Below are 41,468 nucleotides of genomic sequence, written 5' to 3' on the forward strand. Positions count from 1 at the left end.
GAGGATCCCACGGACATGGCGCGCTCCCCGGAGCTGCGCCGCTTTGCCGACGCCCACGGGCTGACGATGATCTCCATTGAGCAGCTCATCGAGTGGCGTCGCCACAACGAACAGCAGGTTCACCGCCAAGTCGAAACTCGCCTGCCCACCGAGTACGGCGAGTTTCGCGCGGTAGGTTATTCGAATGACGTCGACAAGCGCGAGCACATCGCCCTTTTCGTTGGTGACGTGGAAAGCTATTCCGGTGCCGAGGATGTACCCGTTCGCGTTCACTCTGAGTGCCTTACAGGTGACGTCTTTTCTTCTCAGCGCTGTGACTGCGGACCGCAGCTGCAGGAATCCCTCCGTGCGGTGCAAGAAGCGGGACGCGGCATCGTCATCTACCTGCGTGGACAGGAAGGGCGCGGAATTGGCCTGGTCAACAAGCTCAAGGCTTACCGTCTGCAGGACGAAGGCCTCGATACCGTTGATGCCAACGTGGAGCAGGGCCTGCCGGAGGATGCACGCGAATACTCCGTGGCCGGACAAATCCTGCGCGACGTCGGCGTGAAGTCCGTGAACCTCTTGACCAATAACCCGCACAAGGGCGAGGGGCTGCAAGGCTTCGGCATTGATGCCACCGCGCGCACAGCGCTGGCTACCCCCGCCACAGCGGAGAACATCAGCTATCTGCGCACCAAGCGTGACCGAATGGGGCATGATCTGCCCCAGGTAGCCGAATGGGATCAGAAACACTCCTAGAGTTGGGATGAAGCGCTTCAGCGCCCCTAACCATCACGCATTGAGTATCAAGCTTTGAGCACAAGGAGCACACTATGAGCAAGGAAGGCCTGCCCACCCCGAACAATGTCTCCGGGGAAGGTATCCGCGTCGCCGTCGTTACCGCAACGTGGAACGCAGAGATCTGTGATCAGCTGCATCGTCGAGCACTCGAGACTGCCGAAGCCGCCGGCGCCGCGGTCACGCCCCTGCGCGTGGTCGGGGCCCTCGAGCTGCCCGTCGTGGCCCAAGCCGCCGCGCGCACCCATGATGCCGTGGTTGCGTTGGGCTGCGTTGTTCGTGGTGGCACCCCGCACTTTGATTACGTCTGCGATTCCGTGACGCAGGGCCTGACGCGCATCGCGCTCGATGAGTCGACCCCGGTGGCCAATGGAGTGCTGACGGTCAACGACTACGAGCAAGCCGTCGATCGCGCCGGCTTTGCGGACTCTGAAGAGGATAAAGGTGCCGAGGCCATGCACGCAGCTTTAGAAACCGTGCACACGTTGCGTACACTGAACGAGTCAAACCAAAAGTAGGCTGCCAAGTGCAACCACGCCGCCTGGCGTATCCGGCAGGGGGAGTGGCCTGCCTCAGCGGAGTGATGAGGAGATGGAAAACTCGATGACGGACTCACAGGTGCCTTCCGGGCACGAAGAGCGGGCACAGTCGGCCCATGCCAACCAGTCCTCCGCCTCTTCGCAGCCGGCTGCGTCGATGGCGGCCGGGGGACCAGGACGCGGCATGAGCGATGAGCAAATGCTGGCCTATACCAGCGCGGATCCTTTCGCCCAGACGTCGTCCAAGCCCTGGGAGTATGAAGTTACCTCTCCCTACCTGCGCAAGGTGGCCATCATCTGGATCATTCTCGTTATGGCCGCGCACCTTTTCATGGGCTTTACGGTGGGTCTGTCCTTTACCGGCGCGACGGTGACGACGATTGATAAGTTCGCTTTTCCCGGCGTCGGCGTGGTAATTTCCATTTTGTCTTGGCTGGCGCTGACTCGCCCGCGGCTGCGCGCGAACTCCGACGGGGTGGAGGTCCGCAATATCGTGGGAACCCGTTTCTACCCGTGGCAGGTCATCTACGGCTTGTCCTTCCCCGAAGGCTCCCGCATGGCGCGCATCGAGCTTCCGGACTTTGAATACGTGCCGGTCTGGGCCCTGCAGTCGGGCGATAAGGACGACGTGATCACCAATGTCCGCTCTTTCCGCGACCTAGAAGCCCGTTACATGCCGCAGGATGACTAGTGGCTGATCCCTCTCAGTACCGTCCCGCGCCCGGAAGCATCCCTACAGATCCGGGCGTTTATAAGTTCCGTGATGAGAACCGCCGGGTCGTCTATGTGGGCAAGGCAAAGAACCTGCGGGCGCGGTTATCCAATTACTTCCAGGACATCACTCAACTACACCCGCGCACTCGCCAGATGGTGCTGACGGCGGCCTCGGTGGAATGGACCGTGGTGGCCAGCGAGGTGGAAGCGCTGCAGCTGGAGTACACGTGGATTAAGCGCTTCGATCCGCGCTTTAACGTGATGTACCGCGATGATAAGACTTATCCCATGCTCGCGGTATCCGTTGGAGAGACCATTCCGCGTGCGTTTTTCTACCGGGGCCCACGCCGCAAAGGCGTGCGCTATTTCGGTCCCTATTCCCATGCCTGGGCGGTGCGTGAATCCCTGGATCTTCTCACTCGCATCTTTCCCATGCGTACCTGCGCCAAGGGTGTGTTCAACCGCCACGAGCGCTTGGGGCGGCCCTGTTTGCTGGGGTATATCGGCAAGTGCGATGCCCCCTGCATCGGCCGCGTTAGCCCGGAAGAACATCGCGATACGGTTAACCAACTCATCAGCTTCATGAACGGTAACACCGCACCCGTTCGCAAGCGGGTCACGCAGCGCATGGAGGAGGCCGCGGAGAACCTGGAGTTTGAATTGGCGGCCCGCCTGCGCGATGACTTGGGTGCCATCGACAAGTTGATGGAGCAGCAGGCAGTGGTGTTGCCTGATGGCACGGATGCGGACCTCATTGCGTTTAACTCGGATGAACTGGAAGCTGCAGTCCAGATCTTCCATGTGCGTTCGGGACGCATCCGCGGGCAGCGCGGCTGGGTTGTGGAGCGTTCCGGAGATCAGGCAACGACTGACGCGGTGCGCGAAGGCGAGCCAGATCCCGGTCTTCCGGCTTTGATCCAAAACTTCCTCATTCAGTTCTATTCCGACGCAGCGGAACGCCAGCGCCTGGAGGCTGAAGAAGACGCGAAGTTGGAGCGTAGGGGAGTGGACCAGGAATCCCATGCCGAGGAGCATCGTGGAAACGCTATTCCGCGGGAGATTTTGGTCCAGGAACTGCCCGATGAAGCCGATGAGGTCAAGATCGTTTTAGAGGAGCTGCGCGGCGCCCAGATCGATCTGCGCGTTCCGCAGCGAGGGGATAAGCGCGCGTTGATGGAGACCGTCGAGCGCAATGCCAAGGAGCAACTGAAACAGCACAAACTCAAGCGTGTTGGCGACCTCACTGCGCGCTCCGCCGCACTCCAGGAGCTGCAGGAAGCACTGGGCATGGATTCCGCGCCGTTGCGCATCGAGTGCACGGATATCTCCCACATTCAGGGCACCGATGTTGTGGCCTCCCTGGTGGTTTTCGAGGATGGGCTGCCCCGTAAGTCCGACTACCGGCGTTATCGCATCAAGGAAGCGGCGGGCGATGGCCGCTCGGACGATGTCGGTTCCATCGCCGAAGTCACCCGCCGCCGGTTTAAGCATCACCATGACGATAAGCGGGCGGTGCCTGACGAAGAGCTAGAGAACACCACCTTCGCTGAGGAGTTGGTGCGCGAAGAGGCGGCGAGCCAGACCAAACGCAGCTCTTATCCGCCTCAGCTCTTCATCGTTGATGGCGGCGCGCCGCAGGTGGCAGCCGCGCAAGCTGTGTTTGATGAGCTCGGCATCGTCGATGTGACACTCATCGGTCTGGCCAAGCGCCTAGAGGAGGTGTGGGTGCCTGGTGATGACGAACCGGTGATTCTACCGCGCAATTCGCAGGCGCTGTTTCTACTGCAGCACCTGCGCGACGAGGCCCATCGCGTAGCTATCTCTTATCACCGCCAGCAGCGTTCAAAGCGGATGCGCTCCTCCGTCCTCGACGCGGTCCCGGGCTTGGGGCCGCAGCGTCGCACGGACCTAGTGAAGCACTTCGGCTCGGTAAAGAAGCTCAAGGAAGCAAGCGTGGAGGACATTGCTGAGGTGAAGGGATTCGGCCCCAAACTAGCTCAGACCGTCTTTGATCACCTTCACGACTCTTAGGAGGGATTCCCACCGTATTCCTAGACAGGATTCCTACCGTGGCAACCACTTAAGTGGTAAGAATGGAGGCCATGACGTTGTTTGATTCTCCGCCCATTTTGATTACCGGCATGTCGGGCGGCGGCCTGACGTCGGCGGCAAAAGTGTTGGAGGATAAGGGCTACTACGTCGCCCACAACATCCCGCCGAAGGCCATCGTTGACCTCTTGAAGCTGTGTGCGCGTCCGGATTCTCCAGTTACGAAGATCGCCGCGGTCACCGACGTACGCTCCCGCATGTTCCCTGGTTCTTTGGCAGAAACCTTGGACGAACTAGAGCAGCTGGATATGAAGCCGACCCTGCTTTTCCTCGATGCGCGCGATGACGTGCTGATTCGCCGCTTCGATTCGGTGCGTCGCACGCACCCGCTGCAGGACGGTGAAACACTGAAGGCCGGCATCCAACGCGAGCGCGCCGCCGTGCAATCCATTCGTGAGCGTGCGGACATTATCATCGACACGACGAACCTGTCCGTTCATGACCTACGCCGTGCCATCGAGGCTGCCTTCGGTGACATGCGTGGGGAGCGCCAGCACGTCACGCTCCAGTCCTTTGGCTTCAAGCATGGTTCTCCGCGGGACGCTGACCTTGTCGTCGACGTCCGTTTTCTTCCCAATCCTTATTGGGTACCGGAACTGCGGGGCTACCGGGGCACCGATGAGCCGGTGTCGGATTATGTTCTGTCTCAGGACGCCGCTGAGCCTTTTATCGAGCGCTTCATCGAGATGTTGGACTCGATGCTCACGGGGTATCGCCACGAGGGGAAGAATTTCATCACTGTAGGCATTGGTTGCACGGGTGGGCACCACCGTTCCGTGGCCGTCACGGAAGAGATTGCCCGCCGCCTTAGCGAGCGCGGAGACTTGGATGTGAGCACCCTGCACCGAGACATCGCCCGCGACTAGGCGCGATACGTATCGAGAAGATTCGTATTCATTCCTTTTATTACATGACTGAAAGCTAGTACTTACGTGACGACTCTCCCACTCCACATGGCTAGCCTGGGCGGCGGCCATGGTCTTTATCAAACCTTGCTCGCTGCTCGCCGCACGGGCGCGGAGGCAATCTCCGCCATCGTCACCGTGGCCGATGACGGCGGTTCATCCGGCCGGTTGCGCCGCGAGATGGACATTATTCCGCCGGGTGATTTGCGCATGGCGCTCGCCGCTTTATCCAGTGATACGGAGGATGGCCAGCTGTGGGCTGAGACGCTTCAGCATCGCTTCCAGAGCACCGGAGCGATGGCCGGCCACGCCGTGGGCAACCTCCTCATCGCTGGACTCACTGAGGTGTTGGGGGATTTCCAGGCGGCTCTCGATGCCGTTGCCCGCTTAACGGAGTCGGCCGGCCGGGTACTGCCAGCCGTGAACTTACCTCTGGAGATTGAGGCGGATGTTTCTGGGCTTGACGACGACCCCCGTATCATTCGCTCGGTCCGCGGCCAGGTGGCTGTTGCATCGACCGTGGGGCAGGTGCGCCGGGTGCGCATCATTCCGGAGAAGCCTCGGGCCAACCCGGAAACCATTAGCGCGCTGCACGACGCGGACCTGATCACCCTAGGTCCTGGTTCCTGGTTTAGTTCCGTTCTCCCACACGTCCTGGTGCCGGATATCGTCGACGCGATTACCTCGTCGGATGCTCTCCGCGTGGTGGTGCTCAATCTTTCTGCTGAGCCGGGTGAGACCCAAGGTTTTTCTGCCGAGCGCCACCTGCATGTCCTAGCGCAGCACGCCCCGAGCCTGCGGGTAGACCGCGTTATCGTCGACGCATCCGGGCTTCCGAACGAGTCGGAGCGAGTCTTTGTCCAGCGCGCCGCCAGTGTTCTGGGCGCTACGGCAGTCTTCCGAGACGTGTGCCAATACGACGAGGACGGAAGGTCGATTAATAAGCACTGCCCAGACAAGCTGGCGCAGGTGCTCACCGAGCTTTACGCCGAGTATGCCGCCGATCGCGATGGCACAGCGGGAGCCCCAGACGCTCATCGCGGTTAAGCGCGCGATAGACTATGGGGCATTCATCGTTCACCGCCGCGTCTCGCCCACGCCAATCTGCGCGGTGCGCTACGTCCACGAGTTGAAAGGGGAGGCACGAGGTGTCTGCGTCATTGACCGATCAGGTCAAGGAGGAACTTACGGCGGTGTCCGTGCCGCGCCAGTCCGCCCGCGCGGCGGAGGTTGCCGCGATCCTCAGGTTCGCTGGCGAACTCCACATCACCGGGGACCGCGTGATGTACGAGGTGGAACTGGAGTCGCAGAGCGTAGCGAACCGCCTCGTCACCGCACTCGATGAGCTCTATTCGATTTCCGCCAGCACCCACGTCGCTGGGCCTGCGGCTTCGTCCAAGAAGAGTCGCGTGCAAGTGCGCATCACCACCGGTGCCAAGGAACTGACCAGACGCCTTGGTTTGGTAACCCGCTCCGGCCACCCCGTGGTGGGTTTGCCCCCACAAGTCATCTCCGGTTCTGTAGCCGATAATGAAGCAGCCTGGCGCGGCGCCTTCTTGGCGCAAGGTTCCTTGACCGAACCGGGCCGCTCCTCAGCGCTTGAGGTGACCTGCCCATGCCAGGAGGCTGCACTCGCTCTTGTCGGCTGCGCGCGCCGTTTGGGCGTGGCGGCGAAGACAAAGGAAACGCGCGGCGCGGACCGCGTCGTCGTGCGCGACGGCGACGCCATTGGCGCGCTGCTGACCCGTATGGGCGCCCAAGAGACGCGCCTGACATGGGAAAAAAAGCGGATCCAGAGAGAAGCCCACGATACGTCTCGCCGTCTCGATAATTTCGATGATGCCAACTTGCGCCGCTCTGCCCGCGCGGCCGTGACGGCTGCAGCACGCGTCGAACGCGCGATGGTCATCTTGGGCGATGACGTTCCGGAGCATCTCGCGGATGCCGGCCGCTTGCGCGTGCAGCATCGTGAGGCCTCTTTGGAAGAGCTCGGCCGCCTGGCTGATCCGCCAATGACTAAGGATGCGGTGGCCGGGCGTATTCGGCGCCTTTTGTCTATGGCGGACAAGCGTGCCAAGGAGCTTGGGGTCCCAGATACGACGAAGGCCGTCACTGAGGATCTTTTCGAAGAGTCCTAGTTACTCGTGCCCGTTCGGGCATTAGACCGGGTATCACGCCCGATTTCCGTGCGGCTGTTGCCGCATTTCTTTTTGGATTAATCCGCTCTTTTTTGCTTTAGTGAGATATCCCACCCCGCAGTGAAAGTCCCCAACATAATCCCACACAAACGGGCATATCTGCAGGTGTATAGCTCGAGGGTTGTCTCAAATTCTCTGCGACGGCCCAACCACTATACGCCTCTTTTTGGCCTCGTGCGACCACTCGTGTTGGGGACGGGCAGGAGCACTGCGGGATGCACAAACCGTGGGTACTATCGGCCGTGTTGGGAAAACCACCGAGCACGTCACGGAAGTGGCAGGGCAACGGTGCCGCAAGGACGGTCCACCGCACTGCCTATAAAGACAAAGTCTCGGAAGCCCCCACGATAGAACTTCACTCGATTATTTGAGGAGACATTACAGTGACCATTCGCGTAGGTATCAACGGATTTGGCCGCATCGGCCGCAACTTCTTCCGTGCAGTCGCACAGGGCAACAATGACCTCGAGGTCGTCGCAGTCAACGACCTGACCGACAACGCAACCCTGGCCAACCTGCTCAAGTACGACTCGGTGCTGGGCCGCTTCGACGGTGAGATCGAGCACGACGACGAGTCCATCACCGTCAACGGTCACAAGATTGCAGTCTCCGCAGAGCGCGATCCGAAGAACCTGAACTGGGGCGAGCACAACGTCGACATCGTCATCGAGTCCACCGGTTTCTTCACCGATGGTGAGGCCGCCAAGGCTCACATTGAGGCCGGCGCCAAGAAGGTCATCATCTCTGCTCCGGGCAAGAACGTCGACGCAACCTTCGTCTACGGCGTTAACTCCGATGAGTACGACGCTGAGAAGCACAACGTCATCTCCGCCGCATCCTGCACCACCAACTGCCTGGCCCCGATGGCCAAGGTCCTGCACGAGAAGTTCGGTATCGAGAAGGGCCTGATGACCACCATCCACGCCTACACCGGTGACCAGCGCATCCAGGATGCCCCGCACCGCGACCTGCGCCGCGCCCGCGCCGCAGCCGTCAACATGGTTCCGACCTCCACTGGTGCAGCAAAGGCCGTCTCCCTGGTTCTCCCGGAGCTGGAGGGCAAGCTCGACGGCTACGCAATGCGCGTTCCGACCATCACCGGTTCCGCCACGGACCTGACCTTCCAGGCATCCCGCGACGTCACCGCTGAGGAAATCAACGCTGCTATCAAGGAAGCCGCCACCGGCGAGTTCGGCGAGACCCTGGGCTACACCGAGGATCCGATTGTCTCCACCGACATCATCACCGACTCCCACGGCTGCATCTTCGATGCGGGCATGACCAAGGTTTCCAACGGCAACTTCGTCAAGGTCCTTGGCTGGTACGACAACGAGTGGGGCTACACCAGCCAGCTCGTGCGCACCACCTCCCTGGTTGCCTCCAAGCTCTAAAGTTGACTCTTTAGAATGACCACAGTGAACCAAGCTGTGATCGCCTGTGACAGCTCCACAGGCTAGACACCGGCCCATGCGCCACGCCTCACCCTCCATAATCTCGTGGCGTGCGCTGGGCCGATAGTCGTTTATAAGGAACCAGCACACTTTCCCATTGAATAGCATTAACCTTTAGCTTGAGTACCTACTTTTAAGGAGAACATCATGGCTTTCAAGACTCTGGACGACCTGCTCGCAGAAGGCGTCTCCGGCCGCCACGTCCTCGTCCGTTCTGACTTCAACGTCCCACTTGATGATGAAGGAAACATCACCGACTCCGGCCGCATCACCGCTTCCTTGCCCACCATCAAGGCCTTGATTGAAGGCGGTGCGAAGGTCATCCTGTCGGCGCACTTGGGCCGCCCGAAGGGCGAGGTCAACCCGAAGTACTCGCTGGCCCCAGTAGCAGAAGCTCTGTCTGAGGCACTGGATCAGTATGTCGCCCTCGCCGGGGATGTCAGCGGCGAGGACGCCCACGAGCGCGCTAACGGTCTCAACGAGGGCGATGTCCTGTTGCTGGAGAATGTCCGCTTCGATCCACGCGAGACCTCGAAGGACGAGGCAGAGCGTGGCGCCTTCGCTGATGAACTCGTCGCCCTGGCTGCAGACAACGGCGCCTTCGTCTCCGATGGTTTCGGTGTCGTTCACCGCGCGCAGGCTTCCGTGTACGACGTGGCCAAGCGCCTGCCTGCTTACGCCGGCAAGCTCGTGCAGAAGGAAGTGGAAACCCTGGCGGCGGTAGCAGAGAAGCCAGAGCACCCGTACGTTGTCGTTCTTGGCGGCGCCAAGGTATCCGACAAGCTTGGTGTGATTGAGGCGCTTGCCGGTAAGGCCGACAACGTCATCATCGGCGGCGGAATGTGCTACACCCTCCTGGCAGCACAGGGCTACAACGTCCAGAACTCCCTGCTGCAGGAAGACCAGATCGACAACTGCAAGGAGCTGCTGGAGCGCTTCGGCGACAAGATCGTCCTGCCGGTCGACCTCGTCGCTGCCACCGAGTTCAATGCCGATGCAGAAAATAAGGTTGTGGGCCTCGACGGTATCCCGGAGGGATGGATGTCCCTCGATATCGGACCGGAATCGGTGAAGAAGTTCGATGAGGTCATCGCTTCCTCCAAGACCGTCTTCTGGAACGGCCCGATGGGTGTCTTCGAGATGGAAGCCTTCTCCAAGGGCACCGCAGGTGTGGCGCAGTCCATCATCGATGCCACGGCCAAGAATGGTTCCTTCACCGTCGTGGGTGGCGGTGACTCCGCAGCTTCCGTCCGACTGCTCGGCCTCGACGAGGACGGCTTCTCCCACATCTCCACCGGTGGTGGTGCTTCCCTGGAGTTCCTGGAAGGCAAGGAGCTGCCGGGCGTCAAGGTCCTGGAATCCTAATCAACCATCCTCTCAACACAGTCTGACTTCGAGAAAGGCTAATCATGGCACGTACCCCGCTTATCGCTGGTAACTGGAAGATGAACCTCGACCACAAGGAAGCTATCGGCTCCCTGCAGAAGTTCGCTTTCTCCTTGCCGAAGGAATACTACGAAAAGGTCGACGTGGCTTTTATGGTCCCGTTCACCGACATTCGCACGGTCCAGACGCTTGTCGACGGCGACGACCTGCAGTTCACCTACGGCGCGCAGGACATCTCCAAGCACGAGTCCGGCGCCTACACCGGTGAGGTATCCGGCAAGATGCTCTCCGCCCTGGGCTGCTCCTGGGCAGTGGTGGGCCACTCCGAGCGCCGCGAGTACCACGGCGAAACGGATAAGCTCGTCGCAGAAAAGGCCGCAGCGGCGTTGGCCAACGGTATCAGCCCCATCGTGTGTGTCGGCGAGCCCTTGGATGTCCGCGAGAAGGGCACTCACGTCGATTACGTGGTGACCCAGACCCGCAACTCCCTGGAGGGCCTGTCCGCTGAGGATCTGGCAAAGACCGTCATCGCTTATGAACCTGTCTGGGCTATCGGCACCGGCAAGGTTGCTTCCGCTGAGGATGCACAGGAAGTGTGCGCAGCTATTCGTCAGCTCGTCCGCGAGCTCGGCGGCGACGAGGTTGCCGAAGGCATCCGCATCCTCTACGGCGGCTCCGTCAAGGTGGACTCTATCGCGGAGATCGTGGGCAAGCCCGACGTTGACGGTGGTCTCGTCGGCGGCGCCTCCCTCAAGGGCGAGGAGTTCGCAAAGCTGGCGGCTAACGCCGCCCAGGGCGCCTAATCTCCCCGCATCCTGCCGTGGCGGGTCGGAATAGTTTCTGGCCCGTCACGTGGTGTATCATCGAGGATTATTGCGCGCGCTGTCTTCGCGCCCTTTTTTCCACGCGTGACGGTGGCTCACCACGGTGATTCACTAACGCGCGTCATACTCACTGTACATACGCGTAAACAAGGAACTACTTCATGATCTTGGCACTGGAAATCCTCCTCGTGATTGCCGCAATCTTGATGACTATCTTCGTGCTGCTGCACAAAGGTAAAGGTGGTGGCCTGTCGAGCCTCTTCGGCGGCGGCGTGCAGTCCAACCTCTCTGGTTCCACCGTGGTAGAGAAGAACCTTGACCGCTACACCGTGGTCATGGTGGTTATCTGGCTTGCCTGCATCGTGGCTCTGAACCTGCTGCAGGCTTATAGCTAAAAGGTCTTTCGGCCCCGCCGCACATACGCCAAACGCCGCGTCCCTCCTCCAATAAAGGTGAAGGACGCGGCGTTGTAGTTTTCATTGGCGGCCCTAGAGAAGCCGCCGGGGAGCTGTTGTTAGAGACGCTGCGCGGCATCGTCGCTTAAGAACAGCAGCGTTTCCTCAGTGCCCTGAGCACCTGCGGCCGGCCAGTCCTCAGCCGCAGCGCCAGCCACGAGGTGGGAGACAGCCTCGGCCTTCTCCTCACCGGAAACCAGGAACCAAATGCGCTGGGAGCGGTTGATGGCCGGGTAAGTCAACGTAACGCGCTCAGAAGGCGGCTTGGGGGAGTCGTGGACCGCGAAGGCATAGTCGGTGTCTTCATAGACCGCTTCTGAATGCGGGAACAGGGAGTTAATGTGGCCTTCGTGACCCATGCCCAGCAGGTGAATATCGAAGCCTTCCGGCGCAAAGTCACGGATCTCGCCCTCATAGGCTTGTGCTGCGTGCTCCATGGATACGGCTCCCAAGTCATAGCCGTGAATGTGGCGCTCCGGGATATCCACGTGTGCCAAGAGAGCCTCACGGGCTTGGCCCTCGTTAGAGTCCGGATCGCTTACCGGCACGTTGCGCTCATCGCCGAAGAAAACATGGATGCGCGTCCAGTCCACAGCCAATGCTGGGTAGTCGCTGCCTTGCTGTTGAGCGGCGTCGTGAAGCCGTGCCAGCTCGCGCAGCATGCCGATTCCTGCTCCGCCACCGGTGAGCACGACGCGGGCGACACCATCCTTGTGGAGGCCGCCGCCTGGGGCTTGAATCGCCGCAACCGTCTCAATAAAGGCGAGTGCGGCGGAGGATATGAGCTCGTCGATGTCGCTAACGCGGCGAAGCGTGACCATGGTGCAGAAAGATCCTTCTGAATGATGAGACTAGGAAACGATGAAATGATTATGCCTACACACTGTAGTCCACGCGGGCTAAGGCGCGGAGAGCGTGAGCGTATGTCTTATCCGCATCGAGATGGCGGAGTTCTTCCGAAAGCACTTCTGCTTCGGAACGCACCGCGAGGCTAACGAGTGATTCCGGGGAGCCCGGAACACTGACCTTCACTGTCGCAGGGTCAACGACAGTGACGCTAACATCGGCAGTGGGACGTTGGAAAACCACCGAGGTAATCGGGAAGGTACCCGCCGCGCAGTCCGACACAGTACGGGTAACGGGGACGGAGAGGGCGTCGAGAAGCCAGCCGGCAGCAAAGTCGACGGCGGCGTGGTGCTCGGCACCGGAGATCTTCACAGAGGTGATCGGTTCGTGCGGGAACCTGTCGAGGGCCGAAGCGACGATACCGCGCCAGAGGGTGATGGCACCCCACGACATGTCGGAATCTCCGGGCTTATAGCCAGAGGAGAGCACGTGGAGGTCGTACTGATCGACTCCACTGCCGAAGGCAACGTTGGTAATACGGCGCTGGGCCAGCGCACCGATCGGAACAGAGGACGGGGACGGCGGGCATGCCGTAGGCCACCACGCCACGATTGGTGTATCGGGAAGAAGCAGTGGAGTCACTACCGCTTCTGCCTGATCCGCGAGGGCGCCATGCAGGTGCATGACGACGATCTCCGAGGCACCCGCTTCGCCACCGACGCGCAACTCGGCGTCGAGCCGAGTGTCCTCGTCGAGATTTCCAGTAGCGATGACGATGACACGGGAAGGGTGCTCGTGGGAGGCATCGCGCACCGATGCGAGCAGGTTGTCCAGGTCATCGCCCTCTTCGGTCATGACGATGAGCGTGAGGACCCGGCCGGTCGTGAGCGTGTAGTGCTCCTGCATCTCTACAAGCTTCTTAGAGATCTTGCGCGTCGTCGTATCGGGCAAGGGGATAATCATAAGGCCATTCCTCCTAAGGACCTACGGACGGCGCCAGGAATGACCCCGGCGGCGCAGCATTCTATTAGCGGACTCCGGCCCCCACGTGCCAGCGCGGTATTGCTCCGGCTGTCCGATACTGGACCAGTACTCAATGATGGGGTCGAGGATGGACCACGACAGCTCCACTTCCTCGTTGGTGGGGAAGAGGGAGGACTCGTCCAAGAGGGCGTCGAGAATCAGGCGCTCATAGGCTTCCGGCGATTCTTCCGTAAAGGCCTCGGCATAGGCGAAGTCCATGTTGACGTCACGCACCTCCATGGTGGAGCCCGGAACCTTGGAACCAAAGCGCATGGTGACGCCTTCATCAGGTTGGACGCGGATCACCACGGCATTTTGGCCCAGCGCATCGGCTTGGCCCTGATCAAAAGGCTGGTGCGGGGCGGTCTTAAACACCAGTGCAATCTCGGTTACGCGGCGGCCCAGCCGCTTGCCGGTACGTAGGTAGAAAGGAACGCCCGCCCAGCGACGGGAATTGACCTCGAGGGTACACGCGGCATAGGTCTCCGTCGTGGACTCCGGATCGAATCCTTCCTCCTCCCGCAGGCCCTTGACATACTCTGAGCCTTGCCAGCCGGCGGAGTACTGGCCGCGGGCGGTGGTCTTGTTGAGCGGGTGTACCGCGTTGGTGGCGCGCAGCACCTTGATCTTTTCCGCCTGGAGCGCCTCTGGGTCGAAGGAGGAGGGTTCCTCCATGGCGACGAGGGCTAATAGCTGCAGGAGGTGATTCTGGATGACGTCGCGCGCAGCGCCGATGCCGTCGTAATAGCCGGCACGTCCGCCCAATCCGATGTCTTCGGCCATCGTGATCTGCACGTGATCGATGTAGTGCGCGTTCCACATCGGCTCGAAGATCTGGTTGGCAAAGCGCAGCGCCATGATGTTTTGCACCGTTTCCTTGCCCAGGTAATGATCGATGCGGAACACCGAAGACTCCGGGAAGACGGCATTGACGATCTCATTGAGCTGGCGCGCGGAAGCCTGATCGTGGCCGAAAGGTTTTTCAATGATGACGCGGCGCCAGGAGCTTTCCGTGCTGTCCGCCATACCGACGCGCTCTAGCTGGTGGCAAATATCGGAGAAGAACTCTGGTGGAACCGAAAGATAATAGGCCCAGTTTCCGCCGGTGCCGCGGGAAGCGTTGAGCTCAGACAACCGGGCGGAGAGCTTATCAAAGCCAGCGTCGTCGAAGTTGCCTTGGACAAACTCGATTCCTTTGGCGAGGTGCTCCCACACATGCTCACTGAAGGTGGTTCGGGCACCCGCTTCGGCAGCCTCGCGGACGTAGTCGCAAAAGGCTTGCTTGTCCCAGTCGCGGCGGCCGTAGCCAACCAGCGTGAAGCCGGCGGGCAGCAGCCCTCGGTTGGCCAGGTCGTAGATGGCAGGGAGGAGCTTTTTGCGCGCCAAGTCACCCGTGACGCCGAAAATCACCATGCCGGATGGCCCGGCGATACGTGGTAGGCGCTTGTCCTTCGCGTCGCGCAACGGGTTGACCCACGCGCTGGTAGTGCTCACTAAGTGTCCTTTCGGTCTGTGTGAGATTAGTCCAACAGCTCAGCATAGCGACACGCGCCCCGCCGGCCACAGTTGGATGGCCGTTGGTGGCGCGCGCCGATGGTGAGCACTTAAAACCTCATGCTCTTTTAGGAGAGGCGGTCTGTCATCGAGGCAAGCAGTTCCTCCCACGCATCGACGAACTTGTCGACGCCCTCCTGCTCGAGCACGGTGAAAACATCGGCGAAGTCGATGCCGACAGCCTCCAGCTGTGCCCATACCTTCTCTGCGTCGTCAGAAGCTTCAGTCAGTGTATCGCCGTGCAGGTTCCCCTGCGCAAGAACCGCATCAATGGTTTTCTCGGGCATCGTGTTGACGGTCTCCGGCCCAGCGAGCTCGGAAACGTACAAGGTGGCAGGGTAGTCAGGGTTTTTGACTCCCGTCGACGCCCACAGTGGCCGCTGCGGGTGGGCACCGGAAGGCAAGTCGCTACCGTTGTCCTTGAACTCCTTCAGGAAAAGCGCATAGGCGCGTTGGGCGTTGGCCACGCCGGCCTTTCCACGCAGCGCGAGGGCTTCATCAGAGCCGTTCAACTCGAGGCGCTTGTCGACTTCGGTGTCCAAGCGGGAGACAAAGAAGGAGGCCACGGAGTGAATAGTGGAGATATCCTTACCTGCTTCGGCGGCGCGCTGAATTCCCTCCTTGTAGGCGGCAATCACCTGCGCGTAGCGTTCGACAGAGAAGATCAGGGTGACGTTGACGGAAATACCTTCTGCCAGAGCATCGGAGATGGCGGGAAGGGAACCGTCGGTTGCCGGGATCTTGATCATGAGGTTGGGGCGGTTGACCTTGGACCACAGCTCGCGGGCCTGTGCCAAGGTTGCCTCCGCATCCGCTGAGATTCGTGGATCAACCTCGATGGACACCCGCCCATCCCGGCCATCGGTTGATTCATAGATCTCGGTGAAGAGATCGCAGGCATTGCGGACATCGTCGATGGCGAGCGAGTACACCGCGTCGTCCGCGGTAGCGGACTTTTCCTTCAGCGCTGCGATGTCGGCATCGTAGGAGGTGCCGGAGGACATTGCGGCAGCAAAGATCGCTGGGTTCGTGGTGACACCCACGATGGACTTGGTGTCGAGGAGTTCGCGGAGGTTGCCGGAATCCAAGCGCTCGCGGGAGAGATCATCGAGCCACGTCGAGGTACCGAGACGGGCCAGCTCATCAATATGTGTCATGGTGTGTGCAGGGTCCTTTCGTATTGGACAGCAGTAGGGAGGGAATCAGCCTGCCTGAGCAGCGGTGAGGGACTCGCGGGCGGCGTCAGCAACGGCCTCGGCTGTGAAGCCGAACTTCTCAAAGAGCTCCGCAGCAGGTGCGGAAGCACCGAAGTGCTCCAAGGACACGGTGCGGCCGAAAGTGCCGGTGTACTTGTGCCACGGCATGGAGACACCGGCCTCGACGGAGACGCGTGCGCGTACCGAGGAGGGGAGGACGGATTCGCGGTAGGAAGCGTCCTGCTCATCGAACCACTCCAGGCACGGTGCGGAAACGACTCGGGTGGCAGTACCTTCAGCCTCGAGCTGCTTGGCGGCTTCAACAGCGAGCTGCACCTCGGAGCCGGTGGCGATAATAATCACGTCTGGGGTTTCCTTCGATGCCTCAACAAGGACGTAAGCGCCGCGGCGTACGCCTTCAGCCGCCTTTTCCTTGGTGCCCTCAAGCACTGGAAGATTCTGGCGGGACAGCGCTAGGCCCTTCGGCGCGGCCTTGTACTCGAGTGCTGCCGCCCACGCCTGGGCCGTCTCGTTAGCATCGGCCGGGCGGATGACGGAGAGGTTGGGGATGGCGCGCAGGGCAGCAAGCGTTTCCACCGGCTGGTGGGTGGGGCCGTCCTCGCCCAGCCCGATGGAATCGTGCGTCCAGACGTAGTAGGTATCGGTGGACATGAGCGCACCGAGGCGCACGGCGGGGTACTGGTACTCAGAGAAGATAAGGAAGGTACCGCCGTAGACGCGGGTATTGCCGTGCAGCGCAATGCCGTTCATGATGGCGGACATGGCGTGTTCACGAATACCGAAGTGCAGGTTGCGGCCATAAGGTGTGGCGGTCCAGGCATTCGTGGTGATGGACTCGGGGCCAAAGGACTCCGCGCCCTTGATCACCGTGTTGTTGGAGCCTGCCAGGTCGGCGGAACCGCCCCACATCTCCGGCAGGGAGGCCGCAAGTGCTTGAATGGCGGCTTCAGAAGCCTTGCGCGTTGCCAAGGATTCGCCCGCTTCCCAGGACGGAAGTTCTGCGGCGAAGTCAGCCGGCAGCTCGCGAGCCTGGAGGCGGTCGAAAAGCTTCTTCTCTTCCGGGTTGGCAGCTGCCCACGCGTCAAACTTTTCCTGCCACTCTGCGTGCTTTGCAGCACCGCGAGCGGTCAGCTCGCGGGTGTGCGCGAGGACTTCTTCGTCGATGTGGAAGGACTGCGCCGGATCGAAGCCGAGGACCTCCTTGGTGGCGGCTACCTCATCCTCGCCGAGGGCTGCGCCGTGGACGCCGCCGGTGTTCATCTTGTTCGGTGCCGGGTAACCAATCACGGTTTTAACTCGGATGAAGGAGGGGCGGGAGGTTTCTGCGCGTGCCGCGGCGGCAGCTGCTTCGATGGCTTCGACATCTTCGCCGGACTCCACGGTCTGCACGTGCCAGCCATAGGCCTCGTAACGCTTGGCGACGTCCTCGTTGAAGGCAATGTTGGTATCGTCCTCGATGGAGATGCGGTTGTCATCCCAGAAGACGATGAGATTGCCCAGCTTCTGGGTGCCTGCCAACGAAGAAGCCTCAGCGGTGACGCCCTCTTGCAAGTCACCGTCGGAGGCGATGACGTAAACGAAGTGATCGAAGGGGGATTCGCCGGCTGGGGCAGAGGCATCGAACATGCCACGCTCCTTGCGCGCGGCCATGGCCATACCGACCGCGGAAGCCAGGCCCTGGCCCAGCGGGCCGGTGGTGATCTCCACGCCGTCGGTGTGGTGAACCTCCGGGTGACCCGGGGTCTTCGAGCCCCAGGTACGCAGCGACTTGAGGTCTTCCATCTCCAGACCGAAGCCGCCGAGGAAAAGCTGGATGTACTGCGTCAGGGAAGAGTGCCCAACGGAAAGTACGAAGCGGTCGCGCCCTGCCCAGTGAACATCAGCCGGATCGTGGTTAAGCACGCGCTGGTAGAGCGTGTAGGCCAGCGGTGCCAGGGACATGGCGGTACCGGGGTGGCCGGAGCCGCAGTTCTGGACGGCGTCGGCAGCTAGGACGCGCACGGTATCCACGGCGCGAGTGTCGAGGTCACTCCAGTCCGAAGGATAACGGCGCTGAACCATAGCCTGCAGTTCCGGGGACAACTTCTCGTTCGACACGGCGAAAACCTCACTTCGCTTCTGGAAACAGATATACCGTTAATCAGTGTAAAGGTTTTTCGATCTTCGGCGGGGGGATTATATAAACCAGGTTTCGGGCGGTAGTCTGGCATGGTTGACGCTGTTGCCCCGCTGCCAGCCAGTGGGCGGCGACTATCCCCGAAGAACGCTTGGGGGATTCGCCACAAAGTTCTCGGGAACTTTTTAGTGCGGGCAGCCGACCAGTACGTCAGACCCATAAGCCATACACCCACGTGCCGGATATACGGAGGATTGTTCCTTGGAGACCATCAAGGCCTATTTTGCGCTAACGAAACCGAGGATCATTGAGCTCCTCCTCGTGGCGGCAATCCCGGCTATGCTCCAGGCGCAGCGTGGTTTCGAGGCAGTGTCCTCCAACTTCTGGCTCATCGTCTCCACCATCTTCGGTGGATGGATGGGTGCCGCGGCTGCCCACACGTTTAACAACGTCGTCGATTATGAGATCGACCAGAAGATGCAGCGCACCCGTGCCCGGCCGCTAGTGCGCAAGACCATTTCGCGACGCAATGCCGCGATCTTCGCGTGGATCATGTTGGCGCTATCCGTCTTTTGGCTGGGTGTGTTAGCTAACTCGTGGTTGGCTGCGTTCTTCGTGCTCTTGACCAACTTCTTTTATGTCATCGTCTATACGAAGTTCCTCAAGATGCGGAACTCCCAGAACATCGTCTGGGGCGGCCTCGCTGGCTGTATGCCCGCCATGGTGGGTTGGGCCGTCATTCGTGATAACGCACCGGCGGGGGAGCCGGACCGTTGGTGGCAGGCCGTGGTGCTGTTCCTCATTATCTTCTTCTGGACACCACCCCACACCTGGGCGCTGGCGATGAAGTACAAGGAGGACTACCGCAAGGCCGGGGTGCCGATGCTGCCCGTCGTTGCCGGGGAAGTAGAGGTGACCCGGCAAATCGTGTGGTACACGATCGGAACGGTTATTGTGACCTTCCTTATTATCCCTGCGGCCTCGTGGATCTACTTGGTGGCCGCGGTGTCTTCCGGCGCGGTCTTCCTCTGGATGGCGATTCGCCTGCACCAAGGGGTGAAGAAGGGCGCAAAGGTCAAGCCCATGCGCCTGTTTATCTACTCCAACAACTATCTGTCGGTGCTCTTTATCGGCCTGTCCATCGACGCCGTCGTGGGCTGGGAGCCCATCGGGCGCATGCTGGGCTGGTCGGCTGCGCTGTTCTAGCGAGCTAGTCTTCGCGTACCCGGAGGACGATCGAGCCGGTGGTCTTGCGCTCTTGGAGGTCGCGGTGGGCGTGAGCGGCTTCGGCGAGCGGATATTCCGCCGAGATGCGGAAGTCGAGGTCGCCATCGATGACCGCCTGAACAACAGCCTGGGCGCGCATCTGGAACTCGCCTTCCTGGGAGGTCCAAGCGCCGAGTGACGGGCGGGTGAGGAAGATGGAGCCGTGCTTGTTCAGCAGCTGCGGGTCCATCGGCGGGACGGGGCCCGACGCGGCACCGAAGAGCGCTACCGTGCCGCGCGGTCGTACAACCTCAAGGGATTCACCGAAGGTGGCTTTGCCGACGCCGTCGTAGACCACGTCCACGCCGCGCCCACCGTTGTGACGACGCACCTGCTCGGCCAAGCCGCTGCTGTAGCGGAACACGTGGTCTGCGCCCGCGCCATAGGCCAGCTCTTCCTTCTCATCCGTGGAGACCACGGAATAGACGGTGGCGCCCAGGGACTTGGCCATCTGGGTAAGGATTAAGCCCACGCCGCCCGCACCGGCGGTGATCAGACAGGATGCTCCTTCCCCTAGCTGATACACACCGTGGGTGAGGTAGTGCGCCGTCATGCCCTGCAGGAGCATCGAACCGGCGACGGCGGAGGGAATCTCGTCGGGGACGGCCACCACGCGGTCTCGCGGCACGCAGACTTGCTCCGCATAGGATCCGAAAGCGTGATCCCAGGCCACCATCGTGCCCGGGGCAATTTCTCCCTGGGGGTCGTGCACAACGCGTCCGGTTCCTTCGAGTCCGATGATGAAGGGCACGGAGGCGTTGTAGATGCCTTCGCGGTAGTAGGTGTCGATGTAGTTGACACCGGCCACGGAGACGTCGACAAGCAGCTGTTCCTTCGTCGGCGTGGGGGATTCTACCTCGGCGTAGGTGAGGACCTCGGGCCCTCCGGTCGTGGTCACCTGAATAGCATGCATGGTGTCTAGGCTAAACGAAGCCAAGGGCTCCGCGCAGCAAAAAGCGCCGCCATCCTCACTTCCTGGTGAGAACGGCGGCGCTACGAGTACCTGTTGTAGTGGCTTTACTGGCTCCGCTGACTCTGCTTAGCCTTGGGCGGCGGGAACGTTCTCGTCACCGCGCTGGGCAGTGCTTGCAGTAGTGTCATCCTCGTTTCCGACGCGGCGCAAGCCATGCGCCCACAGCACGGCGGTGAAGGCCGTGACCACTGAGGACATGCCCACGTGGAAGGGAACAGTCCAGCGAGGGATGTGGAGATAGAACTGGGTGACACCGATAGCCCACTGGATAACGATGCAAGCAATGAGCACCCAGCCGGCCTTCTTGGCCACCTTGGGAGCGCCGGTGCGGTGCAGGAGGAAGACCACGATGAGCGTCAGCGCCAAGTAGACGTACATGCAGACCGCGTGAATGATGGCCATGCCATAGGTGTCCACGCCGAGGCGGCCCTCCATGCCCACACCGGCATCACCGGAGTGAGTACCCGAGCCAGTCACAAAGGTGCCGGTCAGCAGAACGATGGACAGGGCTACAGTGGCCACCACCGCGAGGGTGCGCACTGCGGCGGGGAAGAGGCGAGTGGGAGTGCCGTCATCGGGCTCGTTAATACGGGAGAACAGCATGGCCGCAATCCACACTAGGACCATAGATGGGAGGAAGTGAATTGCCACACTCCACCAAGAAAGCTTCAGCACGACCGACAGAGCGCCGATGAGTGCCTGCACGAAAACACCTGCGAGCCCCGCCCAGGCATAGACCTTGAGCTCCTTGCGACGCTGCGCCTTGTGGACCACCACAATGCTGGCGATGGCCGCGGCAGCCACAACAAAAGTCAGCAGGCGGTTGCCGAACTCAATGGCCTGGTGGAGCATGGGAGCCGCGCCCTGGATGGGAACCAAGGAACCAGGGTGGCAGTTAGGCCAGGTGACGCAACCAAGACCGGAGCCGGTGACGCGCACGATGGAACCCGATACCGTAATGCCGCCCTGGCAGAGCAGGAGGATGAGCGCGACGATGCGCTGCGTCTTCACCGAGGGACCGGTGGACGGCGCAGCGGGCGCGGTGGAATGTTGAGGAGAGGAAATATTGGCGGTACTCACGGCTACTCAGCCTACCGCCCGGCCCCATCCGGGAACCAATATCGACGGGTGGGTCACACCGCGCAAGGGAGAAGAATCACTTTTAGCCCTCGAAGCGGAACCAACGCACCGCGGCAAACGACGCCACCGCTGACCACCCGACGAGTACAAGGAGCTCAATGCCCGGGAAAGACCCGTTCAGGGCGGTATCGAGACCGGCGGCCATGGCCACCGTGGGCACTAGGGTGAACACCCCGTTATCACCGAGCCCCTGGGAAAACATGACCCAGCCGACGGTGCCGAGGAGGATGAACCAAATGAGGTTGGCCACCGCCAAGACCACCTCCGAACTCAGTGTGCCGCCGAGCAGTAGGCCTAAGGCCGTAAACGTAGCCACACCCAAGGCGAGCGTGAGCACACCGATGGCCGCACCCCCAGCGGTGATCCGCAGCCCCAGGAAGGCGGCAATCGTCCCCAGCACAAGGACCTGCAGCACCACCATCGACAGCACGGCGAGAATCTTTCCCACCACGATGGCCCAGGCAGGAACGCCTGAAGCGCCTGTGCGCTTCAGCGCACCATAGCGACGGTCGAAGGCCAAGGAGATGGCCTGACCCGTGAAACCGGAGGAGGTCGCCGCAACGGCCAGCACCATGGGGAAGATTTCCTCCACGCCGTGGCCAGTGCTGTCTTGCAGTGTCGCGGCGCCGATCAGGATGGCCACAGGGATGATGATGCTCAGCAGCTGCTGCTCACCGTGGCGCAGCATGAGCTTGGATTCGATAGCCCCTTGGGCACGTGCCATAGCCGCTACGCCCACGCGCTGCGGGTGCGGGCTAAAAGTGCCGGGTGCGAAGGTGCTCATGGAGCTTCTCCTTGTTCAAACAACTTGATAAAAGAATCGTGCTAAATGGCCGAGGGCGGTTCTAGCTGCGCATGTCGCGGCCCGTGAGATCGAGGAAGACTTCCTCGAGATTCCGGTGTGAGGTGTGCAGGTTGCGGAGGATGACGTTTTGCGCGGCCAAGCATGAAGCCAGCGCTGCGATGCCGGCGGGGCTGGCCTCCGAGGTGAGACGGTAGTGCAGGGGGCGGAGAGCTTCCGCCGCGATGCCGGCGTCCCGCAGTGCTTCGAGGTCCACCGGTGTTGCGGTATCGAAATTCACCTGCGGAACATCGGCCGAGTCCGTCAGCGATGCTGCGGTGCCGCTCGCCACGAGTTGTCCGTGGTCAATGATGACGACGCGGTCGCTGAGCGCTTCCGCTTCATCCATGAGGTGCGTGGTGAGGATGACGGTTACGCCATCGGCCCGGAGGGCGCGGATGAGGTCCCACACGGCAAGGCGCGACTGGGCATCCATGCCCGCGGTGGGTTCATCGAGAAAGACCAACTCTGGGCGCCCGATGATCGCTAGGGCTAGGGAGAGACGTTGTTGTTGCCCGCCGGACAGGCGGCGGTAGCTGCTCTTCGCCACCCCGCGCAGTCCGAGCGTGTCCAGCAGCCACTCCGGGTCCAAGGGATTCTCGTTATAGGAGGCGCTAAGCTCAAGCATCTCCTTGACTTTGATTCCGGAATAGGAGCCGCCGCCCTGCAGCATGATGCCGATGCGGGAGCGCACGGCATCGGGATTGCGCGCGGGGTTAAGCCCCAGCACCTCGATGCGGCCCGACGTGGGCTTCTTGAAACCCTCACACATCTCGATGGTGGTGGTCTTACCTGCACCGTTAGGGCCCAGCAAGCACAGGATCTCGCCGTAATTGGCGCGGAAACTCAGCCCGTTCACTGCGTTGACGTCGCCATAGGTCTTCATGACGTTATCTAAGACAAGAGCTGATGTAGTCACGAATCGCTAGTTTAGGACACGCACGCCCGCCCTGCGCAAAGCAACCCACCCCACGCCGGCGAGGACGAGGAATGTCACCAAGGCGGCGAGGTAAATGACGAAGACTGTCCCTGGGGGAAGGCCGAGGCCGCGGGGAAGCACGATGAAACTCATGAACCCGGAGTAGATGATCACAGCCATGCGGAAGAAGCGTCGGTTGGCCCAAGCCGCCAGCGGCAGCACCGCCCACAGGATGTACCAGGGTTGGACGACGGGGAAGAACACCACGAGCACGAAGGTCGATACCCCCAGGCCGCCCACGGGGTGGATGGCGCCGCGGTAGGTGGCAAAGAGCATGCGGATCATAAAGCCCGCGGCAATGATGACGCCCACAGTCCGGGTCACGGTGAGGATGGCCTCGGTGTGATCACCCAATCCCAACAGCATCCCAAGGAAGCCGGCGCCGACGCCTACGGAGGTCGTCGCAGACAGCCACGACCGGATGGTGGCCGCGCCGCCCTGGCCAAAGACCCAACCAATGTCGATCCCCGTGAGTACCGTCACTGCGGCGATGGAGGTGGCAAGCAGGAGAAGCTGCGCGGCCCCGGCGCCCAGCACTGCCCGCACGCCGGACACGCCGTGCTTGTCGACGAGCCTGCGTGCCGCCGCCATGCCAACGAACCCGAGGCCGATAAAGCCAGTCACCTTGACCATTCCGGCACACGAGATCAGGACGCCAGATGCGATAAACAGCGACCATGCTCGCCAGCGGGCCTCGTGGGAATCGTTAACCGCCCGCAACCCCAGCTCCACACCGACGAGAGCTAGCCCCAGCATGAAGGATTCATTGTGGATGCCTCCGACGAGGTGGAGGATGGTCAAAGGGTTAAGGATGCCCAGCCACAGCGCTGCCTCCGGGGATACTCGGCAGCGCGTAGCAAGCCGCGCGATGGCCCAACCGGCGGCGATGATACCGACGAGGGACAGTACCCGGTGCAGGACAACACCCCAGATAATGGAGTCGTTGGTCAGCCAACTGACCACCGCCGCTACACCTAGCGCCACAGGGCCATAAGGGGAAGGTGAGTTCGCCCAGATGAACGGGACGGAGCGGGCCAGGTCGTTATCGGCGCCTAGTAGCTCCACCGGCCCCGCCGAATAGGGATCGAGGCCTTGGAGCACGATGGAGCCGTTAGCGAGGTAGGAGTAAATGTCCTGCGTGAACAGGGGAGCGGTCACCAAAAGCGGGAGAACCCACCCTAGCCAGGTGCGCCACATCTGGCTCTGCGTGACCACCCGGGGCGAGTGGCTAAAGCGCCGAACCTTGGCCGGCTTCTGTAGGCGCAGGGGCGCGCCCACCAGCGGTGCCATGCAAATCCACGCCGTGACCATGAAACCGACCCCGATGAACACGATGGCGGAGGCTGACTGCAGCATCCGCGTCATGAGCGAGCCAAAAGGCAGAGACTCATAGGGGTTGCCCACCACCGGAAGCGCACCGGCGCCCAATCCGCCGAGCGCAATGAGTAGCGCACCAATGGTGCCGAGCCACCGGAGGCTAAAGAGCGTGCGCAGCTGGGCGATGGTGTGGCGGTGGACGTCGCCAAGCGCGGCGCCCTCTGCACCGTCGGAAGAATCTGGAAAATCTTGGTGCAAGAGCGCGGAACGGGATCCGGGCAGGCCCATGCGGGGGAGTTCATCGCGCACGCCCCAAAAGACGCGGTGCAATCGCCCCGATCGGGTGTAATCGCGCTCCATATTCATGAGTGTCTACCTTAGTCGCTCGGTGCTGAGAGAGGACGAGCTGCCCGCGACACGAATGAAAGAGTGGAAATCGGGAATGAATTAAGGAACACTAGTGTTGTCTAAAGAGAGAGTGTTTCATTCAAGGAGGTGTACACCGTGACGAAGGAGCTACCTAGGGAGACTCGCTCGACTGAGGGCGACACCCGCCGACACGTCATGTTGTTGCTCCTAAAAGACGGCCCGGTAACGGCGTCGTATCTGGGTGAACGTCTCGGTCTCTCTGCAGCCGGCATCCGTCGGCACTTAGACATTTTGGTGGAGGAAGGACTCACCGAGGTGGTGCATCGCCGCCCATCAGCCCGCCCTGGGCAGTCGGTGGGCCGTGGTCGCCCCGCCAAGCATTTCCGCCTCACGGATCAGGGCCGCGCCCAATTTGGGCACGCCTACGATCAGCTGGCGGCGGAAGCGCTCACCGCACTGCGTGAAGCGGGCGGGCCGGAGGCGGTTCGTCGCTTCGCCAAGGCTCGCTTCGAGCGCCTCGTGGAGGACGTGAAGCCCCTGGTAGAAGATCAGGAATCCGTTCCGGAGGTGGCGCGTCAGCTGGCCGAAGTGCTCGACGCGCATGGCTACGCGGCCACGGTGACGTCGGTGGGCAACGGAGTACAGATTTGCCAGCACCATTGCCCGGTCGCCCACGTGGCGGCCGAGCATCCGGAGTTGTGTGAAGCTGAACAGGAAGTCTTCTCCGCGCTATTAGGCAAACATGTGCAGCCCTTGGCCTCCATTGCGGATGGTCATGGAATCTGCACCACGAATATCCCCTTAACCCCAGTCCCGCCTTCCGCGGCGGAGCCGGGGAAGAACTAATCGAACTAGAAAGGAGCGGGCTTTGACACAGGCACAACCGGCACCAGGCCTTGAAACCAAGATGAGCGATGACGAGATCATCTCCTCTATCGGCGGCTATGAGTACGGCTGGCACGATTCCGACGAAGCCGGCCAGGCAGCACACCGCGGTTTGAGTGAGGACGTCGTCCGCGATATTTCTCGGAAGAAGAACGAGCCGGAGTGGATGCTCGAGTCCCGTCTGAAGGCTCTGCGCGTCTTCAACAAGAAGCCAGTTCCGACCTGGGGCCCAGATCTGTCCGGAATCGACTTCGACAACATTAAGTACTTTGTCCGCTCCACCGAGAAGCAGGCCCAAACCTGGGATGACCTGCCGGACGACATTAAGGAGACCTACGACAAGCTGGGTATCCCGGATGCTGAGAAGAAGCGTCTGGTCTCCGGTGTTGCCGCGCAGTACGAGTCCGAGGTGGTTTACCACAAGATCCGCGAGGACCTGCAGGCCCAGGGCGTTATCTTCGTTGATACCGACACCGCGGTGCGCGAGTACCCGGAGATCCTCCAGGAATACTTCGGCACCGTGATTCCGGCCGGCGACAACAAGTTCTCCGCGCTGAATAACGCCTGCTGGTCCGGTGGTTCCTTCGTGTACGTTCCGAAGGGCGTCCACGTGGATATTCCGCTGCAGGCCTACTTCCGCATTAACACCGAGAACATGGGCCAGTTCGAGCGCACCCTCATCATCGTGGAGGAGGGCGCCTACGTTCACTACATCGAGGGGTGCACCGCGCCGATCTACAACTCGGATTCGCTGCACACCGGTGTCATCGAGATCATCGTGAAGAAGGGCGGCCGCTGCCGCTACACCACCATTCAGAACTGGTCCACCAACGTCTACAACCTGGTGACCCAGCGCGCCAAGGTCGAAGAGGGCGGCACCATGGAATGGGTCGATGGCAACATCGGCTCCAAGGTCACTATGAAGTACCCGTCCTGCTGGCTTACCGGCGAGCACGCCAAGGGTGAGGTACTCTCCCTGGCCTTTGCTGGCGATAACCAGGTCCAGGACACCGGCTCCAAGATGATCCACATGGCGCCGAACACCTCCTCCAACATCGTCTCGAAGTCCGTGGCCCGCAACGGCGGCCGCGCGGCCTACCGCGGCTTGGTGCAGGTCAACGCTAACGCTACGAACTCCGCTGCCAACGTCGAGTGTGATGCCTTGCTTGTGGACAATGACTCGAGGTCGGACACGTATCCGTACAACGACATCCGCAATGATCACGTCACCCTCGGCCACGAGGCAACGGTCTCCCAGGTCTCTGAGGAGCAGCTGTTCTACCTCATGTCCCGCGGTATCGCTGAGGAAGAGGCCATGGCGATGATTGTGCGCGGCTTCGTCGAGCCGATTGCTAAGGAGCTCCCGATGGAATACGCGCTGGAGCTGAACCGTCTTATCGAGCTGCAGATGGAAGGATCGGTGGGCTAAGTGGTAGCTTCCAACGAATTTAATCCGGCTGACGTCACTAAGGGAGACCAGTTCACCTCCTTCGATGTCGAGGACTTCCCGGTCCCGCACGGCCGCGACGAGGTCTGGCGTTTCATCTCCTTGCGTAACCTTCGCGGGCTGCACAATGGTGAGTTCGCGCCGGCAACCGCCCAGAAGATTGACGTGGTGGCCCCGGAGGGCGTAACGGCCGAGACCGTGGCGCCTGACGACGACCGCCTCGGCACCGCCGGTGCACCTGCTGACCGCGTTGCAGCTCAGGCCTGGTGCTCCATGCCGGAGGCGCAGATCGTCAGCGTTGACGCCGATGCACGACTGGATAAGCCGGTGGAGATCACCATCACCGGCGCTGGTGAGGGCGTGACCTCCTTTGGTGCGACCTCCATCCACGTGGGCAATCACGCGGAGGTCACCATCGTTCTTAAGTACGTCGGTTCCGGTACCCACGCAGACAACGTGGAGTTCGTGCTGGGCGACGGCTCCCAGGTCACCGTCGTCGTCGACGCCGACTGGGAAGACGATGCAGTGCACCTGTCCCATCAGATTGCGAAGGTGGGCCGCGACGCCGTACTGCGCCACAACACCGCCATCTTTGGCGGCGAGATTGTGCGCCTTGTTCCGCGCGTAGTTTTCGATGGCCCCGGTGGCGATGCCGAGCTGCTCGGCGTCTACTTTGCTGATGCCGGCCAGTACTTCGAGAACCGCCTGCTGGTGGACCACGACGTGCCGAACTGCCGCTCTCGCGTCTTCTACAAGGGCGCTCTGCAGGGTGCTACTGCTGCGCAGAAGGCCGAGGCCGGCTCCGCCTCCCGCACCCCGGAGGCCCGCACCTGCTGGGTCGGTGACGTGCTCATCCGCAAGAATGCGAACAACACGGACACCTATGAGACGAACAACAACTTGATCCTCACCGAGGGTGCGCGCGCTGACGCCATCCCGAACCTGGAGATCCAGACCGGTGAGATCGTCGGTGCTGGCCACGCCGCAACGGTGGGCCGCTTCGATGACCTTGAGCTGTTCTACCTCATGTCCCGCGGTATTCCTGCCGCCGAGGCACGCCGCCTCATCATCCGCGGCTTCTTCTCCGAAGTCATCTCCCGCATCCCGGTCGAGTCCCTGCGCGAGGATCTGGAATCCCGCGTCGTCGACGAGCTCGCCAAGATCAACGCTTAAAACTTCCCGAAAGCAGGTACCAACTCAATGTCTACTCTGGAAATCAAGAATCTCCACGCGCAGGTGCTCCCACACGAGGAGGACGGTGAGCCCACGCCGATCCTCAAGGGTGTCAACCTCACCATCAATTCCGGTGAGACCCACGCCGTCATGGGCCCCAACGGCTCCGGCAAGTCCACCCTGTCCTACGTTATCGCCGGTCACCCCAAGTATGAGGTGACCGAGGGCGAGGTGCTTCTCGACGGCGAGAACATCCTCGAGATGGAAGTCGACGAGCGCGCCCGCGCTGGTCTTTTCCTGGCCATGCAGTACCCGACTGAGGTGCCGGGCGTGAAGATGTCGCAGTTCATGCGCTCCGCCGTGACCGCTATCCGTGGCGAGGCTCCGAAGCTGCGCGAGTGGAACAAGGAGCTCACCGAGGCCCGCGAGAAGCTGGCCATCGATAAGTCCTTTGCACACCGCTCCGTGAACGAGGGCTTCTCCGGTGGTGAGAAGAAGCGCCACGAGGTCATGCAGCTCGACATCCTCAAACCGAAGTTCGCCGTCATGGACGAGACCGACTCCGGCCTGGACGTCGACGCCCTGCGCGTCGTCTCCGATGGCATCAACAGCTATCAGGAGGAGACCAACGGCGGCATCCTCCTCATCACGCACTACAAGCGCATCCTCAACTACGTTGTCCCGGACTTCGTTCACGTCTTCGCCGACGGACAGATCATCAAGACCGGCGGCGCCGAGCTGGCTGACCAGCTTGAGGCAGACGGCTACGAGCAGTTCCTCAAGTAGGCTGTACCGCCGACCCCGGTAACACCACGACAGACCACACCACGACACGCTAGAGAAAAAGAACCGAGCACAAGGACCTATGCCTGAACTAGACGTTAATGCGATTCGGGAACAATTCCCTATCCTCTCGCGCACGGTGCGCGACGGTAAACCTTTGGTGTACCTGGATTCGGGAGCGACCTCGCAACGTCCCCTGCCGGTATGGAAGGCCGAGGAGGAGTTCGTGCTCGGCACCAACGCTCCGGTGCACCGCGGTTCCTACCAGCTGGCGGAGGAGGCCGATGACGCGTACGAGTCCGCTCGCCAGGCCATCGCCGCCTTCGTTGGTGCCGACCGCGATGAGATTGCCTTCACCAAGAACGCCACTGAAGCGCTCAATGAGGTTGCCTACGTGCTCAGTGATGAGCGCGCCGGCGAGCTTTATGTCGGTGAGGGCGATACCGTCGTGGTCACCGAACTGGAGCACCACGCGAACTTGGTGCCGTGGCAAGAGCTGTGCCAGCGCACCGGCGCGACGCTGAAGTGGTACTCCATGACCGAGGACGGCCGCATTGATCTCGATTCGCTTGAGCTCGATGACTCCGTGAAGGTCGTGGCTTTTACCCACCAGTCCAACGTGACCGGGGCCGTGGCTCCCGTCGCAGAGTTGGTACGTCGTGCCCGTGCCGTAGGTGCCATGGTGGTTCTCGACGCCTGCCAGTCGGTGCCGCACATGCCGGTGGATTTCCACGAACTTGATGTGGATTTTGCCGCGTTCTCTGGGCACAAGATGTGCGGGCCGACCGGCGTGGGCGTGCTCTACGGTAAGCAAGAGCTGCTGGCGCAGCTGCCGCCTTTCCTCACCGGCGGTTCCATGATCGAAGTAGTCAAGATGGAAGGCTCGACGTTTGCCGCGCCACCCACCCGCTTCGAGGCCGGAACCCAAATGACCAGCCAGGTTGTGGGCCTTGGTGCAGCAGTGAAGTTCTTGAGCGAGGTGGGCATGGAGGCCATCCACGCCCACGAGCAGAAACTCACTGCACTGGCCTTGCAGAAGCTTGCCGAGATCCCCGGCGTGCGTATCATCGGGCCTGAAAACACCGAGGATCGCGGAGGAACGGTCTCCTTCATCGTGGATGGGATCCATCCGCATGACCTAGGCCAGGTTCTTGACTCTCATGGCGTATCCATCCGCACCGGCCACCACTGTGCGTGGCCGCTGCACCGCGCGTGCCAGGCTAATTCGACCGCACGCGCTAGCTTTTACCTGTACAACACTGAGGACGAGGTCGACGCCCTCATAGAGGCGGTGCGGGCTGCCCGCACCTTCTTTGGAGTGAGCGAATGAACCTAGATTCCATGTACCAGGACGTCATCCTGGACCACTACAAGAACCCGAAATTCTCTGGCCTGCGCGAAGGCCAGGCAGAAGTTCACCACGTCAACCCTTCCTGCGGTGATGAACTCACCCTCCGCGTGAAGCTTTCCCCCGACGGCACAACCGTCGAGGACGTGTCCTACGACGCCGAGGGATGCTCCATTTCGCAGGCCTCGACCTCTGTTATGGCGGAGGAAATCGTCGGCATCCCCCTCGAGGAGGCAAACGCCAAGCTGGCCGAATTCGAGAGGATGGTGACCTCCCGCGGCGAAGTGGAAGGTGACGACGAGATCATCGGGGACGGCATCGCCTTCGCCGGCGTAGCCAAGTTCCCCGCCCGTGTTAAGTGCGCTCTCCTCGGGTGGAAGGCTTTCCAAGCCGCCACCGTGGAAGCGTTGAACGAATTGGAGAAGTAGATGGCTGATAACACTGAAACCACCGGTGGCAGCACCGATCCTTACCAGGACCAGAATGCCTCCTTCGATGGCGCTGCTGTCAAGCCTGAACAGACCGAAGAGCAGATTGCGAAGACCTTCGATATCACCGAGTACCTTCGTGATGTCATCGACCCAGAGCTTGGAATCAACATCGTTGATCTGGGCTTGGTCTATGACGTCTGGCTCGACGATATTGACGGCAAGAACACCTGCGTCATTAACATGACGCTGACCTCCCCGGCCTGTCCTCTCACCGATGTCATCGGCGAACAGATCGAGGATGTCATCGTAGGCAACAAGCTCGCCGAGGCAGTCCAGCTCAACTGGGTCTGGATGCCGCCGTGGGGCCCGAACATGATTACCGAGGAGGGCCGCGAGATGCTCCAGGCCCTCGGCTTCGCCGTCTAGTTTCGGCTGCAAGTCCCCATTACCGTCAGCCCGAGGCGCCTAAGGTCTTCACAACATGACCTTGCGCACTCGGGCTGGCGGTTTCTTTTTCCATAATGCGCGGTATTTTAAGTAGCTTTAAGAGCTTGAGTACTCACTGCTATGACGAAGCGGGTGAGGACGCCGGATCCAAAGCCGAGGAGATGATGTCCACCGCTTCATCCTTGGATGCGGCGGATTGTAGGCGAGTACGGAAATCATCCTTCATGATTGCCCGCGCCAGCTTGGAAAGCAGCTTGAGGTGCTGCTTGCCGGCGTCCTCAGGCACTGCAATGAGGAAGACCAACGTCGTTGGTTCCTCGCCCTCTGCCCACGTAATCCCCTCGGGAAGACGAGCAAAGGCCAAAGTCGGCACTGTCACTCCCGCGGAACGAGCATGTGGGATAGCCACACCATGCCCCACACCGGTCGAATGCTTCGCTTCCCGCTCTAGGGCCGTAGTGATAACTGCGGAAGGATCAGAAAGCCGAGGGGAGACAAGCTGGACTAGCGAATCGATCGTTTCCTTGCGATTCGTGCCAAGGTCTTGGTCAAGGCTCACCGTGTCGGCAGAAAGCAAAGGTTCTTCCTGGACCGGTGCTTCTGACACATCCTCCTTAGCTATGCCCGCTTCACCCCGTTCACCAGAGCTCTCATTCTTACTCTGGGCCTTTCTATTTTGGGTAAGTCCGATCAACAGAAGCATGACGGAAGCACAGACAACGACACCAATAAGCAGTGCGATGAAGAAGCCCACGACGTTGTCGACAGCCCCGAGCACAGCAACGATGGGGCCACCATGCATGACATGGTCCTTGACCCCGAATGCACCTGCCAGGGCGCCTGCTACCGCACCACCGATGACGTTGGCTGGGATGACCTGCAGCGGGCGTGCCGCCGCAAGAGGGATAGCGCCTTCAGTGATGCCAAAGAACCCCATGAAGAGCGCGGCGATACCGGCGTCCTTCTCCGCCTTATTGAACCAAGCACGGCGTACGAGGGTCGCAACACCCACCGCCAGGGGCGGTACAGCGATGGCGGTAGCCGCCATGCCCATCGGAGCCGCATTGCCGGCTGCAATCATGCCCCCGCCGAACAGGAAGGCAGTTTTATTAAAGGGACCGCCCATGTCGAAAGCGATCATCGCGCCAATGACGAGACCGAGGACAATGACAGAGGAGCCTTCCATCCCGGCGAGGTACTCGGTCATGGCTTCAAAGGCGCCGGCTACTGGCGCACCGACAAAGTAGATAAAGATTAGCCCCACGATGAGTGTGGTGAAGATCGGAATAACGATGATCGGCCAAATCGGGGCGATGTACTTATTAACGGGAATCTTTTTGATTCCCAGGGCTACGTAGCCTGACAGGATGCCTGTGACGATGCCGCCTAGGAAGCCCGCTCCAGCTTCAGAGCCGTAAAGCGAGCCGGTCGTAGCGATAAGACCAGTGATGAGTCCCGGCGCTAAACCGGGGCGGTCCGCAATGCCGACCGCGATATAACCGGAAAGGATCGGCACCATGAGAGAAAAGGCTAGGCCGCCAAGCTCATTCAGGGTGTTCCAGAAGGAGTCTTCGGGGATAGCCAGGCCCTCGGGCGTGGGTGTTCCTCCGATTGAGAGTGCTACCGCGATGAGGAGACCACCGGTGACCACGAACGGAATCATGTGGGAGACACCATTCATTAGCGCCTTGTAGAGGGTCTCACTCACGGCACGGAACCCAGTGGCGCTGCCGGAGGTCTCTACGCCTTGATTCCCTTGTACCGCTTCGCTCGAAGTCTCCTCTTGCCACTTCGCCGCTGACAGTGCGCGAGTGAGGAGTTCCTTTGGATGCTTAATAGCTTCATCGACACCAGTGGCTGCTAGGCGCTTTCCGCGAAAGCGGTCCTTTGCAATGACGGTGTCGGCACCGATCACGATGGCATCGGCTTCCTCGATGTCCTGAGAGCTAAAAGTGCCTTCGACGCCAATTGAACCATGTGTCTCAATCTTGATGCGGTAACCCAGTTCAGCGGCAGCAGCCTCCAGGTTCTCAGCGGCCATGTAGGTGTGGGCGATTCCGGTCGGACATGCGGTAATCGCGAGGATTAATGGAGATCTCGATGTGTCTGATGTGCTCATGACGCCAATCTAGTCACATCGAACTTCATGCATAAGTGAAACGCGCCGAACAGGAACCAGGTTTTCCAAGGTGCTCTTCACTCTGGATTCCCAGATACAAGCTGAAGCGTCCTTGCCGCCGGTTCGGGATTAACTACCCTGGTTGCTAGACTGTTTCGACGTGATTGTGACCAATGATTTCGAGGTGCGCGTGGGCGCACGCACGCTTCTCGACGCCCCCGGCCAGCACCTTCGCGTGCAGCCGGGGGATCGCATCGGCCTGGTCGGGCGCAACGGCGCGGGCAAGACGACCACCATGCGCATCCTGGCGGGGGAGACCGAGCCCTATGGTGGCTCGGTGACGCGATCAGGTCCCATTGGTTACCTGCCGCAGGATTCCCGCGAGGGCAATATTGAGCAGACTGCGCGTGAGCGCGTACTCTCTGCGCGCGGTTTGGATGAGATCAAGCGCCGCATGGCCAAGCAACAAGAGCTGATGGAAACCGCCACGGACGATAAATTCCGCGACAAGGCCATTCGTAAGTTCTCCCGCCTGGAGGAGGAGTACCACACCTTAGGTGGCTATGAGGCGGACTCCGAATGCGCGCAGATCTGCGATAACTTGGGGCTGCCGCAGCGTGTGCTCGACCAGCAGCTTAAGACGCTGTCCGGCGGTCAGCGCCGCCGCGTGGAGCTGGCGCAAATTCTCTTCGCAGCTTCGGCTGGGTCAGGCAAGTCCCAGACAACGCTGCTTCTCGACGAGCCCACCAACCACCTCGACGCGGACTCGATTACGTGGCTGCGCGGCTTTCTGTCCAAGCATGAGGGTGGCCTCGTGATGATTTCGCACGACGTCGATCTGCTGGAGGCCGTGTGCAACAAGGTTTGGTTCCTCGATGCCGTTCGCGCCGAAGCAGACGTCTACAACATGGGCTTTAAGAAGTACCTTGATGCCCGCGCCACCGATGAGGCTCGTCGCCGCCGCGAGCGCGCCAACGCGGAAAAGAAAGCCGCAGCCCTGCACAAGCAAGCCGCCAAGTTGGGAGCGAAGGCCACGAAGGCCGCCGCCGCCAAGCAGATGCTGCACCGTGCAGAGCGCATGATGAACGAGCTTGATGACGTCCGCGTGGCCGATAAGGTTGCCCACATCAAGTTCCCCGAACCTGCTCCCTGCGGCAAGACTCCGATGAACGCCAAGGGCCTGACAAAGATGTATGGCTCGCTGGAGGTTTTTGCCGGTGTCGATTTGGCCATCGACAAGGGTTCCCGCGTGGTTGTGCTGGGCTATAACGGTGCGGGCAAGACGACTCTGCTCAAGCTTCTGGCGGGCGTGGAGCGCACCGATGGCGAAGGCGGCATCGTCTCCGGGCACGGCCTGCGCATCGGTTACTTTGCTCAGGAGCACGACAACATCGACCCAGACAAAACCGTGTGGGAAAACACCATCGAGGCCTGCCCGGATGCCGGCCAGCAGGACTTGCGTGGACTGCTGGGCGCCTTCATGTTCTCCGGTGACAAGTTGGAACAGCCTGCCGGAACGCTCTCCGGTGGTGAGAAAACCCGACTGTCGCTGGCAACGCTGGTGTCCTCACGCGCCAACGTGCTGCTTCTCGACGAGCCCACGAACAACCTAGACCCCCAGTCCCGCGAGCAGGTGCTCGATGCCCTAGGCACCTACACAGGTGCCGTGGTCTTGGTTACTCACGACCCAGGTGCGGTCAAGGCACTCAAGCCGGAGCGCGTCATCATCATGCCCGATGGCGATGAGGATTTGTGGAACGACGAGTACATGGAGATCGTGGAATTGGCCTAATAGAATTTCGGGCATGACTGCCCAGCCTGTTCTCCTTGATTGCGACCCCGGTATCGACGATGCCCTAGCGTTGATCTACCTCGCCGCGCTTCACCGCGCCGGAGAGATCGAACTGGTCGGTGTTACTACCACCGCTGGAAACGTCGGGATTGAACAGACCACCCGCAATGCTGCCTACATCCTGCAACTGTGTGGCCTGGATGAGGTGCCCGTCGCGGCGGGGCTTCCGGAGCCCAGCCAGGTGGAGCTGGTAACCACTCCGGAAACTCACGGCCCAAGCGGTCTTGGGTACCTGAGCGTGCCGGAGGGGCACGCTAGTGCTGAGCCTGCCGAGTGGACCAGCATTTGGACCGAAGCTGCGGACCGCAACGCGCAGCTCATCGTGACCGGACCATTGACCAATGCCGCGCACTTTGCTGCGGAGCACGCTGCCGACTACGCCTGCTTCTCCGGTGTCACCATCATGGGTGGTGCTGTGAACTATCCCGGCAACACCACGCCAACGGCGGAGTGGAACTTCTGGGTCGACCCGCATGCTGCGCGCGACTTCTTTGAATCCACCTCAAGGCCCACCACGCTGTGCCCACTCAACGTCACTGAGACGATGCTCCTCGGCCCGACGCAGCTGGAACGGCTGCGTGAAGCGCTCGCGCAGCACCCAGTGGCGGACGTTCTACCGGAGATCATGCGCTTCTACTTCGCGTTCCACGAGGCGCACGGCTCGGGTTATCAGGCTCAGATACATGATCTGCTCACCTGCATGGTGGCGTTGCAGAAGGTCCCGTTCTTTTCCACCGCGACCACCGTACGGGTAGTCAGTGAACCGGAATGGTTGCGCGGAACGAGCGTGGCGGACCTGCGCGGTCACTGGGATCGGGCCGCTAATGCCGCGCTGGTTACCGCCGTCGATGTTGGCACCGCCCATCGAGAATTTCTGCGCGCAGCATCTCTTCTTGGTCTTCCAGTAAACCTATAGTGCGCTAGAATCGGGGCCACAACCACACACCGCTCAAGACTCTTCTCTTGGGTCCTTCCGCTTCCCACGCACAGGGTCTAGAAGTGGTCAGACCCCGGCGTGCTGCCGCAGGAGAGGAAGAAGTCATGAACACCGCCAATAACCTCGATTCCGTTATTGAACCGTTGCTCACCGGATTAGTGAGCAAACGACCTGAGGTCCGCGTGGACTGGGCCTATACCGAATTGAAAGAGGGCATTGAGTCTGGTCAGTGGGATGACCATCTTGATCAAATTCGTGAACGCCTCAGCGGCTACCTGCGTACAGACAAGGTGTGGACGAAGGCTTTGTCCGCTCGGTTGCTCAACGTGCTGGCGGAGGCAGGCCACTTCCGCTATGAGGACTACCTCACCTTCCGCGCGTGGTATGTCACGGAGGATGACACACGCGGCATTGTTAAAGACATCGGCCCTATTATGGCCGTTGGTTGCGGCGCTGACTATGTAGAAACCTGTGTTCGCAAGGGGAGGATCCCTGCCGTCGAAGGCGCAGCGATCATCTCGTGCCGCCTTCGCGCCCCCGGAGGAGTGTGGCATGACGATGAGGGCTTGCGGCTTGCGCGTGCTGCCTGCACCACAATTGGCAAAAGCACCTCGACTCACATCCTCGAAATCTGGATCGAAAGGCTAAGCAATACCGTGCTTACCGAAGGCGTACGCAACAACAACCGCGCCGTCGTGGAAAACTTCGCCCGCTTTCTCAAGGCCACAGCCCACATGGTCCGCAGTGCACCGGAGAAGTGGGGAATTGATGCCGAACGCGCGGAGCTGGCCTTGCCAATGATTGCGGAGCTTGAGGAGCAACTACGCAACGCTGGCGACTACCGAGAAGCAGCACCATAAAAGCGCACCTTCGTAACCTCCATCGAGCGAACACGCTGCCATGGGTAGCGGTCTGGTGATGCTTGGACCGGCTCACTGAGGTCGAGGAGAGTATCGGTCCCGGCTGGGCCGCCTACTATGAGCTCGTCGTTGCTTAGGATAACCGCTGATTCGAAGGTGCGGTCCGCCTGTGTGGTGCGGACAAAAGCCATCGGTACCTCAACGAAGATTGTTTTCCCGCGCCGCAAAACCGTGAGGTCTTCGGTGACATAACTGGGGCGAATGCGTTCAGCGGCAATCAGGCCCCACACAAAGATGATGGCCCACAGCGACAACAGCAATGCCACAATTCGCAGAACGCCCGCAGGTAAAAGAAGGTGAACAACTACCATTTCAACCAGCAATATCGCGGTGATGAAGCCAAGCATGTGGAGCCTTCCAGGAGGGTGGGGAAGTGCCACGGCGCCAACTGGAAGTAGCGTTTGTCCTCGCATCCAGCGCCACAGATCCCGGTAGAGGCCCAATTCATACTTGGCAAGGCGAAATCCAGGATGCCTTTCTACACATCGCCAGATGCTAGTCACGTGATCCTCCAGCCAAAGCCTCGAGTGCTACACCTTGCGCACCAGTCGTCGGCGCATCAGTCACGGTGAGCAAAGCGTTCCCAGGCTGCAGCGTTGGGTAGATTCCTCGCATCAACCCGTGTTCGCTCACGTTGCGCAGCTTCTCGACGATAAGCGCAACCCGACAATCACGCGGGGACAGCGAGCCAAGCTCTCGCCACAAGGTTTCCACTCTGCGGAGAACTGCACGGCAATCGTCGTCAGCGAGGTTCTTACGCAGCTGTTCCCAGGTCGCTGATGTAGCGACGCCGGTAAGCGCCATGAGATCCCAGGAGTCCAATTCCAGCTGCAGCATTGCTGGGTCTTCGATAACTTCGCTCAAGGACTCTCGAATATCGTTGGGGGTTCCATGAGGTGCTGCGGCCAAAGCACGCAGCTTCTCACGTTGTCGCTGCAGACGCGCGATTCTTTCGTCCACAATGGCGAACGAGCGCTCGATAGCATCGGGAGAGGAGACATCAGCGACGGCAACGCCGGCGTCGATCAGCGCTCGCGCACGAACAACTGCGGCGAGATCGGAGATCGAGTAATCGCGATAGTTTCCGCTGGTGCGGGCTGGTTCGGGAACCGCACCCGTCTCGTGCAAATGACGCACGGATCGCACTGAGCAACCAGCGACCGCGGCAACGTCGGAAATCTTCATAGGACCAAACTAAACCCTCACATTGTGTGAGGGTCAAGCGGTCAGTGGAGTGAACTAGTTGAAGGGGGCGTCATTCTTCATTGATCAACAACATTGAGAATCATTACCCCCGCGTGGGGGAGCATGTCTGCGCCCCGCTAAACGAACCTTCACTAGTGTTTGTGTTATCTGCGTCACGCATGAGTGGCCAAACTCAAAGAAGGGAAAGCCAATGAAAGTAGCTAAGTCTATTACGTCTCTTGTAGCGGCTATCGCGTTGACAACGCTCGCCGCGTGTTCACAATCTGACAGTGACGTCAGCGAGAAATCAGCAGTTGATACCACCCAAGCTGCAGCTGGAGGTGAGCAAACTTCCGAAGACACCAACGTAGATTCCGCCGCAACCTCAGAGTCTGCCGATAGCACTGACTCCGACGCAGAGTCCACTGCAGGATCAGACGATCAGGCCGGCTCAACAGGCGGCAGCTATGAAGCCACGGTCGATGGAAAGGCGATCGAGGTTGAAAACGAAACTATCCTATGCCAAGAGGCAGCTGGTTCGATGAACCTGACCGTAGCACCCGAAGGGGCTGGTACAGCCAGCATTACCGCCGTGCTTAGTACTGATGAAAACCTAACGGTCAAGGCTCTCGGAATGGTAGATGGGGAGGGTAACACGCTGGCATACGCCGAGAGCAGCCCGATGGGTTCCGCCACGGCATCGAAGGAAGGCGACACCTACACGATGTCGGGTGAAGGACTTTTGTCTAATGGGAGTAATCCAACCACCGGGGAAACGAAGCCATTCGAAGTGAAGATTACCTGCAGCTAATCGGGGGAGTTGAGGCGAATGGCCAACAAGTGCTGACCCTGTGGTGTACAGAGGTCAGCACTTGTTTGTTCACGTGATTATTGGGAAGGCGATGCAGACTTTCGTGCGCTGACTAGTTGCGGAAACCGTGCACCGGTGCCGGAATGAAGCCACCACGGTTGATGAAGGTGGAGTTGCCTACCTGGTTAACCGGGATGACCGGAGCGTAGCCTAGAAGGCCGCCGAAGTTGACCTCGTCGCCAGCCTTGGTGCCAGGAGCAGGGATAACGCGCACGGCGGTTGTTTTATGGTTCATCACGCCAATGGCGGCCTCATCCGCGATCATGCCGGCGATAGTCTCAGCAGAGGTATCACCCGGGATGGCGATCATATCCAAGCCCACCGAGCAGATCGAGGTCATGGCTTCTAGCTTGTCGATGGAGATGGCACCGGTGCGCACTGCATCGATCATGCCCTTGTCCTCGGAAACCGGGATGAAGGAACCCGACAGACCACCCACGCGGGAGCAGGCCATCATGCCGCCCTTCTTGACGGCGTCGTTAAGCAGCGCGAGCGCTGCCGTGGTGCCGTGCGTGCCCACCTGGTCGAGGCCCATGTGCTCCAGGATGTGCGCGACGGAGTCACCCAGCTCTGCGGTGGGAGCAAGGGAGAGGTCAATGATGCCGAACGGGACACCGAGGCGCTCCGAAGCCATTTCACCCACGAGCTGGCCGGCGCGGGTGACCTTGAAGGCTGCCTTCTTGACCTCTTCTGCAACCTCGTTGAGGGTGGCGCCCTCAAGGGAGCCAAGCGCGCGATCGACCACGCCTGGGCCCGATACACCGACGGACACGACGCAGTCCGGCTCCTCAATGCCGTGGAAGGCACCGGCCATGAAGGGGTTATCGCCCACGGAGTTGGAGAAGATCACGAGCTTGGCGCAGCCGATGGCGCTGCGATCCTTGGTGAGCTCGGCAGCTTCCTTGATGATGCGTCCCATCTGTGCCGCGGCATTCATGTTGATGCCGGCGCGGGAGGAAGCGATGTTCACCGAGGAGCAGACCAGGTTCGTCTCTGCCAGGGCTTCCGGAATGGAACGGATAAGCGCCTTTTCGGCGGTCGTTGCGCCCTTTTCGACGAGCGCGGAGTAGCCGCCGACGAAGTCGACGCCGGTCGCGGCTGCCGCACGGTCCAGAGCGCGGGCGACGTCCACGGGGTTTCCCTCGACGCCGGCCACGATGAGCGCAATAGGGGTGACAGAGATGCGCTTGTTGACAATCGGGATGCCGAGCTCGGCCTCGATTCCCTCGCACACCTCAACCAGGTGTGCGGCGCGGGATGTCACGAGGTCGTACACGGCCTCGGCGGTGGCTTCCATAGTGGAGCGGGTGCAGCCGAGCAGCGAAATGCCCATAGTGACGGTGCGGATATCGAGACGGTACTTCTCGATCATCTCGATGGTGTCGAGAATGCTGGCGGTATTGAAGCGGTTAAGCATGACTGGTTATCGTCCCTAAATCTCGTTCATTGCGGTGAACAGCGCTTCCGACTGCACGCGAATGGATTGCTTGATGGACTCACCGACGGTGTTCATCCGCTCCTGGAGCTGCTGGATGCTGACCTCGTTCTCATCGAATTCGACGCGCAAGATCATGGTGAAGTACTCAGACATGAGCGTCTGGGAGACGTCAACGATATTGACGTTAAGTTCTGCGAGGGCGGTGGACACGGCGGAGATAATGCCGGTGTTATCGACACCGGTAACAGTCATGATGGCGATCATGGTTTGATTGTAGCCTGTGGGTTTTTCCATCTGCCCTGGGGTCATGCAGAGAAGATGGCGGGCGCGTACGGTGGCGCACATGACTGATGCGACAACAACTGTGAGGTTACCCTCGTTTAGTGGACACCCTATTTGTACGGATCTTGTGTCCGTAAGAGAGGATGTTCATTGTGAGTCAACAGCGCAAGAAGTACACGCCGGAGTACCGGCGTGAAGCCGCAAACCTGGTAATCGAGTCGCAGCGCCCGATTGCCCATGTGGCTAAGGAAATCGGTGTTTCCGCCGGGCTTTTAGGCCGCTGGGTCAAACTCGAACGTGAACGCCGAGGAGCCTCAGATGGGATGAGTGAGGCTGATCTTCGTGCTG

General features: G+C 60.8%; 39 protein-coding genes (1 of these 39 only partly in view). 24 read left to right on the top strand and 15 right to left on the bottom strand.

The features are described from left to right. The 11 genes from HMPREF2806_RS05155 to secG all read left to right on the top strand — a co-directional run. Positions 1 to 741, top strand: the 3' portion of a protein-coding gene (locus tag HMPREF2806_RS05155) for a bifunctional 3,4-dihydroxy-2-butanone-4-phosphate synthase/GTP cyclohydrolase II (RefSeq protein WP_046649096.1). 522 nt of this gene lie to the left of the window's left edge; 741 of the gene's 1,263 nt are visible here — the last part of the coding sequence; its start codon lies off the left edge, out of view; it ends in the stop codon at positions 739 to 741. A gap of 74 nt (positions 742 to 815) precedes the next feature. Next, positions 816 to 1,298 (top strand): 6,7-dimethyl-8-ribityllumazine synthase, encoded by a 483-nt coding sequence (gene ribH / locus HMPREF2806_RS05160; RefSeq protein ID WP_046649097.1) that lies wholly within the window; start codon positions 816 to 818, stop codon positions 1,296 to 1,298. 85 nt (positions 1,299 to 1,383) lie between these two features. Further along, positions 1,384 to 2,010 (top strand): PH domain-containing protein, encoded by a 627-nt coding sequence (locus tag HMPREF2806_RS05165; RefSeq protein ID WP_046649098.1) that lies wholly within the window; start codon positions 1,384 to 1,386, stop codon positions 2,008 to 2,010. Next, a complete protein-coding gene (gene uvrC / locus HMPREF2806_RS05170; protein WP_046649099.1) occupies positions 2,010 to 4,064 on the top strand; it encodes an excinuclease ABC subunit UvrC in 2,055 nt (684 codons plus the stop codon). Before HMPREF2806_RS05165 ends, uvrC begins: the two co-directional genes overlap by 1 nt. A 62-nt stretch (positions 4,065 to 4,126) precedes the next feature. Continuing rightward, positions 4,127 to 5,008 (top strand): RNase adapter RapZ, encoded by an 882-nt coding sequence (gene rapZ, locus HMPREF2806_RS05175; protein WP_046649100.1) that lies wholly within the window; start codon positions 4,127 to 4,129, stop codon positions 5,006 to 5,008. Positions 5,009 to 5,095: 87 nt separating this feature from the next. Next, positions 5,096 to 6,094 (top strand): gluconeogenesis factor YvcK family protein, encoded by a 999-nt coding sequence (gene yvcK, locus HMPREF2806_RS05180; protein ID WP_049157461.1) that lies wholly within the window; start codon positions 5,096 to 5,098, stop codon positions 6,092 to 6,094. Between the two features lie 101 nt (positions 6,095 to 6,195). Beyond that, positions 6,196 to 7,185 (top strand): DNA-binding protein WhiA, encoded by a 990-nt coding sequence (whiA, locus tag HMPREF2806_RS05185; protein ID WP_046649102.1) that lies wholly within the window; start codon positions 6,196 to 6,198, stop codon positions 7,183 to 7,185. A 443-nt stretch (positions 7,186 to 7,628) separates the two neighbouring features. Continuing rightward, a complete protein-coding gene (gene gap / locus HMPREF2806_RS05190) occupies positions 7,629 to 8,636 on the top strand; it encodes a type I glyceraldehyde-3-phosphate dehydrogenase (protein ID WP_070511751.1) in 1,008 nt (335 codons plus the stop codon). A gap of 207 nt (positions 8,637 to 8,843) precedes the next feature. After that, positions 8,844 to 10,061 carry a phosphoglycerate kinase gene (pgk, locus tag HMPREF2806_RS05195; protein ID WP_046649104.1) on the top strand — a complete coding sequence of 406 codons (1,218 nt, stop codon included), beginning with the start codon at positions 8,844 to 8,846 and terminating at the stop codon, positions 10,059 to 10,061. Positions 10,062 to 10,105: 44 nt separating this feature from the next. Further along, positions 10,106 to 10,885 (top strand): triose-phosphate isomerase, encoded by a 780-nt coding sequence (gene tpiA, locus HMPREF2806_RS05200; RefSeq protein ID WP_046649105.1) that lies wholly within the window; start codon positions 10,106 to 10,108, stop codon positions 10,883 to 10,885. A 182-nt stretch (positions 10,886 to 11,067) separates the two neighbouring features. After that, positions 11,068 to 11,301: a preprotein translocase subunit SecG gene (gene secG / locus HMPREF2806_RS05205; RefSeq protein ID WP_046649106.1), complete on the top strand. Its 234-nt coding sequence runs from the start codon at positions 11,068 to 11,070 to the stop codon at positions 11,299 to 11,301. Between the two features lie 119 nt (positions 11,302 to 11,420). Here secG and pgl read toward each other — a convergent pair whose 3' ends face one another. The 5 genes from pgl to tkt form a co-directional block, all read right to left on the bottom strand. After that, entirely contained in the window at positions 11,421 to 12,182 is a 762-nt protein-coding gene (gene pgl, locus HMPREF2806_RS05210; protein WP_046649107.1) for a 6-phosphogluconolactonase, read from the bottom strand. 55 nt (positions 12,183 to 12,237) lie between these two features. Further along, positions 12,238 to 13,170, bottom strand: coding sequence for a glucose-6-phosphate dehydrogenase assembly protein OpcA (locus HMPREF2806_RS05215; RefSeq protein WP_046649108.1), 933 nt, complete (start codon positions 13,168 to 13,170; stop codon positions 12,238 to 12,240). Between the two features lie 21 nt (positions 13,171 to 13,191). Continuing rightward, positions 13,192 to 14,643 carry a glucose-6-phosphate dehydrogenase gene (gene zwf, locus HMPREF2806_RS05220; RefSeq protein WP_369799708.1) on the bottom strand — a complete coding sequence of 484 codons (1,452 nt, stop codon included), beginning with the start codon at positions 14,641 to 14,643 and terminating at the stop codon, positions 13,192 to 13,194. A 209-nt stretch (positions 14,644 to 14,852) separates the two neighbouring features. Continuing rightward, complete coding sequence (gene tal, locus HMPREF2806_RS05225; protein WP_070516596.1) at positions 14,853 to 15,941, bottom strand: transaldolase; 1,089 nt, start codon at positions 15,939 to 15,941, stop codon at positions 14,853 to 14,855. Positions 15,942 to 15,986: 45 nt separating this feature from the next. Next, entirely contained in the window at positions 15,987 to 18,062 is a 2,076-nt protein-coding gene (gene tkt / locus HMPREF2806_RS05230) for a transketolase (RefSeq protein ID WP_198531318.1), read from the bottom strand. Between the two features lie 316 nt (positions 18,063 to 18,378). On the opposite strand from tkt, the gene HMPREF2806_RS05235 reads away from it, so the two are divergent. Continuing rightward, positions 18,379 to 19,323, top strand: coding sequence for a heme o synthase (locus HMPREF2806_RS05235; RefSeq protein ID WP_049157448.1), 945 nt, complete (start codon positions 18,379 to 18,381; stop codon positions 19,321 to 19,323). A gap of 4 nt (positions 19,324 to 19,327) precedes the next feature. On the opposite strand, the gene HMPREF2806_RS05240 is transcribed toward HMPREF2806_RS05235, so the two are convergent. From HMPREF2806_RS05240 to mptB, 5 genes are all read right to left on the bottom strand, one after another. Then, complete coding sequence (locus HMPREF2806_RS05240) at positions 19,328 to 20,296, bottom strand: quinone oxidoreductase family protein (protein ID WP_070516600.1); 969 nt, start codon at positions 20,294 to 20,296, stop codon at positions 19,328 to 19,330. Between the two features lie 126 nt (positions 20,297 to 20,422). Further along, positions 20,423 to 21,436, bottom strand: a complete 1,014-nt coding sequence (locus HMPREF2806_RS05245) for a COX15/CtaA family protein (RefSeq protein WP_046649111.1) — start codon at positions 21,434 to 21,436, stop codon at positions 20,423 to 20,425. A gap of 82 nt (positions 21,437 to 21,518) precedes the next feature. Beyond that, the gene (locus HMPREF2806_RS05250) at positions 21,519 to 22,280 is read right to left on the bottom strand and encodes an ABC transporter permease (protein ID WP_046649112.1); all 762 of its coding nucleotides are present in this window, start codon (positions 22,278 to 22,280) and stop codon (positions 21,519 to 21,521) included. Positions 22,281 to 22,341: 61 nt separating this feature from the next. Further along, a complete protein-coding gene (locus HMPREF2806_RS05255) occupies positions 22,342 to 23,256 on the bottom strand; it encodes an ABC transporter ATP-binding protein (protein WP_046649113.1) in 915 nt (304 codons plus the stop codon). 6 nt (positions 23,257 to 23,262) lie between these two features. Then, complete coding sequence (gene mptB, locus HMPREF2806_RS05260; protein WP_049157439.1) at positions 23,263 to 24,999, bottom strand: polyprenol phosphomannose-dependent alpha 1,6 mannosyltransferase MptB; 1,737 nt, start codon at positions 24,997 to 24,999, stop codon at positions 23,263 to 23,265. A gap of 198 nt (positions 25,000 to 25,197) precedes the next feature. Between mptB and HMPREF2806_RS05265 the strand changes: the two genes are divergently transcribed. The 7 genes from HMPREF2806_RS05265 to HMPREF2806_RS05295 all read left to right on the top strand — a co-directional run bounded on the left by HMPREF2806_RS05265 (position 25,198) and on the right by HMPREF2806_RS05295 (position 31,495). Beyond that, positions 25,198 to 25,848, top strand: a complete 651-nt coding sequence (locus HMPREF2806_RS05265; protein WP_158395618.1) for a helix-turn-helix transcriptional regulator — start codon at positions 25,198 to 25,200, stop codon at positions 25,846 to 25,848. Positions 25,849 to 25,909: 61 nt separating this feature from the next. Further along, positions 25,910 to 27,316: a Fe-S cluster assembly protein SufB gene (gene sufB, locus HMPREF2806_RS05270; protein ID WP_198531319.1), complete on the top strand. Its 1,407-nt coding sequence runs from the start codon at positions 25,910 to 25,912 to the stop codon at positions 27,314 to 27,316. Then, the gene (sufD, locus tag HMPREF2806_RS05275; protein WP_049157436.1) at positions 27,317 to 28,507 is read left to right on the top strand and encodes a Fe-S cluster assembly protein SufD; all 1,191 of its coding nucleotides are present in this window, start codon (positions 27,317 to 27,319) and stop codon (positions 28,505 to 28,507) included. A gap of 27 nt (positions 28,508 to 28,534) precedes the next feature. After that, a complete protein-coding gene (gene sufC, locus HMPREF2806_RS05280; RefSeq protein WP_046649116.1) occupies positions 28,535 to 29,293 on the top strand; it encodes a Fe-S cluster assembly ATPase SufC in 759 nt (252 codons plus the stop codon). A 79-nt stretch (positions 29,294 to 29,372) separates the two neighbouring features. Then, positions 29,373 to 30,620 (top strand): cysteine desulfurase, encoded by a 1,248-nt coding sequence (locus HMPREF2806_RS05285; RefSeq protein ID WP_070516605.1) that lies wholly within the window; start codon positions 29,373 to 29,375, stop codon positions 30,618 to 30,620. Continuing rightward, complete coding sequence (gene sufU, locus HMPREF2806_RS05290; protein ID WP_046649118.1) at positions 30,617 to 31,066, top strand: Fe-S cluster assembly sulfur transfer protein SufU; 450 nt, start codon at positions 30,617 to 30,619, stop codon at positions 31,064 to 31,066. Before HMPREF2806_RS05285 ends, sufU begins: the two co-directional genes overlap by 4 nt. After that, positions 31,067 to 31,495, top strand: a complete 429-nt coding sequence (locus HMPREF2806_RS05295; protein ID WP_010186729.1) for a metal-sulfur cluster assembly factor — start codon at positions 31,067 to 31,069, stop codon at positions 31,493 to 31,495. A 139-nt stretch (positions 31,496 to 31,634) separates the two neighbouring features. On the opposite strand, the gene HMPREF2806_RS05300 is transcribed toward HMPREF2806_RS05295, so the two are convergent. Further along, on the bottom strand, positions 31,635 to 33,635 hold the full coding sequence (locus HMPREF2806_RS05300; RefSeq protein WP_070516610.1) for a fructose-specific PTS transporter subunit EIIC: 2,001 nt from the start codon (positions 33,633 to 33,635) through the stop codon (positions 31,635 to 31,637). A 160-nt stretch (positions 33,636 to 33,795) separates the two neighbouring features. Here HMPREF2806_RS05300 and HMPREF2806_RS05305 point away from each other — a divergent pair, with 160 nt between their 5' ends. The 3 genes from HMPREF2806_RS05305 to HMPREF2806_RS05315 all read left to right on the top strand — a co-directional run bounded on the left by HMPREF2806_RS05305 (position 33,796) and on the right by HMPREF2806_RS05315 (position 37,284). Further along, complete coding sequence (locus tag HMPREF2806_RS05305) at positions 33,796 to 35,427, top strand: ABC-F family ATP-binding cassette domain-containing protein (RefSeq protein ID WP_070516612.1); 1,632 nt, start codon at positions 33,796 to 33,798, stop codon at positions 35,425 to 35,427. 13 nt (positions 35,428 to 35,440) lie between these two features. Further along, complete coding sequence (locus tag HMPREF2806_RS05310) at positions 35,441 to 36,403, top strand: nucleoside hydrolase (RefSeq protein ID WP_070516614.1); 963 nt, start codon at positions 35,441 to 35,443, stop codon at positions 36,401 to 36,403. 125 nt (positions 36,404 to 36,528) lie between these two features. Then, positions 36,529 to 37,284, top strand: coding sequence for a hypothetical protein (locus tag HMPREF2806_RS05315; RefSeq protein ID WP_070516616.1), 756 nt, complete (start codon positions 36,529 to 36,531; stop codon positions 37,282 to 37,284). Here HMPREF2806_RS05315 and HMPREF2806_RS05320 read toward each other — a convergent pair. Both HMPREF2806_RS05320 and HMPREF2806_RS05325 read right to left on the bottom strand, forming a co-directional pair. Next, entirely contained in the window at positions 37,263 to 37,691 is a 429-nt protein-coding gene (locus HMPREF2806_RS05320; RefSeq protein WP_232745289.1) for a hypothetical protein, read from the bottom strand. The genes HMPREF2806_RS05315 and HMPREF2806_RS05320 overlap by 22 nt on opposite strands. 148 nt (positions 37,692 to 37,839) lie before the next feature. Next, complete coding sequence (locus HMPREF2806_RS05325; protein ID WP_049157427.1) at positions 37,840 to 38,529, bottom strand: MerR family transcriptional regulator; 690 nt, start codon at positions 38,527 to 38,529, stop codon at positions 37,840 to 37,842. A 211-nt stretch (positions 38,530 to 38,740) separates the two neighbouring features. On the opposite strand from HMPREF2806_RS05325, the gene HMPREF2806_RS05330 reads away from it, so the two are divergent. Further along, a complete protein-coding gene (locus HMPREF2806_RS05330) occupies positions 38,741 to 39,340 on the top strand; it encodes a lipoprotein LpqH (protein WP_049157422.1) in 600 nt (199 codons plus the stop codon). Between the two features lie 112 nt (positions 39,341 to 39,452). On the opposite strand, the gene HMPREF2806_RS05335 is transcribed toward HMPREF2806_RS05330, so the two are convergent. After that, positions 39,453 to 40,817 (bottom strand): PFL family protein, encoded by a 1,365-nt coding sequence (locus tag HMPREF2806_RS05335; RefSeq protein WP_070516621.1) that lies wholly within the window; start codon positions 40,815 to 40,817, stop codon positions 39,453 to 39,455. A 15-nt stretch (positions 40,818 to 40,832) separates the two neighbouring features. Continuing rightward, positions 40,833 to 41,102 (bottom strand): ACT domain-containing protein, encoded by a 270-nt coding sequence (locus HMPREF2806_RS05340; RefSeq protein ID WP_010186707.1) that lies wholly within the window; start codon positions 41,100 to 41,102, stop codon positions 40,833 to 40,835. 170 nt (positions 41,103 to 41,272) lie between these two features. Between HMPREF2806_RS05340 and HMPREF2806_RS13025 the strand changes: the two genes are divergently transcribed. After that, on the top strand, positions 41,273 to 41,468 hold a 196-nt coding region (locus tag HMPREF2806_RS13025; RefSeq protein ID WP_198531316.1), incomplete at its 3' end, for a transposase.

Origin of the sequence: Corynebacterium sp. HMSC076G08 (assembly GCF_001811515.1) — a bacterium.
GTDB classification, from domain to species: domain Bacteria; phylum Actinomycetota; class Actinomycetes; order Mycobacteriales; family Mycobacteriaceae; genus Corynebacterium; species Corynebacterium hiratae.

What these genes read in the sequence shown, in the direction of transcription:
- ribH (WP_046649097.1), top strand. Translation starts at nt 816, where the DNA reads ATGAGCAAGGAAGGCCTGCCCACCCCGAACAATGTCTCCGGGGAAGGT.
- HMPREF2806_RS05165 (WP_046649098.1), top strand. Translation starts at nt 1,384, where the DNA reads ATGACGGACTCACAGGTGCCTTCCGGGCACGAAGAGCGGGCACAGTCG.
- rapZ (WP_046649100.1), top strand. Translation starts at nt 4,127, where the DNA reads ATGGAGGCCATGACGTTGTTTGATTCTCCGCCCATTTTGATTACCGGC.
- yvcK (WP_049157461.1), top strand. Translation starts at nt 5,096, where the DNA reads ATGGCTAGCCTGGGCGGCGGCCATGGTCTTTATCAAACCTTGCTCGCT.
- pgk (WP_046649104.1), top strand. Translation starts at nt 8,844, where the DNA reads ATGGCTTTCAAGACTCTGGACGACCTGCTCGCAGAAGGCGTCTCCGGC.
- tpiA (WP_046649105.1), top strand. Translation starts at nt 10,106, where the DNA reads ATGGCACGTACCCCGCTTATCGCTGGTAACTGGAAGATGAACCTCGAC.
- secG (WP_046649106.1), top strand. Translation starts at nt 11,068, where the DNA reads ATGATCTTGGCACTGGAAATCCTCCTCGTGATTGCCGCAATCTTGATG.
- pgl (WP_046649107.1), bottom strand. Translation starts at nt 12,182, where the DNA reads ATGGTCACGCTTCGCCGCGTTAGCGACATCGACGAGCTCATATCCTCC.
- HMPREF2806_RS05215 (WP_046649108.1), bottom strand. Translation starts at nt 13,170, where the DNA reads ATGATTATCCCCTTGCCCGATACGACGACGCGCAAGATCTCTAAGAAG.
- zwf (WP_369799708.1), bottom strand. Translation starts at nt 14,643, where the DNA reads ATGGTGATTTTCGGCGTCACGGGTGACTTGGCGCGCAAAAAGCTCCTC.
- tal (WP_070516596.1), bottom strand. Translation starts at nt 15,941, where the DNA reads ATGACACATATTGATGAGCTGGCCCGTCTCGGTACCTCGACGTGGCTC.
- tkt (WP_198531318.1), bottom strand. Translation starts at nt 18,062, where the DNA reads ATGGTTCAGCGCCGTTATCCTTCGGACTGGAGTGACCTCGACACTCGC.
- HMPREF2806_RS05240 (WP_070516600.1), bottom strand. Translation starts at nt 20,296, where the DNA reads ATGCATGCTATTCAGGTGACCACGACCGGAGGGCCCGAGGTCCTCACC.
- HMPREF2806_RS05250 (WP_046649112.1), bottom strand. Translation starts at nt 22,280, where the DNA reads ATGAGCACCTTCGCACCCGGCACTTTTAGCCCGCACCCGCAGCGCGTG.
- mptB (WP_049157439.1), bottom strand. Translation starts at nt 24,999, where the DNA reads ATGAATATGGAGCGCGATTACACCCGATCGGGGCGATTGCACCGCGTC.
- HMPREF2806_RS05265 (WP_158395618.1), top strand. Translation starts at nt 25,198, where the DNA reads ATGTTGTTGCTCCTAAAAGACGGCCCGGTAACGGCGTCGTATCTGGGT.
- sufB (WP_198531319.1), top strand. Translation starts at nt 25,910, where the DNA reads ATGAGCGATGACGAGATCATCTCCTCTATCGGCGGCTATGAGTACGGC.
- sufC (WP_046649116.1), top strand. Translation starts at nt 28,535, where the DNA reads ATGTCTACTCTGGAAATCAAGAATCTCCACGCGCAGGTGCTCCCACAC.
- HMPREF2806_RS05285 (WP_070516605.1), top strand. Translation starts at nt 29,373, where the DNA reads ATGCCTGAACTAGACGTTAATGCGATTCGGGAACAATTCCCTATCCTC.
- sufU (WP_046649118.1), top strand. Translation starts at nt 30,617, where the DNA reads ATGAACCTAGATTCCATGTACCAGGACGTCATCCTGGACCACTACAAG.
- HMPREF2806_RS05295 (WP_010186729.1), top strand. Translation starts at nt 31,067, where the DNA reads ATGGCTGATAACACTGAAACCACCGGTGGCAGCACCGATCCTTACCAG.
- HMPREF2806_RS05300 (WP_070516610.1), bottom strand. Translation starts at nt 33,635, where the DNA reads ATGAGCACATCAGACACATCGAGATCTCCATTAATCCTCGCGATTACC.
- HMPREF2806_RS05310 (WP_070516614.1), top strand. Translation starts at nt 35,441, where the DNA reads ATGACTGCCCAGCCTGTTCTCCTTGATTGCGACCCCGGTATCGACGAT.
- HMPREF2806_RS05315 (WP_070516616.1), top strand. Translation starts at nt 36,529, where the DNA reads ATGAACACCGCCAATAACCTCGATTCCGTTATTGAACCGTTGCTCACC.
- HMPREF2806_RS05320 (WP_232745289.1), bottom strand. Translation starts at nt 37,691, where the DNA reads ATGCTTGGCTTCATCACCGCGATATTGCTGGTTGAAATGGTAGTTGTT.
- HMPREF2806_RS05325 (WP_049157427.1), bottom strand. Translation starts at nt 38,529, where the DNA reads ATGAAGATTTCCGACGTTGCCGCGGTCGCTGGTTGCTCAGTGCGATCC.
- HMPREF2806_RS05330 (WP_049157422.1), top strand. Translation starts at nt 38,741, where the DNA reads ATGAAAGTAGCTAAGTCTATTACGTCTCTTGTAGCGGCTATCGCGTTG.
- HMPREF2806_RS05335 (WP_070516621.1), bottom strand. Translation starts at nt 40,817, where the DNA reads ATGCTTAACCGCTTCAATACCGCCAGCATTCTCGACACCATCGAGATG.
- HMPREF2806_RS05340 (WP_010186707.1), bottom strand. Translation starts at nt 41,102, where the DNA reads ATGATCGCCATCATGACTGTTACCGGTGTCGATAACACCGGCATTATC.